Here is a 57,671-nt window from a genome sequence, read left to right on the forward strand (position 1 = left end):
AGCCAGCTAAAGTTGAAACGCCAGTAGTAACTGAAGAGCCAGCTAAAGTTGAAACGCCAGTAGTAACTGAAGAGCCAGCTAAAGTTGAAACGCCAGTAGTAACTGAAGAGCCAGCTAAAGTTGAAACACCAGTAGTAACTGAAGAGCCAGCTAAAGTTGAAACACCAGTAGTAACTGAAGAGTCAGCTAAAGTTGAAGCGCCAGTAGTAACTGAAGCTCTAACAAAAGCTGAAACTCCTGTTGTGACTAAAGCACCGCATGTTAAAACAGCGGTAACTCAAGGGTCTGCAAGTGCGCCAATGGCACAGCCTGCTCCTGTAACAGATAGCGAAGTAAAACATACATCTGTAGCAATGGCTCACGATAAACGTGAACTAGTACCAGACAGTGGTTTACGTGCGGGTTCTATCAAACCTGCTGGTCGTGCAAGTTCTGCAATGACTAAAACAATGAGTGTTGATTAATAACTAACACTTATTTAAAAGCCCCGCTATTTAATAAATAGCGGGGCTTTTTGTTTAAGCGTCTAAAAGCCTGACCGATCAAAAGACTAATACCAATCTGCTTATATATGAGGCCTATTTAACGTTAAGAAAATTACGCTAGAACTAGGCAAAAGTTTTTGTATCTAGTTATTCTAAATGAAAAATTTCTAACTGCGTTATAGTGCAATTTAATTCGTTAAATTGATCAAAGATTTATGCAGGTTGGTATATATACATAAAAGCGATGCTTTTCGCGCAAGCAAGCTTTGCGCCTACAGCCAAAAAAAGCGTGATATAAATATCACGCTATTAAATCGGGTTTAATTAAACCAAATGAGTTTACTCGCTTTCACTTTCCATAAAGCGCTGTAACTGATCTTTTAAGTTTGGCGGAATACCTTTAATTACCAGTGTATCAGTTGCCTCGTTATAAGTTACACGCTCACCTAGGTGTTTACGCTCAAAACTTACACTCACCCCCCCGCCAAGGCCTGAAAATTTAACCATACTGGTTACTGTTTTTTTATCAACGGGAAAAGTTTCTTCCAAGTCATAGCTTTGCTCTTTACAAAAACTATCAAATGGGCTGTCATCGCCTTTGCTAAGCGTAGAAGAAAGATCGCTCACACTTGCATCTTCCCCCGTGGTTACGCAGTCGTTACAGTAATCAAACACTTGTTTACGTAAGTCGTCTTTTTCTGATTTATCAAACTGTTGCTCTGATAAATAATCTTCTACTGCGCTGAGCATGACTTGGCTTTGCTGCTTAGGATCAATACCTTCTTCACACCCTAAAAAGTCTAAAAAGAAGTCTGCTACTTTGCGCCCTGCACGGCCTTTAATAAACGAAATATAGCGATTATCTTCTGCTTGTGTATCCCATGCTGTTAAATCAATTCGCGCAGCTAATTGCATACGCGAAATATCTAAATGGCGAGATGCGGCTAAATCAAGCTCAGAAGTCATTGAGTAATGCTCTTTGATATTGATCATCGCAATAAGCATGTAGTCAGTAGCTACATACTGGTAATGACAAAAAACTAAATAACCTGTTTCACTAAATGCATATTTATCCAGCTCTTCTTTTAAAACAGTAGACGCTTGCTCGGTCATATGCCAAAAACCTAGTTCGTCATTACGGTAGCTTTGCATTGCAGATGCTACAACACTGTTTTTATCACCACTAAAAGCACAGTAACCTTTACCTGGCTTACCATTGTATGCATGATGTAATTGTTCGATAAAAACGGCTACTTTATCGTTAATAACCATCTCATCATTTCGAAGGTGAATTTGCGTATCGTCGTCTTTTTTGTCTACATAATGAACGACTAGTTTTTTAACGTCTGTTGTCATCTTTGTTTTTCACGCCTCTGGTGTTAAAATACGGGAATATAACTCTTTTATTGAACCAACTGATGCCAATCTTATCAAAATACTCTAATGAAGAAGTAGAACAAATCGTCGATCAGCTTATTGATGTGCTAACTAAACACAATGCGCCGGTTGATTTAAGTCTTATGTGTTTAGGAAATTCTATCACGCATATCCTAAAAGAGCATGTACCAACAGGGAAAAGACAAGCCGTAACCGAGAACTTTGCAAAAGCACTCGCGCAGTCGGTTAAATAAAGTCTATGAATTTATCGCAGCACAATCAATTTTCATCAAAGGCTAGTCAGTTATTAAGTTGGGGGCATTGGTTTACCTTTGCCAACATTGGCTTAGCGCTATTAATTAGCTTAAGCTATTTATTTGCAGACTCGCCTCCATCAAGCTTTATCGGTATTACTTATATGCTAGTAACATGGTTAAGCCATACTAGCTTTATTGCCTTTTTAGCGTTTGTGCTGACGGTATTTCCGCTTAGTCTAATATTCCCCTACCCACGACACATTCGTGGTATGGCCGCTGTTATAGCCACTTTAGGCGCATCATTGCTTACTCTTGATGCTTACGTATATGTTAATTTAGGTTATCACCTAAATACATCAGCCTTACCTGAAATTATTTATCTACTGTGGCATCGCTTAACTAGCTCTCCTGCTTTAACAACAATTTTGGCAGGTGGGATTATGTTACTGATTTTAGGCTTTCAGTTAGTCGCAAGTAACTTTACGTGGAATCATCTTGGCCGTTTAAAACAATATAAATTTGCACGTTACGCTATTTCGTTTTTAGTTATATGCTTTGCACTTAGCCACAGCATTCATATTTGGGCTGATGCAAACTTAAAGTTTGACGTAACAAAGCAAGATAATGTGTTACCGCTTTCTTACCCAACAACGGCTAAAAGCTTACTCGCTAAGAATGACTTACTCGATATAGAAAGCTATAAACAAGCACATAATGTTAAAATAAATAACCAAAACATTAGTTATCAATTACCTGCCCCACTCGAAAAGTGCGCAGATTACACGCAGGCCAATGTTGATATTTTTGTATTTGATAACAATGAAGGATTAGCTGCATTTGTTGCTAACAACAAAAATTTGCACAAAACAGAACAATTTTTACAACCAACCAATCACGACGACACTTTATTTAGCTTAGTGTATGGCTTACCCGCCTTTTATAAAGCAGCAATATTGAATGAGCAAACATTACCTGCGTGGCAAAGCCAACGCCGAAGCATTCAGATAGATGGCGTCAAAGAATTAAGCTTTGTTAATGACCAAGCTCATAGCTCAAGTGCGATACGTATTATTAAAAGTAACGATAAGGTTGCTATAAAAGATGATAACACACATGTTTTTGCCTTTAGCCTAGCTCGTGATAAAGCAGAAGTAGTTACCACGTCAACTTTATACAGCTCAGATAAGCGTATTTCTAAGGTTGACGGGCTTATTCAACCCAGTGATTTAATTGCAACAAGTGTTGGCCAATACTTAAATTGTAAAGCAATCGCTAAACAAACAATGCTTGGTGTAAACCTATACAAGAAAAAAGACGATATGGGCGTTAACTATTCACAAGGTGTCGTAATTGCGTATAAAAAAGACAGAATTACTTTGATAGATTCTGACGGTAATTTTAAAAATATATCAGCCGCAGAAGGCTTTTCTATTGAGCAAGGTTTAGACATCCCATTTTTAGTGCAAAGTATTAAAAAGCTCAAAGCGTTTACTCAATAACTTAAAGCAACCGCTCTTACCTAGCTTGCTATAACAGTAAGCTAGGTTATAGTTTTATATTGTTTAATTAACGTGTAAAACTCACAGGGATAGACGCAATGCTTCGATTGATATACTGCTCTTTACTATTTACTAGCTTTTGCACCCTAGGCAATACAACCTATTATAAATGCGTAACCGAACATGGAACTACGTTTTCTCAATTCCCCTGTGATGATAAAGCCACTACCTATAAAGTAAGTACTACTGGTAACCAATATTCAGGCCCTAAGATTGATTATACTAAGCAGTTAAATGATCTTGAACGCGAAAGGCTGCTATCTGGCTTAGAGTCAGAACTTAGAAGTAATAACCATAAACTGGCAATACTCGATAGAGAAAAGCAGCGAGCTGAATACAAACAGCAAGAGCGGCTAAATCATATATTAGCTGAAGATGATAAAAAACGGATTACTAAAGATATAACCAAAAAACTAAAAGTAATTAATCAAAATTACAAAAAAGACGTTGCAGCGATTACAAAACATATTAAAAAACTCGAAAAGAAAATAGCTCGATACCAATAAATATACCTCAACTGTTTTGGTTATTTCACTACATCAGCAGCTATTCGTAATATTGAATTGAAAATAAAAAGAGTAAATTGCTGGAAGGTCATTTAGCAGCACCCAGGTTACTTAGAATTTATCTTGGTTTTAAACTAAAAATAACATACCCTTAACACAATAGAGCATAAGCTCTAAGATGTATTAAGGAGTTGATATGCAACCATGCCAGATTGCAGAGCTAATTTTAACAGGCTTTAAAAAGCACTATCAGCTATTTCAAAAAATAACAGCTAAAGCACCGATGGCTTTTGCTCAACAAGATTGGCAAGCAATTAATGATATTAGCCGTTTACGCATAAGTTATTATGATGATCGTGTTAACGAAACTACACTCATATTAAAACAACAAAATCCAACCGAGCAACTCGATGAAACACTTTGGCTAGATGTAAAAAAAGCATACCAGCAATATTTATGCTTTCATCCTCAAGCTGAATTAGCCGAAACTTTTTATAACTCTGTATTTTGCAGACTGTACCATAGGCGCTATTTTCATAATGATTTTATCTTTGTTGAGGCCTCATTAAAAGATGCGCCATCCGTGCCTGTAGAAGCCGAGTATAGAACTTACTTCCCAGTTGTTGAGGGTTTAAAACCGACAATAAAACACATTATTAATCACTTTGATTTTAAAGCTCCCTTTGTCAATTTAGAGCGTGATATTCGCCTGCTCGTAAAAGCATTTTATAAACAAGCACCTGATACTCACCATCAACCTTGGCAGATGCGTTTCGATATATTACACACCCCTTTTTATCGTAATAAAGCAGCTTATATAGTTGGCCGTGTGGTGTCACAAAGTGGTGTTCAGCCTTTTATTATTGCCGTATTACATAATGAAGATAATGGGCTCTATTTAGATGCGCTCTTAACTAAATCATCTCAAATGCGAGTTATTTTTGGCTTTGCTCGTGCTTATTTTATGGTAGAAACACATGCGCCTTCTGCGTTGGTGCGCTTTTTAAATCAGTTAATGCCTAATAAAACATTGGCCGAACTCTACAACGCAATAGGCTTTCACAAACAAGGCAAAACAGAGTTTTATCGTGAGTTTTTAAGCCACTTGTTACACTCAAATGACGAGTTTACTATTGCCCCCGGCACACCTGGCATGGTGATGATGGTATTTACTCTCCCCTCCTTTGGTTATGTGTTTAAAGTAATAAAAGATAAATTTGGCGAGAGCAAACCTTTTGGCCGTGATACTGTTCTAAAGCGTTATCAACTCGTAAAAAGTCACGATCGCGTAGGCAGAATGGCCGACACAATAGAGTATTCTAACGTCGTATTTCCTTTAGCGCGTTTTGATAGTAATTTACTTGAGCAGTTACACAAAACAATAGGCTCATCTATGATCATCGAAGGCGATTGGTTGATCATCAAGCATCTTTATATAGAAAGACGCATGAAACCGCTTAATTTGTTTTTAGAAAGTGCCAGCGAAGAAAGCGCGGCTGACGCAATAGAAGAATACGGCCAAGCGTTAAAAGAAATGATTGCCGTAAATATTTTTCCAGGTGATATGCTTTTAAAAAACTTTGGCGTTAGTAAGCATAAACGCATTATATTTTATGATTACGATGAAGTTCAGTACTTAACAGATATGAACTTTAGAGCCCTACCAAAGGCCAAAAGCTACGACGATTACTTAACCGATGAGCAAAGTTATTCTGTTGCTCCACAAGATGTATTTCCAGAGCAACTTTGTACATTTGTAATGCCAAACCCTATGTATAAAAAGTTTTTACTCAGTACTCACCCAGAACTAATAGATGTTAGTTATTGGAAGCAAGCGCAACAAAATATAAAAAATGGGCAGGTAAGTCATATTTATCCCTACCCGACAGCACAGCGCTTTATTCACCACTGGTAAGCGCTAAAGGACACACACAATGAATATAAGTAAAATAGATTTAAATTTACTGGTTTACCTCGACACATTACTACGAGAATGCAACGTAACGCGTGCTGCCAATCAGCTAAGTATAACGCAACCTGCAATGAGTAATGGGCTTAAACGTCTTCGTAACTTATTTAACGACCCCATTTTAGTGCGTACTAGCGATGGTATGGTACCTACTGAGCGCGCTATTGAGCTTCAACCGGTTATTCGTGGCATACTAATGACCCTCGAAGAAACCCTTGCGCCTAATCGCGAGTTTGAAGCAAGCCAAAGTAAACGTGTGTTTAGAATAATGGCAAGCGACTACGCAGCCAGTACCTTAGCACCAAAGCTTTTAAGTAAATTACATGAAGAAGCCCCCGATACAACCTTAGATATACTTACACCCAGTGATGTAACGTTTCATGATGTTGAAAATGGTAAAGTAGATATGGCTATTAATCGCTTTGAAAATTTACCGCAATCTTTTCACCATAAACGTATATGGAAAGACAGCTTTTGTTGCTTGGTAAAAGCAGATAACCCAATTATTAAAAATTTCAGTCTCGACAGCTATTTAAAAGCTCGCCATATATGGGTAAGTAAAACAGGTTTTGGTGTAGGTGTGGGTATGGACCCTAAAGATGTTCAAAAACTAGGTTGGGTTGACGAAGCGCTCGCTCACTTTGGAAAACATCGCAATATTGCCACCTTTACGCGTAATTACCATGTAGCTATTCACCTAGCGAAAGAGAAAAACTTAATTGCAACCTTACCCTCAAAAGCCGCTAATATTTATTTAGATGATCCGGGCCTTAAAATATTAGAGCCACCGTTTCCTATCCCACCGTTTGAGCTGGATATGATTTGGAGCCCGCTTTTACATCGTGATGCTAGCCATATTTGGCTACGTCAAAAAGTAGCCGAAGTAGCTGAAGAGCTTAAATAACCTTATTACACGACATAATGTAAAAATTGCTAGGTTTGATCTACTCACCTAAGCCTAGCAATCCATAACACCCATTTAAACCATTACTAATCAAGCAGTTAAATAAAATAAAAAACATTGGAACGTGCTTTGCTTTTATTAAATTGAACGATACATTCATTTAATAAAAGAGGTCATTATGAACACCCATCAAGGAACAGAAGTAAATCATATTACTGACATCATCCAAGTTATGAACAGCGGCATCGATTTTTATCAAAAAGCACAAGAGAAAGTAGAGGACCCTGCTATTGGTGCACTTTTTCAACGTATGATAGATGCCCGAAAAGTGAGTGTAGAACGCTTACAACCTTATGCAATTAACGAAAAAGGTGAACGAGAAGACGGCTCATCTTTTGCCGTTGAAGCAAGACGTGCTTATACATCACTGCTAACAACTTTTAGCTCGCATAACGATAGTACATACGTAAAAGAGCTTGAAGAAGTTGAGGATAAGACGCTTGACGAAATTAAAACTGCAATGGATAAGCCGCAACCTGCTGACTGTGAAGCAGCTCTTGCTAAAACCTTATTAACGATGCAAAGCTGTCATGCTGAAATGAGCCGCATGCAAAAACACTAAAAGCAATAGCATAAACTACAACCCAGCTTTTTAGCTGGGTTTTTTATTGGCAAGTAATGGCGTGAGCAGAACACGAACCCTTGCTCAGTTTCTACTTATTGTGATCATGTAGAAGCAACTATTAGCCCATTACACTCTAATCTCGCGTCTTGATTAAACTTCCCCTAGATTGAACAAATTTCAATCCGCAAAGTTCAACACGCCCTAATAAACTTAGAACAAGTAACCAATAATCTTGCGATGTTTTCGGCTAAATACAAAGTAAGTGCTGTACTTATTAAGGCTCACGAAAACAGTAAACATAATACATTAATGAGAGTAATGGATAATATTAAAGAGTATGAAGATTACACTATTAGCTTAGTATACAAAAAACGTAGTTATACATTGATGGTAAACCAAAAAAAGGGCCTTACGGCCCTTAGAGTTAAATAACGAAAGGGAGTGTTATTAATTAAAAGCGGTATTCTGCGCCTACATAGTAGTACGCACCATTAAAACCAAATGGCGCTGAGCGACGTGAGTATTCAAATACACCTGAGCTGCTGACAATTGTATTACCGTTTGCATCTACAATAGTCCCTGAGCGAGAGTTACCAATTTCGTTTTTATCTGGGTATACGTCAAACAAATTGTTTGCACCAATATTTACCGATAAATCTTCAGTAACAAAGTAATTAACTTTAACATCAGTTAATATTTCTGCGCCGTAAGTTTGGCGACCACCATCTTCCACTGTGTACTCGCCAAAACGGTTAAGTGATAAGTTTACTGTCCAATCATCGCGCTGATAAAGTGCACTTAAATTAATACGGTCTTCTGGTTGCCATTCTTCAATAATCGAAATTTCTTGATCAGAGAATACATCTTCTACTGGCACGGTTTCGAGACCTGAGCCTGATGGCGTAAATAACGATACAACATCCGTCTCAGTAAAGTTAGCCGCTAGGGTAAAATCAAGCGTGCCACCAAAACCTTCGGTGTTCCATGTTGCAACAAAATCGATACCCGAAGTCTCAGTATCTGCACCATTTAAGAAAAATTGGCCAGCGCCTGCGCCTGAGCTAAGTAGTGCAGCATCTAAGCTTGAAGAAAGCCCTTTGCCTAAACGGTTACTAATTACAATACGGTCGTCAATATCAATTGAGTAGTAATCAACAGTTACATTAATGTTGTCTGTTACGTTGTAAACAATACCTAAACTGCGGTTTTGCGATTTTTCTTCTTTTAGTTTTGGAATACCTAAACTTTGTGCAAGTGTAGAGTCATTTCTAAATGTACCAACTTCCTCAGCAACTAAAGAACCATCTTCTGCAACTACAAACTGTGTACTGATATTATTAAAGTATAATTGCTGCATTGAAGGCGCTCTAAAACCAGAGCTTAATGCACCACGTAATGAAATATCGTCAGTAACAGCCCAATTACCTGCAAGTTTAAAGTTTACAGTGTCACCAAAGCCTTTGTAGTTATCGTAGCGAAGTGCACCCGATAAAATAACATCTTCGATTATGTAAGTTTCTGCATCTAGGTAAAACGAAATCACATCGCGCGACTCATCAACTGACGATGCAGGAGATGAACCGCCAAAACCTTGTGTACCGCCAGATGCATCTTCAGAGCCCACACCGCCATTCAAACCATTATAAATACTAACTCCATTTAATGTATCGTAATCCCGATATGCATATTCACTGCCTTCTAAAATTCGATACTCATCAGTACGAATTTCAGCACCCATAGCAAGTGAGTAGTCATCAAAGTTTTGAGTGAAATCAATATTGATTGTTTGCAGTGATAATTCCATGCCATAAGCATACGCTTCACGAGGAATAGTTGATCGGATATCTGCAGCGCTTAAGCCTTGATCGTAACGTAAAAAGTTAGCGTAAGAGGCGTTAATTGTGTCGCTTGTTGTGTAGTCAATGCTATTTTCACCGTATGTGTACGATAAATCTAAGCTAGCATCGTTATCAAATTCAGTTTTATAACCAAAGTTGTATGACACATCATCAATCGTTGTATTAATTTTTGGCAAAAAGCCTAATGGAATAGTCGCATCATTGTCTTGTAGTACAGGGTTACCGCCCGCATTTGCATTATGACGGAAAAATGCTGCGGATTCATTATCACGCGCTGAGTACGTAATAAAGCCATAAAGCTCGCCATCACCTAACTCATAACCCGTATTAACGGTTAAGCCAAATTGCTGAGAGTCTGCATCACCTATTCTAAACGTGTCTCTATCAACTGTTAGTTCGCGCGGATCACCGGCGAGTAAAGTGCCATCACTTAACTCAGTACAGCCGTAAAACTGACATGAGCCATGTAAACCTGCACGGTTTGTAGGCGAGCGGTCACGATAATTAATTGTGGTGTTTAAATAACCATCATCGCCTAATGCAAAGCCCTTGTTGAAATCAATGTTAATTGTTTCGCCATCACCTTCTGAATACTCGCCGTAATTGATGGCCGCTTTGCCACCTTCGCTCGCATCTTTAAGTACAATATTAATAACACCCGCAATAGCATCAGAGCCATATTGTGCTGCAGCTCCATCACGAAGTACTTCAATACGTTTAATAGCCGATGCTGGAATAGCGTTCATATCGGTACCCGCAGTACCACGGCCTACCGATGTATTAATATGAATGATACTTGCTTGATGGCGACGTTTACCGTTGATCAATACGAGTGTTTGATCTGGACCTAAACCACGTAATGTTGCAGGTCTTAATGCATCGGTACCGTCACTAATTGACGAACTTGAAAAGTTAAATGAAGGTGCAATAGATTGAAGCATACGGCCAACTTCTGTTTGGCCTGTGTTTTCAAGTGCTTCGGCACTTAAAATATCTACTGGAACAGGTAAATCCTCTACTGAACGGCCCGCTACGCGGCTACCAACAATAGCAATTTTTTCGATTTTTTCTTGAGCAACTTCTTCTGCTGCATTTACACCTTGTGAGTTTGTTGCAAGTAAAGCTGGTAATACTGCTGCACTGACCACTGAAAGCTTCATCATGTTGTTATCATTCCTGTTGATTTGTTTGAGTTTTATACTCAGTAAACCATTTTGATCAACAACCGCATCGAGCTCAGTCCCACCTAGTAATGCTTCGAGTGCATCTAACTGAGTGTAAAATCCATAAACTGAATTTGCATTATATTGCTTCGCCAACTCATAAGAAAACACCACTGTTTGCTCTGTTTGTTTAGCATATTCAATTAAGGCTTTATCTGCTCGCTGCGCTTTTATATCAAATTGCACCATTTGCCCAGTAGTTTGAGTTGCAGCTTGCACACTTAAGCTAAATAAAGCTGGAGCAAGCACACTCAAACCACCCAATAAATGCGTTTGGTTACTGCGCAACTTATACAAACAGCTGACAAACGGAAATCCTCTATTAAATACTTTCTTTTTTTTAATGTTTTTTTTACTTAATGTATTTATAGGTGCAACTTTAGCTAACATTAATTTGATGTGCATAACGTCTACTTATGATTCTTTGTGGTGTTTTAGCGTTACTACATGCTCACCTAAACGCTCATGTTCAATCGAAAAATTAGTTTGTAAGCTTTCTAATAATCCTTCAACATCACCCGCTTTAAAAACACCGGCTACTTTGATACTTGCCAACTCATCAGACGACAACTCAAATCGAGTCGATGTGTATCTACTTACTTCATTTAGTGCATCACTTAGTTGTTCACCATTAAAAATAAGCATGCCATTTTGCCAAGCTAAATCACGTTGAACATCACCCATCGAAAGCTGAGTAATAGGCTTTGTAACACTTTGCTCTATAATTGCTTTTTCGCCAGAGATAACAATATTGGCGTTAATTTGACGTACTTTATGATTGCTATTATCTGCTTGCTGATAATCTTTAAAGTCGTTAGCATCAACTGCTACGCTAGGGTCAGTAATCATAACTTTGCCCTCGGTCACCACAAGCTCTAAATCTGATGACGTGTTGCGCTGCACATTAAACACCGTGCCAAGTGCCGTAAAACTTTTATCACCTGCCATAACACTAAACGGACGTGTTGCATCTTTAGCTACATTAAAACGCCCCTCCCCTCTGCTTAGCAACAACTGTCTGCGGCCTTTACTGTATGCAACTTCTAGTAAACTATTGGTGTTAAGCTGCACTATGGTGCCATCGGGCAGTACATAAGTGGCCTGCTCACCAACCTTAGTTTTATATATTTTGGTGTAATTTATTCTAGCTAGCTCCTGGTTATACCCGCTTTCTAAATTAATTAATAAGTGGCTACACACCATTAATGCAGCAAATAAACTTGCAGCAATTGAGTATGAAAACATCCACTTCTTTTTAGATTCTTTAGTGCTGTTATGTTGAGGAAATAAATTACTTAACTCATTTAATACAGATAACTCATCCCACAATTGGGCTAATTCATAAATAGCATCTTGGTGAGCTGTACTTTGCATCATCCATAATTTAAATTGCTCTTTTTCATCATCAGTTAAACCGCGATCAATTGCGCTTATCCAATCGCATGATTTCTCTAAAATTAAATTTTTTGAATTAAATTGATGAACATTACTCATTCTACAACCCTCCCTACTGATATAGGATGAGCTTGTGCTTTAGGGCGAATTTCACCACGGTGTTCATGCTCGCGCATATAAAGCGTGGTCTGTAATAATCCCTTTGCAATGTGTTTTTCAACAGTGCTTTGACTTAGCTGCATTTGTTCTGCTATCTCTTTTTGGCTCATACCGTAGACTTTTTTTAATATAAAGCATTTGCGAATAGACGAGCTTAATTGCTCTGTAGCTCTACAAAAAAGTAAAAAGCGCTCTTTAGATGTGTATTCATCTTCGAGCTGCATTGATTTGAGTAATACGGGTAATTCGTTATCGTGCTCTAACGAATCATTAAATTTGTTGTCCCATTTAGCAATATGATTAAGTGCTAAGTGCTTTGCTGTTTTAAGCATATAACTGCGGGTAAACTGGATGTCTTGCTTTAAATCGGCTTCATAGCTTTTTACAAAGGTTTCTTGCACAATGTCTTCTACGTCATCGGGCTGAACTATACGCGACACAAAGCGTTTGAGTTGGCTAGAAATATCAACAAATGTCGACGTAAATGTTATTTTTTTCGTCATCTTGAACTAGCACCTGTTGTTATTTTTATTACCGATAGGTTACGAGTTTTTGACATAAAAACAAGCTCAAATGTTAATTTGGGGTTATTAAAATGGATAAGAAGATAAATGAGTAAATTTTTAGATTATATTCGACTTAGTTTTTTTGCATGCGGGTTGCTGCTAGGGGTACAAATTCCGGCCTTTGTGACCGATTTTGGGCAAGCGCTGAATGCGCAATTGATTGAAGCAAATAACGCAATTTCTCCGTTTAAAAATGATGCCCAAAAATACTTTAAAAACGATTTAAATAAGCTAATAAAACACTATAAAAATTTAGGGGATGACATTATTGGTAAAGGCGCTGAACATATCAGCATGCTTAACATGCGCCAGCAATCTCTTGAATCAGCGGTTAAAAAATTTGAGCAATCGCCTTACATTTTTACTCTCACGAGTAGCTTAAACGATATAAAGCAACAAGTATGGCAGCGCTTTGAGGGCCATATAATACTAAAAAAAGCCTCTATAATAGCGGCTGTTATTAGCGCCATTATAATTGCTGTGCTTGCTGAGTTATTTGGTTTTTTATTTATGTTAGGATTAAAGCGCGGATGTAAGAAATTATTCGCAGCTAACGAATAGTGATTTCATAAATTCATAAAACACATCTGTTTTACGGGTAGTTAAACTGTTTTGCGGGCGTAAAAACCAAACCGGAGCATCATCTTGTGCCATTACCCCAGGCATAACTTCAACCAAAATACCATTTTTAAGATCTTCATTAATCGCTATTTTTGATTTTATAGCAATACCATGACCAGAAATGGCCGCTTGTGTCATGTTATCGGAGTTTGAAATAGTAAAACGGGTTTTAGCATTAAAGGTATGTATTTTTTTGTGTTCGTCAAAAAGCTTTAACTGGCGTTGCCACGGCAGGCAAACCCAATAATGTTCACTCAATTGCGTTAAATTTTCAGGCATGCCGTACTTTTCTATATAGCTAGGGGCTGCACAAAGTATACGACTATTGTTTACGATTTTACGAGAAAGTAATCCTGAGTCATTTAATTTTCCTACCCTAATTGCCACATCTTGTGCGTCATCAACCACATTTACAAAATGATCCGTTATTAAGAAATCAAGCTTTAGTTCAGGGTAAGCTTGCTCAAACTCATTAAGTTTAGGCATTACATATTTTGAAAAAACCCAAGGCGGCATGGTCACGCGTAGTAAACCACTTACCGATGAGCTTCGGGCACCAATACTGTGCTCAGCGTCATGTAAAGCTTCTATTATTGCCCCCACTCGGCTATAAAATAACTCCCCAGCCGGGGATAACCTTACTCTCCTACTGTCTCTAAATACTAAAACAGTGGCAAGTTCTCGCTCTAGTTTACTGAGTCTATGACTTACAGTTGCGGGTGATAGTCGCTGCTCACGCGCTGCAGCTAATACCCCTTTATTTTCTACCACAGCAATGAAGGTTTCTAGGTCACTTAAATTGTACATTGGCTAGCTTAGGTATGTTTTCAATGTTTAATATTTTCGAATGAAGCTTTCAGTTTTGCAATGTTTATTTAAATAACTAGAACACACATAATCGTAATATGTTTTAATTTGAGATTTAGTAATGAGTTTAAAAGCACAAATAGATGCATACAATGTGCAAAAAGAAGCAAAATTACCTGCTGATGTACTCGCATTAATGGATACAACAAATGAGGAGCTTATTGCTCAGCATATTAAAGATAACGCCTTACAAATTGGTGCAAAGGTAGAAAACTTTAGCTTAGTAAATCACAAAGGTGAAAATATTGAGCTTAATGATTTATTGAATAAAGGCCCAGTAATAGTTAGCTTTTATCGTGGTGGCTGGTGCCCTTATTGTAATTTAGAGCTAAAAGCGCTTAATAATTACTTGCCACAATTTAAAACACAAAGCGCTCAGTTAATTGCTATCTCACCACAGTTGCCAGATGAAACGCTCTTAACTACACAAAAAAATGAACTGGATTTCGATGTACTATCAGATGTGAGTAATAAAGTAGCTGAACAATTTGGCTTATTGTTTACATTAGATGAGCGTATTCAAGCACTGTATACACAGTTTGGAATTGATTTTGAGCACTACTACGGTGATAAAAGCTTTAAGTTACCACTACCCGCCACATACGTAATTAACCAAGAAGGTGTTATTACTTACGCATTCTTAAACGAAGACTACACCCTACGTGCAGAGCCTATTGATATTATGGCAGCACTCGAATCGGAGCAAAATTAATGTCTATTTTAAAATCGTTAAAAAATCTTACTCTTTCACTACTTGTCGGCTCAAGCTTAGTTTCTGGCTATGCGATGGCTGATGAAATGAAAACTCAAGAAAAACCTAAAGTACTTATTTTCGATGTTAACGAAACACTCCTTGATTTAACATCAATGCGTACCTCAATTGGTAAAGCGCTAGGCGGCCGTGAAGATTTACTACCTTTATGGTTCTCTACTATGTTGCACAATTCATTAGTAGATACAGTAAGCGGTAGTTACCACGATTTTGGTCAAATTGGTGTGGCATCGCTAATGATGGTGGCACAAAATAACAATATAGACATAACAAGTGAACAAGCAAAAACAGCCATTGTTACTCCCCTTTTAACACTCCCACCACATAACGATGTTAAAGAAGGACTGGCAAAACTTAAAGCACAGGGCTATAAGTTAGTAAGCCTTACAAATTCTTCAAACAAAGGTGTTAAGGCACAGTTTGAAAGCGCTGGTTTAATGTCTTACTTTGACGCACGTTACAGCATTGAAGATATTAAAATATACAAACCAGATTTACGTGCTTACGAGTGGGTACTTAAAAAGTTAAATGTAGCGCCAAATGAAGCAATGATGGTAGCAGCACATGGTTGGGATGTAGCAGGCGCTAAAGAAGCCGGGTTACAAACTACGTTTATTGCACGCCCAGGTAAAGCACTTTACCCACTTGCAAAAAAACCTGATCACGTTGTGAAAGATTTACATGAATTAGTCGCTCTACTTAAGTAAGCACGTTTATACGCTAATTAATCAATACCCAAGCGGCCAATGTTAGGATGACATTGGCCGCTTTTTATGGCTAACCCTAACCATGCAGAATTTTAGTGTATTTATTTCATAACCAGTATCTTAAAAATTGAATGTAAACAAAGTATTTAGCCCGTCATAGGTTATTTTATCTGCTAGCAATTTGGCATTCACAGCGCTACTATTAAATAAATACGTGGTGGAGAATATAATGAATAGTGAAAAATTAAGTGAGTTTGAGCAGTACTTTCAAATAAATGAGAGTATAAGAGTTAATTTATTCGCTGTATCGAATGAGCAAGTCCCTAATTCTCAGCTTGAGCTTGAAGATGACATTCCCCCACTATTTAAGTTGGCAAATGAAGTAACTGAGCTTGAACAAAGCTCTTTACGCCCGCTTCATAATTTAGGTGATATCGCACAAGAGTTAGCAGTGTTTTTACAAGCGCAGTCACGTAAAATAGATTTAATAATGAGCCATATTTTGGCCTCAGAACAAGCCCAAGATAACGCAATTCAATGTGATAGCTACGGCGGTGGCGGTATTCGTTTTACATCACCTGAAGTACACTCAATTGGCCAAGCATTTAGAACCAAAATGTTTTTGCACCACGAAGCCTCTGCGGTTTATTGTTACACCGAAGTTGTGGCAGTAGAAAAACAAAATAACGAGCATTACCAATACACAATGCTCTTTACCGCAATTAGAACCACTGATCAAGAACTTATTGTTAGAGCGAGTTTACATGCTCAAACCCGCCAACTTAAAAAACGCCAAGAACTTGATCAAAATCAAGCCGACCTAAACAGTGATAATTAGCTGACATCTTTATGTAAAATGCTAAACTAGCGTCATCTTAATTAGTATATAATATTCATGAATTTTAGACTTTTACCAGAATGGGCCGTTCAAGATGCCGTTATGCTTACGTGGCCTCACAAAGACACCGATTGGGCCGACAATTTAGCGCGTGTAGAACCTGTATATATTGAACTTGCTAAGCACATAACAACGCAACAACAGCTTGTTATTGTGGCGCATAACAGTGCATTAAAAGTGCATATTACAGCATTACTAAATAGTGCTAACATTTCTCTTAATCGAGTTCATTTTGTAGTAACTCCTACTAACGATACTTGGGCGCGCGATCATGGTCCACTCACTTGCGCCGCTATTGATTCACCAGAGCAATTAAAAGTATATGATTTTACTTTTAACGGTTGGGGCAATAAGTTTGAAAGCGCATTAGACAATCAAATTAATCGTACTTTGGTAAAAGAGCTAAGTAGAACAAACAACCAATATCAAGCGCTCGATATGGTACTTGAAGGTGGCGGTATTGAAATAAACGAGCACGGTGTGTTGCTAACAACCAGTGAGTGTTTGCTTAATAAAAACCGTAACCCTGATTTAAATCCAAATGATATTGAAGCAGTTTTAAAAGAGCACTTAGGCGCGACGAGTTTTTTATGGGTTGAACATGGCTATTTAGCGGGCGATGACACCGACAGCCACATTGATACCTTAGTGCGTTTTGCACCAAATAATACCCTGGTCTATGTGCAGTGTGACGATAAAACTGATGAGCACTACAGCGCACTTGATGCGATGGAAAAACAACTAAAAACCTTTAAAACTGCCGATAACACCCCATATAACTTAATTGAGTTACCGTGGCCAAAAGCCGCTTATGACGATGAGCAAACACGCTTACCGGCTACCTACGCTAACTACTTAATTATTAATAATGCTGTGCTTGTGCCAACATATAATGATGCCAATGATGAACGTGCTCTTGCACAAGTTCAAAAAGCATACCCACAACACACTATTATTGGCGTAAATTGCCAACCAATAATTGAACAATTTGGCAGCCTGCACTGTATTACAATGCAATTACCTCGTGGATTTTTAGCTGGAGCAGCACAATGACAAGCCCTTCAAAATTAACTGTTGCGTTAGTGCAACAAAGCAATACCGATAACGCTCAGCACAATATGGAAAAATCAATGAGTGCCATTCGTGAAGCTGCTCAAAAAGGTGCAAAACTGGTTGTACTCCAAGAGCTGCACCGAAGCCTATATTTTTGCCAAACCGAAAATGTTGACGTATTTGATTTAGCCGAAACCATTCCAGGCCCTAGCAGTAATGCCTTGGGTGAGCTTGCTAAAGAGCTAAGCATTGTTATTGTGGCTTCTTTATTTGAAAAACGCGCTACAGGCCTTTATCACAATACTGCGGTTGTATTAGAGCAAGACGGCAGCATTGCAGGTAAATACCGCAAAATGCATATTCCTGATGACCCTGGTTTTTACGAAAAATTTTACTTTACCCCAGGTGATATCGGTTTTGAGCCAATTCAAACTTCGGTGGGTAAATTAGGCGTGCTAGTATGTTGGGATCAATGGTTTCCTGAAGCTGCACGTTTAATGGCAATGGCAGGCGCTGAGGTGTTAATCTATCCTACTGCTATTGGTTGGGATATAAATGACGACGTTGCTGAGCAAACTCGTCAAAAAGATGCGTGGGTTATTTCCCAGCGTGCCCATGCTGTTGCCAATGGTGTACCGGTAATTAGCTGTAACCGCGTTGGTCATGAAAGTGACCCAAGCGGACAAACTGATGGCATTGCGTTTTGGGGGAACTCGTTCATTGCAGGCCCACAAGGAGAATTATTAGCAGAGGCTAATAATATCAATGAGCAAATATTAGTGGTAGAAATTGATCAAAAACGTTCAGAAAACGTAAGACGTATCTGGCCTTTCTTGCGTGACCGACGAATTGATCACTATAAAGACCTAACAAAAATATACCGAGACTAAGTAACCTGCGCTCTGGTTAAATAATATAATGGCTCTTACCTACTAAGAGCCAACTATAAATGGAGTAATAAATGGCGTTTGAGCAATGGGCAGCCTTGCCTTGGGTAAAATCTCAAAAAGATAAAATTCAATGGGGCCAGCTAAGCGGAAGCGGTTTAAGTATTGCTATTGCTGAAGGCGTTAAACAACAAGATAACTTAGTCTTAATTGTTACGCCTGATACACCAAGTGCACTGCGTCTTGAAACTGAGTTAGAGTATTTATTACCCGATAACCCAGTCATGGTATTTCCTGATTGGGAAACTCTGCCATACGATCATTTTTCTCCCCATCAAGATATTATTTCAGCCCGTTTGGCCACTTTAAACACCTTAAAAAAAGAACAACAAAGTGTGTTAATTGTGCCTGTATCTACTTTAATGTTGCGCACAGCCCCGGCCTCATTTATTTACGGTTCAACAATCAACTTTAAAGTAGGCGACAAACTAGACACTCACAACTTTCGTGACAATTTAGAGCAAGCTGGTTACTTAAATGTTCAACAAGTAATGGAGCACGGCGAATACGCTATACGCGGCTCTATCGTTGACTTATACCCAATGGGTAGCCCGCACCCATTTAGACTCGACTTTTTTGATGACGAACTCGATACCATTCGCTTATTTGATGTAGAAACACAGCGCTCTGATGAAAAAGTAGATAAAATTGAGCTACTTCCAGCGCATGAATTTCCAACTAACGACGCTGATATTGAACGGTTTAGAATAAGTTACCGCGAAAAATTTGGTGCAAGCTCGCAGCAAGACTCTGTATACATGCAAGTAAGCAAAGGTAACTGGCCTGCAGGTATTGAATACTACATGCCGTTGTTTTTTGAAAAGCTAGCGACTATTTTTGACTATCTGCCAGATACAACAACTGTTATGCAGCTGGGTGATTTAGAACATGCGGCGGATAACTTTTGGCACGATGTAAATGTACGCTATGAAAACCGCAGAGTTGACCCACTTCGTCCATTACTTGAACCCAATGCGCTTTATCAGCCTATTGAAGAGCTGTTTTCTAATTTAGGCAATTTTGCACGTATTAGATTATCCCTTGCAAAGCTTGGCACAAAAGCAGGTAATAAAAACTTAAGCGTTAGCGAGCTGCCAGCCATTCGTATTGATCATAAACAGCATGAACCTTATGGCGCGTTTATAAATTATGTAGCAGAGCAAAAAAAGAAAAAAGGCCGCATATTACTCAGTGTTGAATCGGATGGTCGTCGTGAATCATTGCTGAGCATTTTAAAACCAAGCGGTTTAAAATTTAAAGAATTTGAAACACTCGAACAATTTATAAAAAGTGCAAGTGACGTAGGCTTAATAGTAAGCCCCCTCGAGCAAAGTGTAGTACTTGGCACTAAACCAAGCCTTTCTATTATTACCGAGCAAGAACTGCTTGGTATAAAAGTATCTCAGCGCAGACGCCGCAAGCACAAGTACGAAGCCAGCCAAGATGCACTAATCCGTAACTTAGCCGAACTTAAAGAAGGTCAACCTGTCGTGCATCTCGATCACGGTGTTGGCCGTTATCAAGGTTTGCAAACCATTGATGCTGCAGGTGTAGTTACAGAGTTTGTGACAATTACTTACGCAAGTGAAGCTAAATTATACGTGCCAGTATCTGCATTGCATATGCTTAGTCGTTATTCTGGCGGTGAAGAATCTAGTGCCCCGCTGCATAAACTTGGATCAGATGCTTGGGAAAAAGCTAAAAAACGTGCGGCTGAAAAAGTTCGCGATGTAGCCGCTGAATTACTTGATGTTTATGCTCAGCGCCAAGCAAAACCGGGTAATAAATTCACCCTAGATGCCCCCGCATATCGTCAATTTAGCGATAGCTTCCCGTTTGAAGAAACTGACGATCAACGCAACGCTATAGAAGCTGTATTAGGTGATATGCAATCAAAACAAGCGATGGATCGTTTAGTATGTGGTGACGTAGGCTTTGGTAAAACAGAAGTAGCCATGCGCGCTGCTTTTATAGCGGTTAACGATGATAAACAGGTAGCCATTTTAGTACCTACTACCCTGCTGGCTCAACAACACTATGAAAACTTTAAAGACCGCTTTGCTGATTTTCCTATTGAAGTAGGTGTACTTTCGCGCTTTAACTCCATTAAAGAGCAAAAAGACACGCTTGAAAAAATGGCCAACGGTAAGCTCGATATAGTTATTGGCACTCACAAGCTTATTCAGCAAGATATTAAATTTAACGATTTAGGCTTACTCATTGTTGATGAAGAACATCGCTTTGGTGTTCGTCAAAAAGAGAAAATTAAAGCACTGCGCGCCGATGTAGACATACTCACACTGACTGCAACGCCAATACCTCGTACACTCAACATGGCCATGAGCGGCATGCGCGATTTATCGATAATCGCAACGCCACCGGCTAAACGTTTAGCGGTAAAAACTTTTGTACGCCAACGCGATGTAGAACTAATACGCGAAGCGGTACTGCGAGAAATTAAACGCGGTGGCCAAGTTTATTTTTTACATAACAACGTAGAAACTATCGAGCGTGTTGCACAAGAAATTAGTGAATGGGTACCTGAAGCAAGTGTGACTACAGCCCACGGTCAAATGCGCGAGCAAGAGCTTGAGCAAATAATGACTGACTTTTATCATCAAAAATACAACGTACTGGTATGTACTACGATTATCGAAACAGGCATTGATGTGCCTACGGCTAATACCATTATTATGGACAGAGCAGATAAACTAGGCCTTGCCCAGTTACACCAATTACGTGGACGAGTTGGTCGAAGCCATCATCAAGCGTATGCCTACTTACTAACAGGTGACCCTAAAGCGCTTTCTAAAGATGCGAGTAAACGCTTACAAGCAATTGAATCATTAGAGGATTTAGGTGCAGGTTTTGCCCTCGCTACGCACGATTTAGAAATTCGTGGTGCGGGTGAGCTACTTGGCGACGATCAATCAGGTCAAATGCAAACCATCGGCTTTAGCTTATATATGGAAATGCTTGAGCAAGCCGTAAATGCCCTGCGCGAAGGTAAAGAGCCAACGCTTGAAAACCTACTTCAAAAACAAACCGAAGTAGATTTAAAGCTAGCTGCATTATTACCTGATGACTACATACACGATGTTAATGCACGCTTGGGTATGTATAAGCGCATTGCAAGTTGTGCTAACCTTGATGATATGGATGAACTACAGGTAGAACTAATAGACCGCTTTGGTTTACTACCTGATGCTGCTAAAAACCTATTCAGCCTACAACTGTTAAAAATGAAGGCTAGTAATTTAGGTATAACTAAAATTGAGGCAAATCCAAAAGGTGGTTATTTTGAGTTTAGCCAAGATACCAAAGTTAACCCTAGCTTCATCATTGGTTTGATACAAAGTGCACCTAAGGTGTACAAAATGGATGGCGCTAATAAACTGCGCTTTGCAATTAGTGAGGCAAATGCCCGCGAACGCTTAAAAATGGTCACTGCAATGATTGCAGATTTCGAAAAAAAGGTTAGCCATTAATGTTGCTTAAAAAATCGCTTATTGTTTTATGCTGCTTATTTAGCAGCACTGCATTTGCAGAACGCTGGTTTGAGGTTGAGGTGCTTGTATTTAAACAGCGCCCTGCACCATATTTACAAGAAGACTTTAGCCTTAAGCACAAAGCTATTGAAGATAAAAATACGCTAGACTTACTAACTCCTCTTTACACTGAACAAGCAATGCAGGCCTGCATAGATGGCGATGAGCGTTTTCAAAAACGCTCTTTTACTGATTCATTAGTTAATTCAAACCCGCAATCAGGTATATGTGACAACAGTATTAACTACCTACAAAGGTACGACGAGCTACCTGTAACGCCTTTAGCACCCGCTAAAGATGATATGCAGCAAACTTATTTATTAGCGCCGCAGCAGCTGCAATTTAAAGCGCAGTATAGTCAACTAGACCGCAAAGGCTTAACACCTATTCTACATACAGGCTGGCGCTTTGAAGGCGCAAGCAAGTCACGCGCCCCAAGTATGCATTTAATAGCGGGTAAGCATCTTAAAAATGAACCCAATTTAAGACCTAGCTATTCAAACCCTGATTTTGTAAGTTTATCGAATTCACAATCGGCGCTATTTAAAGACCCTGATCAATCAAAAGCAGAATGGGAACTAGACGGTTTATTTAAAATACATTTACGACATTATTTATACATAACAGCTAATCTTGATATTAGCCAAAAGCTAGAAAACGGCGATATAGAGTCAGCCCGTTTTTCTCAGTTTAGACGTGTAATTAGTGGTGAAGTACATTACTTTGACCATCCACGAATGGGCATGATTGTCCAAATCAGAAAATTCAAACATTAATATTAAGTAGGATATAACAATGAAAAAACTCCTTATCATCGCAGCTACATTAAGCCTTGCGGCTTGTTCTAAGGTAAGTATTGAAAATTATGAAAAAATTAAAGTAGGCATGGATAAGACTGAAGTTGAAACTATTTTAGGCAGTGCTGATAACTGTGTTGAAAAAACACTGCATACTAACTGTATATGGGGCGATGAAGCAAAAAATATCGAGATCACTCTAGTATCAGACAAAGTAACTTTATATAGCAAATATGGCTTAGCTGATAAATAAACTGTCCAAATATTAGGGACTGATTGTATCAGCCCCTTTTTAAATTAACAAAACTCATTTTTTGGAGTAGATAAGCTCAATATTAACGATTTTACTGCGATTTAACGTTATTTTATAGCGTTGATAAAGTGTTTTACCTTCCTCTGTTAGAACAAGTACCATGTTTAATTGATAGCGTCTTTCTACAGCCTGCTTAGAAATTTTATTACTGTCTAAATGGTATAGCTTCCCTTCTCCACGTTTCAAATAACGCGCAAATGGTGCTAAATTAAACTGAAGAGTTTGCCTTAAAGTATCATATCCGGGTAAAAACTCTTTAGCGTTGACTCGGGTTTCACTTGCAAAATGGAGCCATTGTGCGGCTTGTTTATTTTGCTGACGACGTTTTGAAAAAATAGATCGCACCTCTTCAGGAATTTTTTTAAAACGAGTGTATTCAAGCCAAATAAGCTGACTGGCTATTTTATCTTTAGTAATGCTGTTTTTAAAACTAAATCGCCACTTAGGCCGCCCTTGGACTATGGCTCGCCAAATCATACGCGTAATATCTTCTTTAAATATTTCACGCAAGCCATAAATAACCCCTAAAATTAAAATGAGCGTGGCTGTAACTTCAGTAAACGTTGAGCGGGCATTAAGTATCACAACCATCACAAAAGCCATGATAACGGCTGTTACAGTGCCTTTAACTAGACGCTTTAGATAACTATTAAGGAAACGCGTTTGACGCTGTAATATTACGCCATGTTCAATTAAGCGTTGTAACAAGCGCATTTTATTTGTTATTCGGTTTGCGTCTTGCATGGTCGTTTCAGAGTTGTAGCTTTTCTCTGCTCGATACGTATTTTCGTTTTTACAAAACTGCAGTAAATCGTTACGCTCTTTTGCATAATCGCTACTACGAGGGCCTTCATCTAGAAGCTTTAAAAAAGATTGCTCAACATGCCAACTTAAATAGTTATCAGCATTGGTAAAAAATGGAAGTAGTTTTTCGTCATCTGGTGTGTAGCGACGCAGCTTTTTTAAAAGCCCTTCGCTTTGCTCATATACCTCGTTAGCGCGTTTATAAAAGTCTTCGGCTTCAACAATTTTTAACGCGTCTTTTATATCGGCATCAAGTGCTAGACGTACTTGGTAACAAAATAAATTAAGATTTTGCCGGTAATCTTGTTGCTCACCTTTGTTTTTACTAACAAAACGGCTTCGCACTAAAGGCAAGTGTATATTGTTAGCGTTATACGCTAAATGTGATTTAAAGTGGTTATTAAAGTAAGATTCTTCGGTAAGTGTTTGCGGATTAATCCCCATTTCATTGGGGATAGAAAAATACAGATCTATGCGCTGTTCAGAACGAGGAGTTAGCTCTGGTTCAATGACAAAAGATAAGTTTTCATCTTGTTTTAACAATCAGTTCTCCTTCTAAGATATCGTTTTAGTGTACTTGTCTCCTTTATTTTGTTCAATAAAAAAGCTCAGTAAATACTGAGCCTTAATAAGATTAACGTGCTAGTTATAGTTTAATATTGATACCAGCAAATAAACGACGACCTAATGTATCATAAGTGTACGGGTCAGTATTCGAATCGTTGTTACCTGAGTAGTATGGTGGCTCTTTATCAAACATGTTATTAACGCCTGCAGAAACAGTTAACACATCATTGATCATGTAAGAAGCGCTAATATCGTGATATACGATAGACGGTGTTGTAGGAGCTAAACACGTGTCATCGCCGATACATGCAAAGCTATCCATTCCAGCAATATAACGAGCTTCATATGTAGCATCCCAGTTGTCACCTTTAACATTTAAGTTAAAATTAGATTTAATATCTGCATAACCGCCAGCACCACCAGTGATAAAGCCTGAGTAATCAACTACTGCACCGGTATCAACAACATACTCATCTAAATAAGTTGTATCTAAGCCTGTTTTCCAGCTTAAACCTAATGCTTCAAATGCATAAGTAAGGTTTAAATCAACACCAGATGTTTTCTCAGAACCAATGTTACGTAATTGGTTATTAAAAACAATACGGCCGTCAGCTTGGAATACTGCAGAAGTACTTGTACAAATTGCATTAGTGCTGCTATTTGCGTTACCAATACATTGATCAACCACATATTGATTGTTGTAAGTAGAAATAGCATTTTCAATTTCAATGTCGTAGTAATCTAGCGTCATTGAGAAACCATCAAACCACTCTGGCTCGTAAACAACACCCACTGTAAGCGTATCTGCTTCTTCTGGTGTTAAATTACTGTTACCACCAACGGTAACCTCAGCTTGGCTGTCTGCACCAGGGTAGCTAACTTGCTCGTATGATGGCGCGTTACCAGAATAAAGCTCATCAACTGTTGGGGCACGGAATGCTGTAGAACGAACACCACGCAGCATTAACTCGTCATTTACGCGCCAAGTTAAACCTAGTTTCCACGTTTCGTCTGAACCAAATGTACTATAATCAAATGCACGAACAGCTGCACTTAGCTCAACTGAATCAGCAAAAGGTGCATCAGCAAGTAATGGGATTGCAAATTCAACGTAAGCTTCATTTACATCAAAACCACCGCTAGTAGCATCAACGCGAGGATCGTTACCTAAACCCTGTGCTGCAATTGAATCTGGTGTGTACCATGCCTTTTCTTGGCGGCGCTCAACACCTGCTGCAAACGCAGCGTAGCCTGCTGGCATTTCAAACATTTCGCCTGAAAGTGATGCAGCTAAAATAAATAATTGGCTACCACCTGAGTTTTGCTCTGTGTAAATGTAGTCTTGAACATTAGATAACGCCCAATCAGCCTCATCTAATGGGTTAAATGTTCCCGCTGCAATTGCTGTATTTATTGCAGAAACATTATGAAGGTTACTTAGTTTATCTACTGAATCATTGCGACCAAAGTTAGCAGAAAAATCCCAAGAGTAATCACTTATTACACCTTCTGCACCAACAACAATACGAACTGTATCTACTGTTTGAGATAAACCACGAGCACCACTTTCTGTCATACGACGACGATAACTAATTTCATCACCGTAAGCATAGTTAGTTGGTGTTGTAACATAATTACCATCAGCATCTTCTACAAACGCACCATCAACAACCTGACGTTGATCATACGTTTGACTTAATAAGCTATTACCCATGCTTTCATTATAGTTAAAACCAAAGTTAATTGGTTGTGGAGCTAATTGTTGCTCTGACCAGCGTTTAGTGTAAGTAAACTCACTAAAAAGACTAGTATCATCGCTTAACTCATAAGTACCCATACCAGTAAGATTCAAACGTTCCATTGGCGTGTATAAGTAGCTCTGTTCTGCATAATTGTAAGCATCAGCTTCATCAGTGAAACGATGTAAACTACCACCACGGTTACTTAAACCGCTGTCGTTAGCTACACCTTGTTGCTCAACTTCGCCATCACTGTTAGTAACACCCGTAGTGTTTACGTTATAAATATGGCCGCCTTCACTAAATGATGAACCACCGCAGAAAAGGCCGTTTTCACCTTCAAATAAAGGACAATCTGAAAAGCCACGATCACCTTGGCTAGCTTCTCCACGATTCGTATATTGAGCACCAAAAACAATATTACCTTTATCGAATGAAGTACCCACTGTAAAGTCGATCGACGTTTCTGATGCATCATGCTTTGATGTCATTGCAGAATTAACGTTTAAATCTAAACCTTCAAAATCATTTTTTAGAATGATGTTCACAACACCAGCAACAGCATCCGTACCATAAACAGCAGATGCACCATCTTTAAGTACTTCTATCTGTTTAATCATCGATACCGGGATAGTGTTTAAATCAACTGTAGAAGCTGCACCAGTACCTGAGTTAATCATACGGCGGCCGTTTACAAGTACTAAAGTACGTTGTGAACCTAAACCACGAAGGTCGATTGATGCATTACCACCAGAGCCGTTATTTACGCCCGGATTAGTCATAGCGCCACCAGTAGCAGTCATTTGCTGAAGCACGCTATCAACTGACGTAGCACCTGAAGCTCTGATTTCATCTGCGCCAATAAGTGTAACTGGGCTAGCGGTTTCCATGTCAGAACGCTTAATGCGAGAACCCGTCACTTGAATTTTTTCGATTGATTTTACTGCTTCGTCAGCCGCTAAAGCTTGCACACTTGAAAACATTGGAAACGCTGCGATTACAGCTAAACCAAGAGTTGATTTTTTCATGAAAGAACCCTACTTGTTGGAAATTTACCTTTATTGGTAATGCTCACTTTTTATTAGAATAGTGAGTCAGGTGGGCAACTTAGGCGCTTTTAACTGAACGAAAACTTAACGGCAGCTCAGTTTATATCATGCAATAAAATGGAATAACTACTTTAGGTACATAGGTTACATTATGTTTCAGTGTTAATTAATAAATACAACTTAAAAACAGTAACCTAACAAAAAAACGAAACATTAGAAACACACCTGAAACCAAAGTGATTCACTTTGTAATCAAATGTAACTACTTGAGTTTTGTACCAAAAACAGAAAAATTAACAACTTGATCACAGCACATTATTAAAAGCGTAAAACTAAATGTTAATTACTAACCATACTTATGCACAATTACCGGCTAAATAGTCTTAATTAGTTACTTAAAAAGGAATTTTGGATTTGTTTTTTTGTTCAGCGACAATTAAAAATTGAACTTTTTAGAGTTACTTTTACGACGAGTGAGAATTGTAGAAATTTCAATCAAGCACTGAGCTTTAATGATCTGAATAGAATAAAGCCCGTACAGTATAGGGAAGATTAAATTTAGTAAGTTACATAAAAATAATAGTTGAGAGTATCAATTTGTGATGTGGTGGTGTTTTTTACTATCAGCTCTAAATTCCATAGCATGTTTTTTTCTGAGCAAATACCAACCATCGTATTGCTTTGCCACACATTATTATTTTTTTTGAACAATTGTGGAATGTAGCCCATATACATAGTGATGCCTTTAAGCTTGGCATCTTCAATTTGTATGTTTGCAGGTAAGTCACTAAAGATAGTAAATGGGGTTTCGGGGGAAAGAGTTTCCTCGCTTAACCATACTTTAACATCATTTGAAAAAGTACAAGGCAAGTTAGCTTCACACTGGGCGTTTTTAAGAAATTTTTCATCTGTATTATTAGAAAAATCACACGCTGTTAATAAAAAAAACACCACAGTGAATAAACTTAATCTATATATAAGCATAACAATTTCGCACTAAAGAAAACCAAATACTAATAATCGTGACTATAAATAACAAGTGCGAGTGTTACTATTAAGCCAAATTAGGCACAAACTGTATCAAAAAATAAACAACAAGCTCACAAAGTTTGATTGATGTCATAATTTTATGTAATTGACCTATCTTTTTTAGGCCAAAAAATTTATCATTTCACCCGCAAAAAATAAGGGTTTCTCAAGTTTTTTTCTGAAGTTTTCATGTATTGGAAGTTTTAGGTAACACGCTTGAGAAAAATAGTAGGCCCCACTTTTACATAGTGGGTAATTCATTTCTAAACGCATTTATTGCAGCGGAAGCCAGAAAATGAGCCAAACAGTAGCATCACAAACTGAGTATAACTATAAGGTTGTACGCCAATTCGCTATTATGACAGTGATTTGGGGCATCGTTGGCATGAGTATTGGGGTTCTGATTGCTGCCCAATTAGCTTGGCCAGCACTTAACTTTGATACACCATGGTTAACTTACTCTCGACTACGTCCGTTACACACGAACGCAGTAATTTTCGCATTTGGTACTAGTGCACTTTTTGCGACGTCTTATTACGTCGTACAACGTACTTGTCAAACGCGTCTTTTCTCAGACAAACTCGCCGCCTTTTCATTTTGGGGATGGCAGCTCGTTATTGTACTAGCAGTAATCACTTTACCTCTTGGTATTACTAGCTCAAAAGAATACGCCGAACTTGAATGGCCAATCGATATTTTAATCGCAGTGGTTTGGATAGTTTACGCAATAGTATTTTTTGGTACTTTAATTAAGCGTAAAGTGTCGCACATTTATGTTGCTAACTGGTTCTATGCTGGCTTTATTATTACTGTTGCAGTACTACACATTGTAAACAGCATGGCAGTGCCTGTGTCGTTAACTAAATCATACTCAATCTACGCAGGTGCGGTAGATGCTATGGTTCAGTGGTGGTACGGCCATAACGCTGTAGGTTTCCTATTAACTGCTGGTTTCTTGGGTATGATGTATTACTTTGTACCAAAACAAGCAGGTCGCCCAGTTTACTCATACCGTTTATCGGTAGTTCACTTTTGGGCATTAATTTCATTATACATCTGGGCAGGTCCTCACCACCTTCACTACACTGCGCTTCCTGATTGGACGCAAAGTTTAGGTATGGTTATGTCTATTATCCTATTCGTACCGTCTTGGGGTGGTATGATTAACGGTATTATGACTCTATCAGGCGCATGGCATAAACTGCGTACTGATCCAGTACTTCGTTTCTTAGTTGTTTCATTGTCTTTCTACGGTATGTCTACGTTTGAAGGCCCTATGATGGCAATTAAATCTGTAAATGCGTTATCTCACTACACAGATTGGACTGTTGGCCACGTACACTCAGGTGCACTTGGTTGGGTTGCAATGATTTCAATTGGTGCTATTTACCACCTTATTCCTGCGTTATTCGCACAAGGTCGTATGTACAGCGTTAAATTGGTTAACACCCACTTCTGGTTACATACTGTAGGTGTTGTACTTTACATTGTTGCAATGTGGATCTCAGGTGTTATGCAAGGTCTAATGTGGCGTGCAGTTAACTCTGACGGCACATTAATGTACAGCTTTGTTCAGTCTTTAGAAGCGTCGCATCCTTTCTACATTATGCGCTTTGTAGGCGGTGTATTCATCGTAACAGGCATGTTAGTTATGGCTTATAACGTTTTCCGCACTATTTCAGCTGAGAAAGAATCACTGAAGTTAGACGCGCAAGCACAATTAGCATAACGGAGTGAGATGATGAGCAATAAAAATTCACAAAACAAACATGAAATAGTAGAAAAGAACGTTGGCCTAATGGCTATTCTGACTGTTTTTGCTATTAGTTTTGGTGCATTAGTTGAAATTACTCCGCTAATGTTCCAAGACGATACAACTAAACCTGTTGAAGGCCTGCGCCCTCTTAACGCTTTAGAAATGGAAGGCCGTGATATCTATGTACGTGAAGGTTGTTACAACTGTCACTCACAAATGATCCGCCCTTTTCGCGATGAAGTTGAGCGTTATGGTCACTACTCTGTAGCTGGCGAGTCAGTATGGGATCACCCTTTTCAATGGGGTTCTAAACGTACTGGCCCTGACCTTGCTCGTGTAGGTAAGCGTTACTCGGACGATTGGCATTATGCTCACTTAGTTGACCCACGTGCCGTGGTTCCTGAATCGAATATGCCAGGTTTTCCTTGGTTAGCAGAGACAACGGTTGATACCAGCCTAACTCTGAAGAAACTACAAATTTTCCGTGATACTTTTGCTATTAACCCTGAAAACCCAAAACACCCGGGTTTAGGTTATGGCAGCGACGAAGAGCTTCAAGCAGATGTTGAAAAAGTTAACGCTATGAATAACGGCGAAGGCGCAACAGAAATACAAGCCTTGATCGCGTATTTACAGCAACTTGGCACCCACTTGAAGTAAAAAATTATGGATTACGGAACATACAGAGGCATTTTGACTCTGGTAATTTTAGTATTGTTTATTGTGATTGTTGTATGGGCATACAGCAAACGTAGCAAAAATCGTTTTGATAACGCTGCTAATGCCATTTTTGAAGATGAAAAAAAACATAACAACACACTCTCTAACGAGGAAAAGGAGTCTGAAAAATGACTAGCTTTTGGAGTATTTGGGTTATTGTTTTAACCCTAGCCTGTTTAATTATCATCTTTAGCTTATTAGTTTGGAACCTTAAAAACTATGTTGCAGTTAAAGAAGGTGAAGATTGTGGGCATGAATATGACGGTATTACAGAGCTGAACAATCCACTACCAAAATGGTGGACGTACATGTTTTTCGCAACTTTTGTTTGGTCTGTATATTACCTTGCAGCTTTCCCAGGTTTAGGTAACTGGGAAGGTTTAGGTAAATGGACCAGCTCTAATCAAGGTATTACGTCTTTAGCTGAATCTAAAAAAGCAGTTGCGGATGCTAAAGAAGAAGGCCGTTTTGTTAAACTTGATAAAGAGTACGAAGCTGCACAAGAGCGTTTTGGTCCAATTTTCAACAAACTTGCACAAGTACCAGTTTTAGATTTAGTTAATTCTAAATTTGAAGGTGATGCAGCACAGCAAGCTGCCCTTGAAAATGGTGATAAACACGAGCAAACAGATGGTCAATTAGCACTTGAGATTGGTCAGCGTTTATTTTCGCAAAACTGTGCTCAGTGTCATGGCTCTGATGCCCGTGGTGGAACTGGCTTCCCTAACCTAACTGATAAAGATTGGTTATACGGTGGTTCACCTGACAAAATTAAAGAAACACTTCTTTATGGTCGTATAGCTGCAATGCCTTCTTGGGGTGCTGCACTTGGTGAGCAAGGCGTAAAAGAAATGACGGCTCATGTTCTTAGCTTATCTGGTCGTACTGTTAACCAAAAAGATGCAGCCGCTGGCGCCGCTAAGTTTGCCATGTGTGCAGCGTGTCACGGTGCTGATGGTAAAGGGTCTGTTGCACATAACTTACCGTTTGGTGCACCTAACCTAACAGATAACATTTGGCTATATGGTGGCTCTCAACGTGCTGTTGAAGAAACGCTTAACCATGGCCGCGCCGGTGTTATGCCAGCATGGAAAGACATTTTAGGTGAAGATAAAATTCACTTGTTAACTGCGTATGTTTACAGTTTATCGCAAGATAAATAAACATCGAGTTAACCAATAATTAATCTTTTTATTTCAATAGATTAATCCAGATCAAAAAAGCCTCCAGTCGGAGGCTTTTTTTTAGTCTTTTACAAATATTTGCTATAAAATAACCCCACCTAAACTAATTTTAGAGCAACTATGCAACCTACTCCGTGGTATAAAAATTTTTGGCCTTGGTTTTTAATCTTTTTTCCTCTCGCGGCCATTATTGGGTGCATAACATTAATTATTACTGCTGTGGGCAATGGCCCAGACATGGTGGTAGATGATTACTACAAAAAAGGTAAAGCTATTAATTTAGAGCTTACTAAGTTTGAAAAAGCCAAAGCACTCTTTTTACACGGTGAGCTAAATGTTACTGATGAACGCGTTAGCTTTAAATTTACTAAAGGCGATTATAGTAATGTACCCGCATTAAAATTATCATTTTATCATCGCACCATCAAAGCCCATGACTTTGCCGCCACACTAACTCCAAATGCTAATAAAGAATTTACAGCCCTACTCGAAAACTATACACCGGGCGCCTACTCTGTCTTTATAGAGCCTATAGATGGCAGCTGGAAGTTAAAAGAAAACATCACACTTCCTACAGAGCAGCCTCTGTTAGTTACGCCTAATTATAAGTAGTAGTAAATATGAGTACTTCTTGCTTTCATTGTCTTGAGAGTGTGCCTAAAGGGTTTAGTGCAACTGTTATTATAGATAACACGTCACAGCCAATGTGCTGTATTGGCTGCCAAGCGGTTGCGCAAAACATTGTTGATCAAGGCATGACCGACTACTACAAATACCGCACTGTTCGAGCCGGTAAAGTAGAGCAATTAGTACCAGAGCAACTCGCGTTTATAAAAAGCTACGACAATGAAGACATACAAGATGAGTTTATAGCCACAAACGACACAATCTCTGAAGTATTATTAAGTGTTGAGGGCATTACCTGTGCAGCATGTGCCTGGCTTATCGAAAAACAATTACTAAGCCTAAAAACAGTTAAGCGCGTTGACGTAAATACCTCAACTAATCGCGCTATGATCCAGTGGGATAAAACAAACACACCACTGAGTGAAGTCATTACCTCTTTGGCTAAAATTGGCTATAAAGCCTACCCATTTCAAGCAGATACAGAAGCTCAACAAAAGCAGCAAACAGCTAAAGCGTATATTCGTCGCTTAGGTGTTGCTGGGCTGATGACTATGCAAGTAATGATGTTTGCCTTTGCCATGTACTTTGGCATGTTCTCAGGCATGGACAGTAACTTTGAGCAATATTTTAGATGGATAAGCTTAGTACTTGCCACACCGGTTATTTTATACAGCGCGCTGCCTTTTTTAACCAATGCCGTTAATGGCTTAAAGGCTAAACAATTAAATATGGACTTACCCGTATCGCTTGCCATTTTTGGAGCTTATGGGGCAAGTTGTTATGCTACGTTTATGCAAGTGGGCGAAGTTTATTTTGAATCGGTTTGTATGTTTACCTTTTTGCTTCTATTAGGTAAGTATCTTGAATTTAGAGCGCGTTTAAAAGCGAGTGAATTTACTGCAAACTTACAAAAATTATTGCCATTAACAGCCCGCACTATTAACGAAAGTGGTGAAGAACTCATAATTGCAGCCAAGAGACTAAAACTTAATGACGTAGTACTCATTAAAGCGGGTGAAACAATCCCTGCCGACGGCGAGCTTATTAAGGGTAAAACCACGGTTGATGAATCAATGATGACGGGCGAACATCAGCCTGTTACAAAATTTATCGGCCACAATGTCTACGCCGGTTGCGTTAATCACGATGGCGTAATAGAAATAAAAATTAATAAAATTGGCCAAAACACGCTTTTAAACCAAATTATTCGCTTGCAACACAATGCATTAACCAAGCGCCCTAAACTGGTTGAAATTACAGATAAAGTTGCGCAATGGTTTATAGCGTGCCTGCTTATATTTGCTTCACTTACAGCTATTGGCTGGTACCAAATTGACCCTGAACATGCATTTTGGATCACCATTTCGGTTTTAGTTGCTACCTGCCCATGTGCCCTGAGTTTAGCCATACCAACTGCACTTACATGCGCGGTTGCAACCTTAACCCGTAAAGGCGTATTAATAAAACAAGCGCATGTACTCGAAACACTCTCACAAATTACTTTATTTGCATTTGATAAAACGGGCACGCTCACCCAAGGTAAATTTAGCCTTGATGAAGTAGATATACTCGATAAACAATACACAAAAGCGCAAGTGCTAGATATGGCTGCCATGTTAGAGCGCTATTCTGAACACCCTATAGCCAGCGCATTTGATGAAATCACCCCTGCTCACCACACTCTTGATAACGTTGAAGTGCATCCAGGTCTAGGAATTAGCGCACAAGATGCAAACAATCATTATGCAATTGGTAAAAGTGGTTGGTTTGATAGCAAAAAATCAAATGCACAAGCAAGCTTGTATATAAATAAGCAAGTTGTTGCACGTTTTTACTTTATTGATAAAGTGAAAAACGATGCTCAAAAGCTTATAGACTCACTAAAATCACAAAATTTAACGTGTCATATGTTAACCGGTGACGCATCAGATGCGGGGCAAAAAGTAGCTAAGCAACTCAACCTTAAAAGTGTGCAATCTGGATGTTCACCACAAGATAAACAAACAGCCGTTGAACAATGGTCGTCACAAAACGAAGTTGTAGCAATGGTCGGTGATGGCGTAAACGACAGCCCTGTATTTGCCAGTGCGCATTTATCCATTGCAATGGAAACCGGTGCTGACATATCAAAAAATAGCGCCGATGTAGTGCTTCTTAATAGCGATTTAGCCTCAATCGATCATTTGCTCAATGTAGCAAAACAAACCAGACGAATTATTAAGCAAAACCTTGCGCTGTCTTTATTGTATAATGCGTCCATATTACCATTAGCAGCGCTGGGCTTAGTTGCTCCATGGATGGCTGTTATTGGCATGTCTGCCAGCTCTATTATTGTGATTAGTAATTCACTAAGGCTATTAAAGTTATGAGCATAATTTACATTTTGATCCCCATTGCCATTTTGTTTGTCATTATTGCTATAGGCGTGTTTTTTTGGGCAGTTAAAAGCGAGCAATTCTCTGATTTAAACAAGCAAGGTCACAGTATTTTGTTTGAAGATGATAAAGAGCAGCACGACAAGAGTAATGATTGACCCTCTTTATATTAGCGCTTTTTTAATGGGCCTAATTGGTAGTGGCCATTGCATTGCCATGTGTGGCGGTATTGCAAGCTCATTACAACTGGCAAGTGATAAACGCAAAACATTTACCTATTCATTTGCCTATAATACTGGGCGTGCACTGAGCTACATGGCTGCAGGTGCACTTGTTGCTGGTATTAGCAGCCAATTTGCTAGGCAAAACACATCTTTTTCTTTGGCACTTTCATTCATTGCAGCTATTTTTATGCTCCTAGTCGGCGTGTATATAATGCGCCTGGGCTCTACGTTGCAATGGTTAGAAAAAATTGGTAAAACCTTTGTATGGCAACACATTGTTAAGCTAAATAAATACTTAATGCCTATTAACTCACCCTTTAAAGCCCTAGGTTACGGTGCTTTATGGGGATGGCTTCCATGTGGACTTGTTTACTCAGCACTTACATGGGCGATGACTAGCCCTAGTGCCCTAGGCGGTGCTTTAGTTATGCTTTGTTTTGCTTTAGGTACTTTTCCCGCAATGATCACATTAGGCGTTACCGCACAAAAACTAAATAGTATTATTAACCACCCTTGGACCCGAATTGTATTGGGTAGTGTTATAATCTGGTATGGTATCTACTTATTGATAATTGCAACTGATAAGCTGATACAATAATCTATTCGCAGTATTAACCTTTTATGGTTATTTTGCAGTCGTGTATATAAAAATTTAAACGGATTAAATTATGGATTTCTCTCAAAGTCGCGCTAAAGGTAATTGTGCTATTAGCTGTAATAACTGCAGTATTAGCCAATTGTGCTTGCCATTTTCTCTTAATGGCCAAGAAATGGATAAGCTAGACGAAATTATTGAGCGAAAAAAACCACTCCATAAAGGCGATTATCTATTTGAATCAGGCGCACCTTTACAGGCTATTTACGCTGTACGCTCTGGCTCATTTAAGTCGTACACATTATCAGAACAAGGTGATGAGCAAATAACTGGGTTTCATTTAGCGGGTGACTTAGTGGGCTTCGATGCGATAAGTAAAATGGCGCACCAGAGTTTTTCACAAGCTCTTGAAACATCAATGGTGTGCGAAATACCATTCGATACCCTTGACGAACTTGCTGGTAAATTACCAAAACTTCGCCAACAAATAATGCGTTTAATGAGCAGCGAAATTACATACGATCAAGAAATGCTGTTATTACTTAATAAAAAATCAGCAGAAGAGCGCCTAGCTAGTTTTATTTATAACTTATCTGAGCGTTTTGGCGAGCGTGGTTTTTCACGTAAAGAATTTAGATTTACTATGACGCGTGGTGAAATAGGTAACTACTTAGGCCTAACTGTGGAAACGATTAGTCGTTTATTAAGTCGTTTTCAAAAAGCCGACTTAATTAAAGTGGAAGGTAAATTTATTACAATTTTAGATAATGATGCTTTGGCTAAAACGGCCGCAATCGTTAAGCCCCGCTATATTAAATAGTTTGATTTAGAACAACAATTTATATGCTACCCCTTTAACTGTTTTATATTTGCGTTACACTAAATGTACACCCGTTAGGCAAATGGAGTAGCATATGAACACTATTAAACGCATTATTGCGGTTATTGATCCTACCAAAGACGATCAACACGGTTTATCACGTTCAATAGACTTAGCCAAAAAATCTGGCGCAAGTATTACCGCCTTTATGACGGTTTACGACTTCTCTTATGAAATGACAACGATGCTATCTGGCGAAGAACGCGAAGCAATGCGTGATGCCGTGCTAAAAGATCGCCAGCTATGGCTTAACGATTTAGTTTCTCCTTACAAAGATATAAATATTGACACCCAAGTGGTTTGGCATAACCGCCCTTATGAGGCCATAATCGATACTGTAATTGCTCAAAAGTACGATTTAGTAATTAAAGGGACACATCAACATGGTGCACTCAAATCAGTTATTTTCACCCCTACCGACTGGCATTTAGTTCGTAAATGCCCAGCTCCGGTGTTGTTTGTTAAAGAAATGGCATGGCCATCAAACGGAAATATTTTAGCTGCTGTGAATGCGGTTAGTGAAAACGAAGAACATGTGGCACTTAATAAACGTGTAATTAAAGACGCACAATTTTTATGTGAACTTGCCAACGCAAAACTTAATTTAGTTAATGCCTACCCCGCTACACCGATTAATATAGCAATCGAAATTCCTGAGTTTAACCCTGGGCTTTATAACGAATCAGTTAAAAAACACCATCATGAATCAACTAGTGCACTTGCAGCTGAGTTTAATTTAGGCCAAAAGCAATGTTTTATTGAAGAAGGCCTACCAGAGGATGTAATCCCTGATGTGGCTAAGCGGTTGAATAGCGAATTAGTAGTTATTGGTACTGTTGGACGCACTGGCTTAAGCGCGGCGCTTGTGGGTAACACCGCAGAGCATGTAATTGATAGTTTAGATTGCGATGTACTTGCATTAAAACCAGACGGTTATGTCAGCCCTCTTGCCAAAAGTTAAACAAAGCCTTAACTAGCGCTTTAATACCCATAGTACTTGGGTATATAATACGCCCCTTTATTTTTAGCAATTAACTTTACGTATGTTTATCAAGGGGGCGTAATTGTCACATTCAGATCAAGCTAAAGCTCGATTTAATTTAAATAAGCTTCAAAAGCGTTTACGCCGCCAAACTGGTCAAGCCGTTATGGACTTCAATATGATTGAAGAAGGTGACCGTATAATGGTGTGTTTATCAGGTGGCAAAGACAGCTACACAATGCTTGAAATGCTTCAACATTTAAAACGTGTAGCACCTATAAAGTTTGATCTCGTCGTTGTAAATCTAGATCAAAAACAACCAGGTTTTCCTGAGCATGTACTACCTCAATACCTTGATAAACTAGATGTTGAATATAAAATTGTAGAAGAAGATACTTACAGTATTGTTACCGATATTATCCCTGAAGGTAAAACAACTTGTTCACTTTGCTCTCGTTTACGCCGTGGTATTTTATACCGCACAGCAAAAGAGCTAGGCGCTACTAAAATAGCCCTTGGTCATCACCGTGACGACATGATTGAAACCTTATTTTTGAACATGTTTTATGGCGGAAAACTAAAAAGCATGCCGGCTAAATTAATGAGTGATAACGGCGAGCATATGGTTATTCGCCCACTTGCATACTGTAGAGAAAGCGATATAAGCCAATACGCATTTGCACAAGGCTACCCTATAATCCCGTGTAACCTTTGTGGCTCACAAGAAAACTTACAACGTAAGCATACAAAAGCAATGCTCGCTAAATGGGATGCAGAGCACCCGGGTCGTATTGAGAGTATTTTTACAGCCATGCAAAACGTCGTGCCTTCACATTTAGCTGATGCTGATTTGTTTGATTTTAAAAACTTAAAAACAGGTGAAATTATTGATGGTGGCGATATCGCCCTTGATAAGCCAGACATTCCTAAAGTGCCTGTTACTAATGAGCTTGATGAACAAGAAGCACCAAGTGTAGTTACTATAAATCTAAGCTAACAAATTTAAAGGGGATTGTATTTATGTACAACCCCCCTTAAATTTACTAATTCAGCATTGCGTTCTATTTTTAACTCTCAGCTAAGCCTTGTAAAAATTCCAAACTTAACTTTTCTTGTGTATTAGCCTGATAGGGTAATTGCTGCAAGCTATCGTACGAGAAATCGTTAATATCAAAATGACTTATTTCACTATTCCCAAAGCTGTTACGCTCCCTCGGGCTTGGCGACATTCTCTCAATAACAAAGTCGCTTAAGCGCATATCTGTAATGCTTTGTGGTAACACCGACCAATGAGCTTTCAAATTAAGAGTTTGGCTTCCTTTTTTTAACCGCTCTTTAGATACTAAATGAGCAAGTGGTGTATCGCCACTGTATAAATTAGCCCTAACACGATATAAACCACTTTTTACTACCGCTATGTTAGCTGGCAAAATCATGTTTTCGTTTTGTGCATAAGCAGTTTCAAAACCTGTTAAAGTCGCACTTGGAGCCATATATTGAATTTGCGCAACCACTGGGACTTTTTTACCGGCAACATCACCCTCTACAAACACTTGTAAGCTACGAGGGTAATCATCTTCGCCTTTAAATGTAATAATGGCTTCACCGTCACGCGCATTGCCTGTGTGGGTATTTAATATTTCCTTTGTATCAGTATTTGCAAGCTCAACGACCACTTTTCCAAGCCCTCGAGCGCTTATCTTTATTGTTATTTCTTCTGGATATACAAAACGATATTGTTTGAGGCTTACCGTTAAAGCATCGCCACTTTCACCTATGGGGCTCGACACCGGATAAAACTGATTTGGCTTTAATCGATCTTCATCTAAAGGACTTAAAGGTTGGGAATAAGGAGGAAACTTAAGTGCACTTTCGTATTGCATCACCACTTGTTGCGCTGCTTTTGTTAAATCTTCATTAAACGCAATTTGTTTTTTTGATTGTGGTTTTTTAGCTTTAGGCACATCTATAGGGATTACTTTTACAGGCGATAAATCAGCGACGCTCGCACTGTGTTTAACCTGGGGCGTTATTGGCTCAGCAACTTTATGAGCATCATTTTTACTTGTAAACCATAGTGAGAATAAAATAGTGCTAATAATTAAAGCAACGACATAAAATTTTTTCATTTTTATATTTCAATCTTTTATAAGGCGTATAGTTTTTAATACCAATCTGCTTATATATGGGGTCTATTTAACGTTAAAAAAATTACGCTAGAACTAGGCAAAAATTTTTGTATCTAGTTGTTCTCGGCAATTGCTCCCTGCATTGCTCTGCACCCATGCAGTCGTAAATAAAAAATTTTAACGACGTTATAGTGGAATTTAATTCGTTAAATTGATCAAAGATTTATGCAGATTGGTATAACTAAACGCCTTCTATGTTATGGAATCACATTATAAATAAGTGCTGATGCGCTTAAATTATTTGAATCCTTAATATAACGATATTGTTTTTTCCAAAACCAACTACCTGTAGTTTTATCAAACGTATTAAAACCTAAAGTGTCAGCTTCCACATTTACGTTATTCATGGCTATTGTTACATTACCTTTTCGTTGAGCGTTATGTATTTCATTATGGCTATAACTGTCACTCATCATCATTGGATAATGGTTTGGCATAAAGCTACTAACAGCATCACCTTGCGATTTTAAATGGCCATTTGTATCAATACTGCTGCTACAACTTCCAAACGAGCCAGCTGAACTTGCACCACATGAAGAGTGCGATGCTACAACCGAATCATCATTACCTTTTAAAAAACCACCTGTTAAACCTAAATACGCAGTACCATCTGCCACAAAGCGTAAACGAGGTGTACGTGCATCAGGAAATGGCGATATTTTGCGAGCATTATTCACTTTTAAATCGTGTAATACACCAACGGCCTCGGTTACATCACTTCCTAGCCACCATTTGAGTGCTGCATCGACCGCAAAGTTCCATGATGCGCCAGTTAAAGCACTAACTGCTACATCAGCCAGTTCACTTCCACCACCCGCGCCAGCTAAATCAAACGTAGCAACAATATTAAGCGGCTGTAAGCCTTCGTTTTCTAACCAGTTTTCTTGGTTATCAATAATATGGCGTGCAACTAAGTCACCTGTTGAATGTGTTACAAATACACAGCCATCACTGCACAAATTAGAGCGTGAAATTTGCTTTAACTTTGGCCACACCCAATCGGTAGCAATTTTACCCTCAATACGCTCATAAGCAGGCCAATCAATTCGCTCATCTGCACGATTATTCCAGTACGATTGCCAATATGTTTCACCGTCATTAATTACATCACTACCCGACTTATTTGTTATTTGCGAAGTTTGTAACCCGTGAATTAATATAATTTTGTAGTCTTTACTCGCTGCAGAAAAGCTCATTAGCATAGCAAGCCCAGCACCAATTAGATGACTTGGTTTAATTAATGTGTGTGTGTGCTTTGTGTTGTTCATACAATTCCTTAATGTTGTGTACGTAATATTTTATTATCATTTAAGGTATTCATACTAGGGCTTGTCAGCCTTGGTGTTCACCAGTATTAGGAACAAAGGATAGAAATGCAACAATTTATTATCATTTAATGGGTTAATAAAAAATAGTTGTTAAATTTAAAATTATCAGGGGAGACGAGAGTAATATTGAGGGGAATTAAGCTGAGCGGGTACCGGTAAAGGTGCCCGCTTTAGAATAAGGACGTAATTAATCTAGCCGTTAGCTTTGAGTTCACTGGTAAATTGCCCAATCGCATTAACAACTTCTTGTGCGCCTTGCTGAATTTCTTGCATTACTTCACCAGATTCTTTAGATAGTGCTAAACCTTGCTCTGCTTTTTCTTTACCTTTTTCTATTACAGCCACCGTATTTTGGGTTTGTGATTGGTTACGCTGTACTACTTCTACAATTTCTTCTGTTGCTTTTGATGTACGCGATGCAAGCAATCGAACCTCGTCTGCAACCACAGCAAAGCCTCGGCCTTGCTCTCCAGCCCTAGCCGCTTCAATTGCGGCATTCAACGCTAATAAATTTGTTTGCTCAGCAATACTACTAATGCTTTGTACAATACTCGATATTTGTTGCGACTGCTGATCAAGCGCTGAAATTTCACTTGCAGCTTGCTCCATGTTAATAGCAAGTTCGGTCATTACCGCAACTGTATCTTGTATAACGCTCGCGCCTTGCTCTGCTTTTTTATCAGTTTGGGTTGAGGTGCTATAAGCAATTTCGGCAGCCTGAGATATCGCAATTTCTTGATTTACTTGCTCTGTAATAACTGTTGCAAACTTCATTACTTTATAAAGCTCATTCGCGTCATTTGAAATTGGGTTATATGACGCTTCTAACCATACAACATTGCCGTATTTATCAACACGCTTAAAGCGCTCCGCTATAAACTGTCCTTCTCTTAATTTAGCCCAAAACTGTTGATACTCTTGGGAGTTATACTCTGAAGCTTCACAAAAAGTACGATGGTGCTTTCCTATTAACTCACTTTCTTGATAACTCATTGCTGATAAAAACTGCTCATTTGCTTTTAAAACATGGCCTTCTAAATCAAATTCAATTACTGCCATAGAGCGATATATCGCTTTGATAGTGTCGCTTTGTTCGCGAGAAGCCGTGATTGTTTTTGTAAGCACACTCCCGAATATAGAAAAATAGAGCAACTGATCTTGCTCCCCTTTTACAGGATGTACTATTAAACGTAACCATTCAGCTTTACCATCACCGCGCGCAATTTGTAATGCACCGCCCCAATGCCCTTCTTTTTTAATCGCCTTTTGCAAACTTATAAACTCTTTTGATTGACGAGACGACTCTGTAATAAAATCATTAAAAAAGTGGTTAGTGAGATCGTCTTCTGTGTATCCTAAGTTTTCTAAAAATTTATCATTGGCATGCGAAATTCGACCATCATAAATAATGTTAAGTACTAACATCTCACGGTAAAGCCCTTCCCACACTTGTTGTAATGGATAGAGTTCAGCTTTTAAAGAGGTTACTTCATTTTGCTTATTTTTAGAAAAAAACATTAATATCCTTACTAATACAATCAATATAAAATTAATTTTAGTATAGGAGACATTTAGCATAACGCGATAAATACCAAGCAGTTTGAAGCTAAATTATTAATTAAAAACACAAACTAAGCTTAAAACTGTAACCTTTCATACAAACCAGATGCTCTTGATACGCTTTTATTCATTGCAAGTTGCAGTACTTTTTTGTCTGCCACCAGCTCAAAGGTGTTTTTAGCGCGGGTTATTCCCGTATACACTAATTGCCTGTTTATACCCATGCGCGCTTGTTTTAGCGGAGGCAGTACCATAGCGGTGTAACTAAACTCTGAGCCTTGTGATTTATGAATGGTCATTACATATACTTTATCGTGTGCAGGGAGTCGTGCAGGTGAAAAAGCTCGCTGATTACCTTGCTCATCAATAAATATGGCTTTGAGCTGATTACTCTCATCGGGCATTAAAATACCAATATCGCCGTTAAATAACTTAAGCTGGTAATCGTTTTGACTCACCATAATGGGCATGCCTGTATAATGATGAGTATTAGGGCTAACTGTTATTAAACCTTGCTGTTGCAATACGCGCTCTATTCGCTGATTTAAGCTATGCACGCCGTAATCGCCTTCTCGTACCGCTGCTAAAAGCTGATAACTCGCAAAAGCAGCATGCACCTGTGCAACACTTGCCCCTTGGGCAATTAAGTTAAGGTATTTTGCATAATGACTTGCTGCACTTTTAACAAGCTTTTCAATCGGTTTTGCTACAAAGTCGTAATCTAAAATTACATCGTTAAAACGCCCTTCAGTACTTTCTTGCTCAACGTAATTTAAAATACCGGTGTTATTGGTGTTTACCGCAAGTGCGAGTTGACCAATGCCGCTTTGTGCATCAAATCGATAACTGTGTTGTAAAAAGGCAATGCAATCTGCGAGTTTAAATTCACTCACGCTTTGAGCTACGAGCTTAGACTTATTATTAAAACATAAGCTATTTAGCTCATCACAACGTGCTTGCGAGTAGCTTGGCGTTTGCCCAAGTGTTAAACCTTGGCATAAATCACTCATCACGCTACCAGTATCAACCGAAGCAAGCTGATCTTTATCACCTAGGAGTATTAATCGAGCATGTGCAGGCATTGCTTCTATTAATTTAGCCATCAGCGATAAATCGACCATACTGGCTTCGTCTATAATCAGCACATCTAAATGCAGAGGATTGCTTTTGTTATGCCTAAATTTATTAGTAAACGGTTTTACGCCTAATAAGCGATGAATAGTTTGCGCGTTTTGCGGTATTAACGTTTTTATATTATCAGGAATTGTTGTGAGCTTATTTTTAACACCCAATATTGATTCACTCAACCTGGCAGCGGCCTTACCTGTAGGGGCCACAAGTTTAATGCTAAGGGGGGCTGTTTTATAAAGCGACTGTAAAATAGCGAGTAACTTAGTCACTGTAGTAGTTTTACCAGTGCCTGGACCGCCCGTGATCACGCTAAAGCCTTTGGTTGCGGCAATCGCACACGCCACTTTTTGCCAATCAGTTTCAATTACAGAATCAGTAGGAAAGTAGGTATTTAAAAGTTCAGCCAATACTTCATTATTAACATTGAGCTTTCGCTCGCTCATACCTAATAATCTGTCAGCAAGTGTTTGCTCATAACCTGCAAGGCGCGCAAAATAAAGTCGCTCGTTAAACAGTTGCAGTGGTTTATTTTCGCCTACGCTTTCATGGCTTTGTAAATAACTAAGCGCTGTGTTTACATTAAAATCATCACTAAACGGGCTAAGCGTACTGGGTACATTACCATCGAGTTTATTAAAGTCGCTTTTGCGTAAATTAAAAGGATTGCTCCAATCAACTTCATTTAATGTTAGACAACTATGCTGGCTTTGCTGCGATAAGCAAAGCAATAAAATAATATAAAATAGTTCATTGTGAGTTTTCTCTTTGGTATTAGCACACAGTAACTCGGCAAGCTTTACATCAACTACACGTAGTCGGTTTTGCGCTAATAAATACTCAAGTAACGGCACTTCGGTAATCGCACTGTTTAACACAATGTCCCCTAATGAAGCATCTTGTGCTACATTTTTTGAAGTAAGAGGCTCTGCGGCTTCATTATTTAGTGTCTCGTCTATATCGTCAAACAAGCCAGGTTGTTCATTTAAATCACTCATAGCATGGCTCCTTGGCTAAATAAACCATCTAAAATAATCACTTGTTCTTCAGTTAGCTTTTTAAAGTACACGCCTTGCCCTGCCGGCATTCCTCGTAAAAAGGTGTAATACACACCGCCTAAATGGGTTTCTATTGAGTAATCAGCTATGCGTTGTTTTAATAAACGATGCAGTGCTACGGTGTAAATTAAATACTGTAAATGATACTGATGACTGCTCATCGCTTGCTCAAGCATGTCGCTCTCGTAATCAGCTGGCGTGCTACCTAAATAATTAGACTTATAATCTAAAATATAATATTTGCCTTGGTAGCAAAATATTAAATCGACAAAGCCTTTTAACAAGCCTTTTACTTGTGAAAATTCAAGCTTACTTTGCGTAAAACCAAAATGTTTAATTAGCATTTCGTTTAACTTAGGTGCGCTTAAGCTCTCAAGGGGTAAATTAAATTCCATTTCGACTAAGCAATCATTGGGTGTAAGCACACCCAATGAAAGAAGGTTGCCATCTAGGGGGCACACAAGAACATCAAGCACCCACTTTTCAGCCACTTCTCGCCATTGCTCACCTATGTGGTACTTTTCAAGGCTACGCTTAACGACTTCAGATAAGTTTTGCTCGGTATTAGTTGGGTGAACTATTGGGCTAGTAAAATCTATTTGTTCAAATATCTCGTGCAAACAGCTACCAGGCTTTGCCCCTTTAGGAAAACTATAAGGTGATGGTAGTTCATCCTCTTGCACTGCAAACTGGTCTTTTTCGTGATCTTCATCACTTCGCCCTGGGGCTAGTTGGTCGCTGTGCTTTTTAAAGCTCAACGCACTAAAGCTGGTTGCTCGCCAGTTACGCTCAATATTTGCTGTTACTTTATTAACACTTAACGTTTGCTGCGCGCTTTCACTGTTATTAAAACAAAGTGTTCCCTGCTCTAATAATGTTTGTGAGGTAAATTGCTGATAGCTCATTGCACTGTTAGCGTCGCAAAACTCACTTAAATGCGTGCGCCATGTTTGGCTACTGGCAAGTTCAAGCCCTGCAAATAACACATGCCCAAGTGCACTACTTTGCATAGCCAAACGACTACTTTGTCCTTGGCCAATATTATAAACCCCCAGCGCACAAAAATGCACAGCACGCGTAAGTGCAACATACAGCAAGCGTAAATCTTCAGCTAGGCGTTCTTGTTCTGCTTTTTGAAGGGCATCTTCGTCTTTACTCAAATCGTAAACTAGCTTGCCATTATTATGATAAAGCGCTTCTTTTGTTTCGCGATAGCCACTGGCAAACGGCATAAAAACCAGCGGGTATTCAAGCCCTTTTGAGGCATGCATAGTGACAATTTTAACCAAGTTGGCGTCACTTTCTAGGCGCACTTGTACTGTTTCACCGTCTTGTTGGCTTACCTTTTGTGCAAACCAGCGCAGTAAACGCAACGTGCCTTCAAGCTCTATTTGTTTTTGCTGAAGTATTTCGCCCAAATGCCTAAAGTCCGTCAGCCAACGCTCTACGTTATACCCTAAACCTTGCCATTTAGAGCTAAGCTGGTTATGGCTCATTAAGCGCTCAAGCATGGCCATAGCACCTTGCTTGTGCCAAATGTGGCTAAGTTGTGCAAAAAAGTTTAAATACTCTTGCCATTTATTTTCATCATCGGCGAGTGCGTGTATTTCGTTATAACTTAAACAAAATAGTGGTCCGGCTAAAACACCGCGCAGCAATGACTCATCATATTGTCCATGCAGCGCTGTTAAAAAGTTAAGTAAGTCATGGCTAAGCTCTTGGCTAAAAACGCTTTCTCGCGATAAATACACGCTGGAAATTTTGGCATCACCTAGCGCTTTTTTCATTATTTGCGCTTCAACACGGTCGCGCACTAATATACAAATATCGGCAGCGCTCACAGGGGTACTGCCAATACACGCATCTCCCTGTTTTGCTTTTTCAAGCAGGGTCACTATTTTATTCGCAAAATGCGTGGCTAAATGCGCTTGCCCTACACCTTTGTTGGTTGGTTTGTTTTTTTCATCGGCGGCTTCATCAACAAATACATTAAATTCGAATGCGGTCGCGGGTTCACCATCAATTAAAAAAGTGTCATCTGCTTTTTTACCTTTAGCCGCTACTGCGTTAAACGGTATAGCGTCGTTATAAATAAAGCTGTTAGCGTGTTTGCCAAATAAACTATTAACGCTATTTACTATGTCGGTGCTTGAGCGAAAGTTAGTACCCAGCGTAAATTGCTGATCAGTCTGTACAACTTCTTTTGCGCCAATGTAGGTGAAAATATCTGCGCCCCTAAAGCCATAAATAGCTTGTTTAGGGTCGCCTATCATGGCAAGCGTGGTATTTTGTTGCCCATAAATTTTACTAAAAATACCGTACTGAATCGGATCGGTATCTTGAAATTCATCAATCATGGCAACCGGAAACAACTGCGCAATTTTTTGCGCTAGTACGTCGCCTTGCTCGTTATTAAGCGCACTGTGTAAATTGGTCAATAAGTCATCTGGGGTGATCACGCTTTGCTCTTGCTTGCGCTTAACTATTGCGGCTTTTACCCAGCGTGCTGCATGTTGTACAACCGCTATTTTGAGCCCTTGGTTTATGGTGTTGTTAAGGGCGGCAAGCTCGTCAAATTGACTCAGTAACGGATGCACAAATAATGGCTGATTTTTTTTATAATTGCTCACATCGCTTAAGTTTTCTGTACTCCACACTTCAAACGAATACTTGTTAGTGCCAAATTCAAAAAACAAATCGCCGCCTAAACAAAATGCTTCAAGCGCAGCCAGGCTGCCTTTTCGTGCTGGCGTTTTAGACCCGCTTAAACCCGAGCTTTTAATAGCACCGATAAACTCTTGCTCTAACACCGCTTTTTTAAATGCAGGCACACGGGTTATGTACTCGTCACGGGCTTTCCACACATTGTCTAAATTTATTTGTGGCGTAATGTGCGCATTGGCTTTATGTAAAATGCTCGCCACTTGAGCGAATAAAGCCTCTGGTGCGGCAAATACATCTAAAATAGCATCGGTGCGTTCTTTGTTAAGTGGGTATACAAACGCACGCCAAAAATCTTTAATGGTTTCAAGCAGTATGTCGCGCTCATCTAAAATAAATTCGAGATTAAACGCCACACCAGACTCAAACGCATGTTGTTTTAGCATCCGCTGACAAAAGCCATGAATGGTAAAAATAGCCGCTTCGTCCATTGATTTAGCAGCTGCATCGAGTAAATCAAACGCGCGGTGCTTATCATCAATTTTGGCGATTACGCCTTCAATGAGTTCGTCGTTTGGGTCTTGCCCAAGCAGTGCGTCGCGTGCAGCAATGATTCGGCTGCGAACGCGGTCTTTAATTTCTTGGGTGGCAGCGTCGGTAAAGGTTACTACCAAAATTTGCTCAACACTGAGCGGCGTATTTAACTCACCGTCTATTTGCATACCTAGTAAGTAACGTAAATACAGCCCCGTAATTGTATAAGTTTTACCAGTACCCGCACTGGCTTCTATTAAACTTTGACCAATGAGCGGCATAGTAAGAGGATTAAGCGCTTGCATGGTCACTCTCCTTTGCGTGTTCAAATAAAGGCATGAGCAATTTATCACTCCATTTTATAAATTCTTCTTGGCAGTCGTTTAGCGATTGCACTGTTAAGCGAATATACGGGTTTTCGCCCTCGCCTAGCCCTATGTATTGTGGGCTGAATTTGCTCATTGCTTTTGTTATATCGCCGCCGCTTTTAACGTATTCATAACCACTTACCGGAAAAAACGGCACGGGTTCTTTGCGTAGCGCTTTGTATAATTCAAACCAATCAAGTAACAATGCATCAGCATCTGCTTTATTAATTGGCGCAAAGGTTATTTGCTTATCAAGCCCAAGTAACAATGTTTCTACTTGTTGATCCATACTTTGCGCTGCAAGGTGATAAATAAAGCCTTTAATTAAATCTTTCGCTTTAATACTCGCACTGCGATAAAACACTTGTTTTTGCAAATACACATGATTGAGCCAGCCCTCTATTTTGGTGCCTTCAATGGTAAGCAAAACTTCTATTGGCTCACTTTTCCCGCCTTTAATGTGCTCTTTTACTTGCCCTGCAAGCGCATCAACTCGGTGCTCCATACTCTCAAATATGAGGTTGCCTACATTGGCTTGAGGTAACTCACCTCGCTGCAGTATTTGCTCGGTACTCAGTGGTTGCTCGTTTATGTTTGCTTTAAGTATTTCATCAAGGTAAAAATAACGGCGCAGCGCATCTAGGCTAAAGGGTTCTTCGTCTTTTGCAACTTCGTTAAATTGTGGCAGGCGTAAGCCCAATGTTTGTTGATAAAAGCTCTCTTGTGCGCTGCACACACTTCTAATAAACACATCGAGATCTAACTGCTCTGGCACAACAACATCAAGCGCAATAACTGGCTCTGGTTTAATTGACTCACCTGGCAGCCAAATTGGATTGTAACTGTGGTTGCTCAGCACAGTATTGGCTTGCTCATCGGCTAAATAGTAATGGCTATTAAAGGGCTGTAAATGCTGTTGATTGATTAAACATGCGGGCAGCGTTTTTTCGCTTTTATCGCTTAATACAAAACTACGCCCAATATATTCTAACAGCTCACTTACAAGCGTTGATGGCATGCGCGGTTGGTTGTCAAAACACGAGCGGCCAATGTAACTCATGTATAAGTTGTCGCGGGCACTCAATAGCGCCTCTAAAAATAAGTAGCGGTCATCTAATTTACGTGATCGGTCACCTTTTTGCTTTTTAGAATACGGCACCAAGTCAAAACCAATAGACTGCACGTTACGCGGGTAGTCGGCATCATTTAAGCCCAGCATACATACCACTTTAAATGGCACGGCGCGCATTGGCATCAATGTACAAAAGTTTACTTGCCCGACCAAAAACCGCTGCCCTACGCCTTTTTCTTGAATGCCTTGTTTAACTAAGTAACTAACAATACGCTGCGAAACCGCTTTGCTGTAATCGCCGTTGTCGTGGTGCTTTTGTAACTCTTCGAGCACGTTTTGCAGCACTAATAAGTCCCAGCTGTCATCGCTTTCACTTTCGTATATGGCGTTTAATAGCTCGCTTAAAATATTCGCTTTATTAGTCAGTGTATCGTCGGGCGTTAGTTGCTCTTTAAAGCTCTGTAGTACATCAATAAAGTGCACAAGCTTATTGAGTGTATCAAGCGCCATACCTTCGACTTCATCAGCGCTGTAAATACCGTTAAACGGGCATTGTTCGTCGCGCATGGCAATGCCAAGCAGTAAACGGTTGAGCCCATGCTGCCAGGTATTTAAATCTATTGCGGGTAAATCAAAGCTGCTTTTATGCGCTGCGTTTATACCCCATTTAACCCCAACACGTTCAAGCCAGTATTGAATTTGCTCGTATTCATGCGCTTCAAGCCCAAATTTTTCGGCTATTTGCGTCACTTGTAATAAATCAAGAATGTCCGACACACCAAAGCGCGAAAACGGTAAGTTAGCTAAACTCGCAAATGAGCTAAGGACAGGCTTTTCTTGCTCGATGGCTAAATCGGCCAATGCATAAGGAATAAAGCGACTGCCTTGTGCCCCGCCAAATACAGCTTCAATATAAGGGCTGTAGGTACCAACATCGGGCATCATAACGATTATGTCTTTGGGGGTAAGCGCCGGGTTTTGATTAAACAAATTAAGTAAGTAGTCGTGCAAGCGCTCAACTTCTCTGAGCGGCGTATGGCAATCGCTTAGCGTAATGCTGGTGTCGGTTGCACTGATCGCTAATTTACCCTCGTCGTTTATAAACCACTCTTTGTTATCGGTTAGCGATTCGCCTTTAAACGCAAGCTGATAAATCTCGCTTTGTACTTGCCCTAGTAAGGTGTCGTCAAACACATCAATAAAACCATCAATCCAACGAGCATCTAGCTGTACAAGTTGTTCAAAATAATCGCGACCTAATTTACCCCACGACGATAACAACGGATTACCAATAAAGTAGTATTCTTCATCTGGATTGGTTTGTTTTTTTTGTTGCGCTTCCACCAGCGGCATTTTGGCGTATTTAGCGCTTATTTTAGCTGCTGTTTTTTCATCTATAATATCGCCCCAGTAATGCTCACTCGGGTTAAAAAAGAATAATATAACCTCTGTTTTTTTACTCAGTGCTTCAAATACGTCAAGCTGGGAGCTGGCAATAGCCGATATACCAAATAAGCTAATGCGTTGTGGTAGTAAGCTATTATCCATCCTCTCAAGTGCTGCCAATAATTGCCCTTGCATGTTAGCGCGATGAAATTGGCTTTGCCCAAGCTCTTGGCTTAGTTTTACAATGCGTCGCCATAAATCAGGTTGCCATGGGGCAATGCTTACATCTACATCATCAAGCTCATCTTTACCGCTATCCCATGTGGCAATCCAGTGCGGTCGGTACATTAAATATTGGTCATATACATCGGCTATTTTTTCGCATAGCGCAAAGGTTTTTTGCCCGTCTATATCGCCCTCTAAATAAGTTTTTAGCGGCAAATACAGCGGTTCATCAATGCAGGTTGGTAAAATTGCGAACAGTTTCCAAGTAAGGTTGGGCTTATTAAATGCCGACTCTTTAGGGACATTTGGCAGCAATTGCTGATACAACTGCCAAATAAAGCTCGACGGCAGCGGAAAATCTACCTGCGCTGCAACCCCTAAGTTTTCGCTCAAACCTATTTTTAACCACTGCGACATACCCGGCGATTGCACTAGCACTACTTCTTTGTCGAACGGGCTTTGCAATGGGTTTACTTTTAACAGCTGGTGGAACTGCGCTTGCAGGGCTTCCATCCGGTTTGATTGAATAATATTTAGCATATAGCACTGACCTTGCTTGAGATAAAACCAGTGTAAGATATTTTCAATATTAGGGGTAGTTATTCACTAAAATTGATTCTAATAAATCAATAAGTTAGTCATTAAATAATCAAAAGCCCATCAATGATGGGCTTTGCTTTAACTTAAAAGTCAGCGGTCAATGTAACTGCTGCAGTGCGAGGCGCACCAATGTAATAAGTAGCGCCGTTACCAGTGCCACCTGCTAAGTAACTTTTGTCAGTCACGTTATAAACAACAAACGAAACATCAATGGCTTTAAACGGACCTGTATCTACGTCAGTTGAATAACCTGCATTAAAATCAAGTACGGTGTAGCCGTCTACTTTATTACGCGTGCGAGTGTCTTCGTCTTGCCATGCACCTAAGCGCTCACCGGTGTATTTAGCCGATAAACCAACACGAAAGCCATCGCTAAAGTAATCGGTAGATACCACAAATAAATCCTCTGACGAATCTATTATGCTGTCGCCTTTTCTAAAGCTTGGTGCTACCTCATTACCACTTTCATCTTTTAATATTACACCCTGTGAATCGTATGCATTTGGATCATCGGATGAATACTCAGAACTGCTATTAGTATACGACGAGTACACGCCCCAGCTTGGTGTTAACATATAGCTTGCTGCAAGCTCAAGCCCATTTGAGTCAATACCTCCTACATTTACGTACGAGCCATTTGTGCCAATGGTGTAATCAATGCCATCTGTACCACTTCCTGGTGCAATAAAAGTAATACGATTATCAAATTTAACACTGTAAGCCGTTGCTGTAAGGGTTAGCCTGTCCGCTTGATAACGTACACCAAAGTCGATATTATCCGCTGTTTCTGGCTCTATGTTGGTAAGTGTTGAGCTGTCTCGCTCAAGTACACCGTCTTTTATTGCTGAAAAATTCTCGCTGTAGCTGGCAAATAATTCTGTGCTGTTATTTAGCTGATACAATACACCCCCGCTAAATAAAACATCTGAATCACTATTTACTTTATCTGAGCTTTCATTAGCAAAGTGGTCGTATTTTTGTAATTCAACTAAATACTGTTTTGCACCAATATTTAACGTTAAGTCACCAAAATTAATCGAGTCTTGTAGGTACCATTTGAATGTATCAGTATCAAAGGTGTTTTTGTACTGAGTCCAGTAAGGCGTGCTATCAAAGTGATGATAAATACGCGCATCAATTACTTTGTGCCAATCACGCGATTCATCACGTTCGCTTTGCTCATACCAAAAGCCCGCTTCGATATCGTGATCGCCAAATGTAGCTTGGTAATTTGCCGTTACACCTAAACGATCTTTGTTGTAATGCGTATGGCGGTAAGACATAACAGGCGTTGCTGTTGCATCGTAACACGCAGGATTTAAACCAGGACCCGACTCCCATGGCCAGCTCAAACTTTGCGTACAATCAGCATTTGGTGCAAGCGGGTTGCCTTCACTATCAGCAAAACCATAAGAGCCTGCATTAGTGCCGCCCTGTGTTGTTGGGTCGCCATTTTCATCAACCGGCGTTGTTAAATAAGGTGGGATCCAATCGCCGCGACCTGAATTTTTATGATAATAAGGACTAACGATTAATAATGAAGTTGGCGAAATCGCGTATTCAAATTTTAAATAGCCTAAGGTATTTTCACGAAGCGTTCCCCACCCTTCTGCAAACATTTGGTCAAAATGCGGAACTCCCGTCCAATTCCATGTTAGCTGATCCCAATCGGGTGTTTGTTCAAACTGATCAAGGCTTACGCTGTTATAGTTTGTCTCGCTTACATCATCGTAAGATAAACGACCCGTAAGTGTTAAGTCGTTAAAATTAGAAACAAATTTAAGCTCAGCGTGTTGGTTATCTTTACCGCCATTATTACCAGAACCAATCCAGCGGCTTGTATCGGTTTGCGAGTAACTTACGTACGCTTGTGTGTTATCAAAAACAGTGCCTGTTTCGTGTTTAAAGTAATAACGAGTGGCATCGTGGCTGCCTGAGGTATAAGCAAAGGTAGTGCCTTTTTCAAGGCTTGGGTCTTTACTTACAAAGTTAAATGTCCCGCCTAGTGCTTCAAGTGAAGCCGACTTAATATCAGACGTACCTTGGCCTACTTCTACTGTCGCTAAATTTTCGCTCTCCAAGTAACGGTTAGCTTTAGCACCACCGCCGTAATTAGAACCACCATTGGGAATGCCATCAACGGTCATTCCTAGTTGCTGTTGGTTCCCATCAATACTAAAACCACGCATAGTGATTGTAGTAGACCAATCGTCGCCACCAAATGCATCACCTTCGTTTATGCTAATCCCTGGTAAGTTATCAATAACCGATAATATGCTCGATACCGAACTTTGTTGCTCAAGCATTGCAGGCTCAATAACATTGTTAGCGTAACTCGTTGGTTTAGCTACAACGGTTACTTCTTCTATGGTGGTGTCGTTAGCATAAGTAGATGTTGATACAGCCATGGCAATAGCGATGCTCAATAGCGATTTATTTTTTAAAGCGTACATTGTTGTCCCGTTTGATTTTAATTATGAAATATGAAAACGAGCACAGTATGAATTTCAAATATGACAACGAAAATTAACTTTATTTACATAAAGGTTAAACAAATATGGAAGATTTATGGCGGGAATATGTACAAAAAAAGACACCCAAAGGTTTAACTTTGGGTGTCTTAATTATTTTCTAGAAATTATTAAAAATAGTACTTTATTTTAATTCAGCTAGCATTTCATCGCTGTACGGTACTAACTCTTCACCGTTTGCAATTTTGCTAATGTAATCTGGGTTTGCAATAAGTGGACGACCAATAGCGATTAAATCAAACCTAGCATCGTTAATTGCCTCTTTTGCTGACTCAAAACTATAGCTGCCTACGCCTACTAATGTGCCTTTATAGCCAGCACGTAAAAACTCAGACGTCGTTTTACCTTCAAGCGATTCAAACGTTGTACTGTCGTCAAAAATACCACCGTGTAAATATGCTAAATCTCTCTTCTCAAGCTCTGGTAATAAGTAATCAAAAACCGCTTTATCACGGTTATCTTCGCTCATATTAAAATAAGCACCTGGTGTTAAACGCAAAGCAGTACGCTCGTTGCCTACCGCTGCAATAACGGCATCAGTTACTTCTAGAGCAAAACGCGACATATTTTCAGGCGTTTTACCGTATTCGTCGCTGCGTGTATTTGCAGCGTAATGTAAAAACTGGTCAATCAAATACCCGTTAGCGCCGTGAATTTCTACCCCGTCAAAGCCCGCTTCAATTGCGTTTTCAGCCGCTTTTGCAAAATCAGCAATTAAAGCTTTAATATCATCCGCTGTGGCTGCTTTTGGTGTAATGTATGTAAGCTCGCGCATACGAGGTACAGAGCCTTCAACACCAATTGCCGATGGCGCAAGTACATCACCATCAAAAAAGTGAGGATGTGCAACACGACCAACATGCCAAAGTTGTGCAAACATTTTGCCGCCATTAGCGTGCACAGCATCAGTTACTTTTTTCCAACCTTGAATTTGATCACTGGTAAATAAGCCAGGGGTATTTGGATAACCTTGCGCGTCTGGACGAATAATAGTTGCTTCGCTAATAATTAAACCGGTTTCGGCGCGGCGAGCATAATATTCAACCATATCTTGTGTTGGCACTAAGTTATCATCAGCCATACAACGCGTTAATGGTGCCATAAGTACGCGGTTTTTAAGCTCTATTGTGTTATTTAGTTTAAATGGGGCAAGTAGATCAGTTGTCATTTTTCAATCCTTCATTTAGTGTATGCTTACTACAATGTGGCCTTTTAACAAACATTCAAGCTTATTTTGAATGATCGCTCAAATTAGTGAGAGCTTATACTGTTCAACATACAAATTAGATCTGCATTGCTGAAATTAAATAGTAACTTTTCAACACTCTGTCATATAACTCGATATACTTGTGTGCATATAATTTAGATACAGTAATTGAGAGTGAGCTAATTATGACAACGCCAAATTTAAGTGAAGAACAAACAGTGATTTTAGGGCTTGGAGCAAAAAAACGTCTTGCCTATATGTTCGAAACCGTACAACAATTTAAACAAGTATGGATTTTAAACGATGATGATGGCTGCGTTATGCTTGCCAACGAAGATGACGACTGCGTGCCAGTTTGGCCAACTCGTGAATTTGCAGAAGCATGGGCAACTGGCGAATGGGCAGGCTGCAGCGCTAAAGCAATTCCACTTGCTGACTGGTTTAGTCGCTGGACACCAGGCCTTGAAGAGGATGATTTACTTATTGCTGCCTTTCCTACTGAGGAAGACGACGGCACGATATTGTTTTCAGATGAGTTTGAAAAGCAATTAAAAGCACCAAAGAAAAAATATTAAGTTTTAAATTTTTATAAGCAAGGCAGTAAATAGCTTATGATTTGAGTCGTGGCTGTCCTGCTACCTTGCTTTTTAATTATGTAATCCATAGCAACGTGCACGTTTCGCAATTTATACAATGAAGCGACAATAAAAACCTTACTGTACCTTTATTGTTTAAACTAACTTTTTACAATTACCTACTTTAAAACCTAAATTAAATGTATGTGATCTAGGGTCTGTTGATCTTTCAAGGTTAAATTTGCAGCAGTCTGTTTGGTATTTAGGCAAGGCAGAGCCTATGTAGTGTGGTTATTCCCCATAAATGGGCGATAACGTAGCATTAATGCCAAACAGGCGCAGCCCAAAGGGTTCTTTCTAGGGGCTATTTACTCTTTGTTGCTCGGTTTTTACTTAGCCCACTAGGTTACAAACCTCGCGCCGCGATTAAATAGCCCCTAGTTTGAACAAATTTTAATCCGCAAAGATCAACAGACCCTAGTAAAGTACAAAATTGTATATTGCCTAATAACTGCTATATTTAGCTCGTTGATATAAAAGAAAGAAATAACTAACAATATATTCATAAAAAGGATGAGTGAATGATTTCAGCACGCCCGGTTAATAAAATGTTATTAATCTCACTGCTTACTCATGCGATTTTACTCACCATAGGAATTACATTAACCTATTTTGCCCACATAAAACATCTGGACACTCTTAATAAAAAAGTAAATGAGGCGCTTAATAGCCGCTTGTCTACTCTCTCAGCGGGTGTAAATAGCAGACTCGATTTATATAAATATGGGTTATATGGTTTAAAAGGGTTCATACACGGTGTCGGTGTAAGCAGGTTAAGCTACCAAGCAATATCAGCTTATTCTAACAGTCGAAACTACGCTAAGGAGTTTCCTGGTGCAAATGGTGTGGGCTTTATAAGAAAAATCAAACCAGAAGACCTACCTGAATTTCTACAAAGTGCAAAATATGAAAGACCCAACCAAGTATTTAACTTAAATAGGCTCAGTAATATTAATAACGAGCATTTTATTATTCAATATATATTTCCGGAACAGAGTAATTTACAAGCAATTGGCCTTGATATCGCATCCGAAGAGACGCGCAAGCAAGCGGCATTAAATTCAGCTAAAAGTAATCAAGTACAATTATCTGCACCCATTACATTAGTTCAGGCAAATAAAAAACCACAGCAAGGTTTTTTGATTTTACTCCCTATTTATAAAAATATTAACATCCCTACAACTGAGCAAAAACGCTTGGAGCAATTATTTGGTTGGGCATACTCTCCTTTATTAATAAATAATATTTTAG

General features: G+C 39.3%; 45 protein-coding genes and 1 pseudogene (1 of these 46 running past the window's edge). 30 read left to right on the top strand and 16 right to left on the bottom strand.

Going from position 1 to position 57,671, the window contains the following annotated elements; genetic code table 11:
* A pseudogene (locus V6260_RS15640) lies at positions 1–464 on the top strand (ribonuclease E); the annotation flags it as partial.
* A 360-nt stretch (positions 465–824) separates the two neighbouring features.
* Here the strand turns inward: V6260_RS15640 and yejK are convergent.
* A complete protein-coding gene (gene yejK, locus V6260_RS15645; protein WP_341595040.1) occupies positions 825–1,841 on the bottom strand; it encodes a nucleoid-associated protein YejK in 1,017 nt (338 codons plus the stop codon).
* A 62-nt stretch (positions 1,842–1,903) separates the two neighbouring features.
* On the opposite strand from yejK, the gene V6260_RS15650 reads away from it, so the two are divergent.
* The 7 genes from V6260_RS15650 (at position 1,904) to V6260_RS15680 (ending at position 8,114) form a co-directional block, all read left to right on the top strand.
* Positions 1,904–2,116, top strand: a complete 213-nt coding sequence (locus V6260_RS15650) for a DUF1414 domain-containing protein (protein WP_002961475.1) — start codon at positions 1,904–1,906, stop codon at positions 2,114–2,116.
* A gap of 5 nt (positions 2,117–2,121) precedes the next feature.
* On the top strand, positions 2,122–3,618 hold the full coding sequence (locus V6260_RS15655) for a DUF3413 domain-containing protein (RefSeq protein ID WP_341595041.1): 1,497 nt from the start codon (positions 2,122–2,124) through the stop codon (positions 3,616–3,618).
* Between the two features lie 98 nt (positions 3,619–3,716).
* The gene (locus V6260_RS15660) at positions 3,717–4,184 is read left to right on the top strand and encodes a DUF4124 domain-containing protein (RefSeq protein ID WP_211000498.1); all 468 of its coding nucleotides are present in this window, start codon (positions 3,717–3,719) and stop codon (positions 4,182–4,184) included.
* A gap of 196 nt (positions 4,185–4,380) precedes the next feature.
* The gene (gene aceK, locus V6260_RS15665; RefSeq protein ID WP_341595042.1) at positions 4,381–6,099 is read left to right on the top strand and encodes a bifunctional isocitrate dehydrogenase kinase/phosphatase; all 1,719 of its coding nucleotides are present in this window, start codon (positions 4,381–4,383) and stop codon (positions 6,097–6,099) included.
* A 19-nt stretch (positions 6,100–6,118) separates the two neighbouring features.
* Entirely contained in the window at positions 6,119–7,057 is a 939-nt protein-coding gene (locus V6260_RS15670; RefSeq protein WP_341595043.1) for a LysR family transcriptional regulator, read from the top strand.
* Between the two features lie 178 nt (positions 7,058–7,235).
* A complete protein-coding gene (locus V6260_RS15675; RefSeq protein WP_211000495.1) occupies positions 7,236–7,679 on the top strand; it encodes a ferritin-like domain-containing protein in 444 nt (147 codons plus the stop codon).
* Positions 7,680–7,886: 207 nt separating this feature from the next.
* The gene (locus V6260_RS15680) at positions 7,887–8,114 is read left to right on the top strand and encodes a biopolymer transporter ExbD (protein ID WP_341595078.1); all 228 of its coding nucleotides are present in this window, start codon (positions 7,887–7,889) and stop codon (positions 8,112–8,114) included.
* Positions 8,115–8,133: 19 nt separating this feature from the next.
* On the opposite strand, the gene V6260_RS15685 is transcribed toward V6260_RS15680, so the two are convergent.
* The 3 genes from V6260_RS15685 to V6260_RS15695 are packed head-to-tail and all read right to left on the bottom strand — an operon-like array spanning position 8,134 to position 12,821.
* Complete coding sequence (locus tag V6260_RS15685) at positions 8,134–11,169, bottom strand: TonB-dependent receptor (RefSeq protein WP_341595044.1); 3,036 nt, start codon at positions 11,167–11,169, stop codon at positions 8,134–8,136.
* Positions 11,170–11,178: 9 nt separating this feature from the next.
* A complete protein-coding gene (locus V6260_RS15690; RefSeq protein ID WP_341595045.1) occupies positions 11,179–12,258 on the bottom strand; it encodes a FecR family protein in 1,080 nt (359 codons plus the stop codon).
* Entirely contained in the window at positions 12,255–12,821 is a 567-nt protein-coding gene (locus tag V6260_RS15695; protein WP_341595046.1) for an RNA polymerase sigma factor, read from the bottom strand. Before V6260_RS15695 ends, V6260_RS15690 begins: the two co-directional genes overlap by 4 nt.
* Positions 12,822–12,929: 108 nt before the next feature.
* Here V6260_RS15695 and V6260_RS15700 point away from each other — a divergent pair, with 108 nt between their 5' ends.
* Positions 12,930–13,445, top strand: a complete 516-nt coding sequence (locus V6260_RS15700) for a DUF2937 family protein (RefSeq protein WP_341595047.1) — start codon at positions 12,930–12,932, stop codon at positions 13,443–13,445.
* Here the strand turns inward: V6260_RS15700 and V6260_RS15705 are convergent.
* On the bottom strand, positions 13,425–14,312 hold the full coding sequence (locus tag V6260_RS15705) for a LysR family transcriptional regulator (protein ID WP_341595048.1): 888 nt from the start codon (positions 14,310–14,312) through the stop codon (positions 13,425–13,427). The genes V6260_RS15700 and V6260_RS15705 overlap by 21 nt on opposite strands.
* Before the next feature lie 121 nt (positions 14,313–14,433).
* Here V6260_RS15705 and V6260_RS15710 point away from each other — a divergent pair, with 121 nt between their 5' ends.
* From V6260_RS15710 to V6260_RS15745, 8 genes are all read left to right on the top strand, one after another.
* Complete coding sequence (locus tag V6260_RS15710; RefSeq protein WP_341595049.1) at positions 14,434–15,084, top strand: peroxiredoxin-like family protein; 651 nt, start codon at positions 14,434–14,436, stop codon at positions 15,082–15,084.
* Complete coding sequence (locus V6260_RS15715) at positions 15,084–15,851, top strand: haloacid dehalogenase type II (protein ID WP_211000489.1); 768 nt, start codon at positions 15,084–15,086, stop codon at positions 15,849–15,851. The genes V6260_RS15710 and V6260_RS15715 overlap by 1 nt, the downstream gene beginning before the upstream one ends.
* A 229-nt stretch (positions 15,852–16,080) precedes the next feature.
* Positions 16,081–16,689 (top strand): PilZ domain-containing protein, encoded by a 609-nt coding sequence (locus V6260_RS15720; RefSeq protein ID WP_341595050.1) that lies wholly within the window; start codon positions 16,081–16,083, stop codon positions 16,687–16,689.
* 57 nt (positions 16,690–16,746) lie between these two features.
* Entirely contained in the window at positions 16,747–17,802 is a 1,056-nt protein-coding gene (locus V6260_RS15725) for an agmatine deiminase family protein (protein ID WP_341595051.1), read from the top strand.
* Complete coding sequence (locus tag V6260_RS15730) at positions 17,799–18,692, top strand: carbon-nitrogen hydrolase (protein ID WP_341595052.1); 894 nt, start codon at positions 17,799–17,801, stop codon at positions 18,690–18,692. The genes V6260_RS15725 and V6260_RS15730 overlap by 4 nt, the downstream gene beginning before the upstream one ends.
* Positions 18,693–18,763: 71 nt before the next feature.
* On the top strand, positions 18,764–22,237 hold the full coding sequence (gene mfd / locus V6260_RS15735; RefSeq protein WP_341595053.1) for a transcription-repair coupling factor: 3,474 nt from the start codon (positions 18,764–18,766) through the stop codon (positions 22,235–22,237).
* Positions 22,237–23,073, top strand: a complete 837-nt coding sequence (locus tag V6260_RS15740; RefSeq protein WP_341595054.1) for a peptidoglycan binding protein CsiV — start codon at positions 22,237–22,239, stop codon at positions 23,071–23,073. Before mfd ends, V6260_RS15740 begins: the two co-directional genes overlap by 1 nt.
* Positions 23,074–23,092: 19 nt before the next feature.
* Entirely contained in the window at positions 23,093–23,347 is a 255-nt protein-coding gene (locus tag V6260_RS15745; RefSeq protein WP_341595055.1) for a DUF3862 domain-containing protein, read from the top strand.
* Between the two features lie 54 nt (positions 23,348–23,401).
* Here V6260_RS15745 and V6260_RS15750 read toward each other — a convergent pair whose 3' ends face one another.
* The 3 genes from V6260_RS15750 to V6260_RS15760 all read right to left on the bottom strand — a co-directional run bounded on the left by V6260_RS15750 (position 23,402) and on the right by V6260_RS15760 (position 28,550).
* A complete protein-coding gene (locus V6260_RS15750; protein ID WP_341595056.1) occupies positions 23,402–24,754 on the bottom strand; it encodes a hypothetical protein in 1,353 nt (450 codons plus the stop codon).
* Positions 24,755–24,857: 103 nt separating this feature from the next.
* Complete coding sequence (locus V6260_RS15755) at positions 24,858–27,545, bottom strand: TonB-dependent receptor (RefSeq protein ID WP_341595057.1); 2,688 nt, start codon at positions 27,543–27,545, stop codon at positions 24,858–24,860.
* A gap of 579 nt (positions 27,546–28,124) precedes the next feature.
* The gene (locus V6260_RS15760) at positions 28,125–28,550 is read right to left on the bottom strand and encodes a hypothetical protein (RefSeq protein ID WP_341595058.1); all 426 of its coding nucleotides are present in this window, start codon (positions 28,548–28,550) and stop codon (positions 28,125–28,127) included.
* A gap of 340 nt (positions 28,551–28,890) precedes the next feature.
* On the opposite strand from V6260_RS15760, the gene ccoN reads away from it, so the two are divergent.
* The 11 genes from ccoN (at position 28,891) to ttcA (ending at position 38,935) form a co-directional block, all read left to right on the top strand.
* Positions 28,891–30,324, top strand: a complete 1,434-nt coding sequence (ccoN, locus tag V6260_RS15765) for a cytochrome-c oxidase, cbb3-type subunit I (protein ID WP_341595059.1) — start codon at positions 28,891–28,893, stop codon at positions 30,322–30,324.
* Between the two features lie 12 nt (positions 30,325–30,336).
* Complete coding sequence (gene ccoO, locus V6260_RS15770; RefSeq protein ID WP_341595079.1) at positions 30,337–31,011, top strand: cytochrome-c oxidase, cbb3-type subunit II; 675 nt, start codon at positions 30,337–30,339, stop codon at positions 31,009–31,011.
* Positions 31,012–31,017: 6 nt separating this feature from the next.
* Entirely contained in the window at positions 31,018–31,203 is a 186-nt protein-coding gene (locus V6260_RS15775; protein WP_058549679.1) for a CcoQ/FixQ family Cbb3-type cytochrome c oxidase assembly chaperone, read from the top strand.
* Positions 31,200–32,234 (top strand): cytochrome-c oxidase, cbb3-type subunit III, encoded by a 1,035-nt coding sequence (gene ccoP, locus V6260_RS15780; RefSeq protein WP_341595060.1) that lies wholly within the window; start codon positions 31,200–31,202, stop codon positions 32,232–32,234. The genes V6260_RS15775 and ccoP overlap by 4 nt, the downstream gene beginning before the upstream one ends.
* Positions 32,235–32,375: 141 nt before the next feature.
* Positions 32,376–32,867, top strand: coding sequence for a FixH family protein (locus V6260_RS15785; protein ID WP_058549677.1), 492 nt, complete (start codon positions 32,376–32,378; stop codon positions 32,865–32,867).
* Positions 32,868–32,875: 8 nt separating this feature from the next.
* The gene (locus V6260_RS15790) at positions 32,876–35,251 is read left to right on the top strand and encodes a heavy metal translocating P-type ATPase (RefSeq protein WP_341595061.1); all 2,376 of its coding nucleotides are present in this window, start codon (positions 32,876–32,878) and stop codon (positions 35,249–35,251) included.
* Complete coding sequence (gene ccoS / locus V6260_RS15795) at positions 35,248–35,415, top strand: cbb3-type cytochrome oxidase assembly protein CcoS (RefSeq protein ID WP_341595062.1); 168 nt, start codon at positions 35,248–35,250, stop codon at positions 35,413–35,415. The genes V6260_RS15790 and ccoS overlap by 4 nt, the downstream gene beginning before the upstream one ends.
* Positions 35,408–36,079 (top strand): sulfite exporter TauE/SafE family protein, encoded by a 672-nt coding sequence (locus V6260_RS15800; protein WP_341595063.1) that lies wholly within the window; start codon positions 35,408–35,410, stop codon positions 36,077–36,079. Before ccoS ends, V6260_RS15800 begins: the two co-directional genes overlap by 8 nt.
* 70 nt (positions 36,080–36,149) lie before the next feature.
* Entirely contained in the window at positions 36,150–36,896 is a 747-nt protein-coding gene (locus V6260_RS15805) for an FNR family transcription factor (protein ID WP_341595064.1), read from the top strand.
* Positions 36,897–36,990: 94 nt separating this feature from the next.
* Positions 36,991–37,917 carry a universal stress protein UspE gene (uspE, locus tag V6260_RS15810; RefSeq protein ID WP_341595065.1) on the top strand — a complete coding sequence of 309 codons (927 nt, stop codon included), beginning with the start codon at positions 36,991–36,993 and terminating at the stop codon, positions 37,915–37,917.
* Positions 37,918–38,020: 103 nt separating this feature from the next.
* Complete coding sequence (ttcA, locus tag V6260_RS15815; RefSeq protein ID WP_341595066.1) at positions 38,021–38,935, top strand: tRNA 2-thiocytidine(32) synthetase TtcA; 915 nt, start codon at positions 38,021–38,023, stop codon at positions 38,933–38,935.
* 70 nt (positions 38,936–39,005) lie between these two features.
* On the opposite strand, the gene V6260_RS15820 is transcribed toward ttcA, so the two are convergent.
* From V6260_RS15820 to V6260_RS15855, 8 genes are all read right to left on the bottom strand, one after another.
* Positions 39,006–40,067, bottom strand: a complete 1,062-nt coding sequence (locus tag V6260_RS15820; RefSeq protein WP_341595067.1) for a hypothetical protein — start codon at positions 40,065–40,067, stop codon at positions 39,006–39,008.
* 257 nt (positions 40,068–40,324) lie between these two features.
* Positions 40,325–41,395, bottom strand: coding sequence for a hypothetical protein (locus V6260_RS15825; RefSeq protein ID WP_341595068.1), 1,071 nt, complete (start codon positions 41,393–41,395; stop codon positions 40,325–40,327).
* 252 nt (positions 41,396–41,647) lie between these two features.
* Positions 41,648–42,973: a PAS domain-containing methyl-accepting chemotaxis protein gene (locus tag V6260_RS15830; RefSeq protein ID WP_341595069.1), complete on the bottom strand. Its 1,326-nt coding sequence runs from the start codon at positions 42,971–42,973 to the stop codon at positions 41,648–41,650.
* Positions 42,974–43,092: 119 nt separating this feature from the next.
* Positions 43,093–45,141: an exodeoxyribonuclease V subunit alpha gene (gene recD / locus V6260_RS15835; RefSeq protein WP_341595070.1), complete on the bottom strand. Its 2,049-nt coding sequence runs from the start codon at positions 45,139–45,141 to the stop codon at positions 43,093–43,095.
* Positions 45,138–48,701, bottom strand: coding sequence for an exodeoxyribonuclease V subunit beta (gene recB / locus V6260_RS15840; protein WP_341595071.1), 3,564 nt, complete (start codon positions 48,699–48,701; stop codon positions 45,138–45,140). The genes recD and recB overlap by 4 nt, the downstream gene beginning before the upstream one ends.
* A complete protein-coding gene (gene recC, locus V6260_RS15845; protein ID WP_341595072.1) occupies positions 48,688–51,987 on the bottom strand; it encodes an exodeoxyribonuclease V subunit gamma in 3,300 nt (1,099 codons plus the stop codon). Before recC ends, recB begins: the two co-directional genes overlap by 14 nt.
* A 143-nt stretch (positions 51,988–52,130) precedes the next feature.
* Positions 52,131–54,500 (bottom strand): TonB-dependent receptor domain-containing protein, encoded by a 2,370-nt coding sequence (locus tag V6260_RS15850; RefSeq protein WP_341595073.1) that lies wholly within the window; start codon positions 54,498–54,500, stop codon positions 52,131–52,133.
* A gap of 202 nt (positions 54,501–54,702) precedes the next feature.
* Complete coding sequence (locus V6260_RS15855) at positions 54,703–55,746, bottom strand: alkene reductase (RefSeq protein ID WP_341595074.1); 1,044 nt, start codon at positions 55,744–55,746, stop codon at positions 54,703–54,705.
* A gap of 224 nt (positions 55,747–55,970) precedes the next feature.
* On the opposite strand from V6260_RS15855, the gene V6260_RS15860 reads away from it, so the two are divergent.
* Together V6260_RS15860 and V6260_RS15865 are read left to right on the top strand one after the other, a co-directional pair.
* Positions 55,971–56,360, top strand: a complete 390-nt coding sequence (locus V6260_RS15860) for a DUF2750 domain-containing protein (RefSeq protein WP_341595075.1) — start codon at positions 55,971–55,973, stop codon at positions 56,358–56,360.
* A gap of 581 nt (positions 56,361–56,941) precedes the next feature.
* Positions 56,942–57,671: the start of a CHASE domain-containing protein gene (locus tag V6260_RS15865; protein WP_341595076.1), read on the top strand. It continues 1,949 nt past the right edge of the window; only the first 730 of its 2,679 coding nucleotides appear in the window; it begins with the start codon at positions 56,942–56,944; the stop codon falls past the right edge of the window.

It is taken from the genome of Pseudoalteromonas aliena (assembly GCF_038155085.1).
Taxonomy (GTDB): Bacteria; Pseudomonadota; Gammaproteobacteria; order Enterobacterales; family Alteromonadaceae; genus Pseudoalteromonas; species Pseudoalteromonas aliena_A.

What these genes read in the sequence shown, in the direction of transcription:
- yejK (WP_341595040.1), bottom strand. Translation starts at nt 1,841, where the DNA reads ATGACAACAGACGTTAAAAAACTAGTCGTTCATTATGTAGACAAAAAA.
- V6260_RS15650 (WP_002961475.1), top strand. Translation starts at nt 1,904, where the DNA reads ATGCCAATCTTATCAAAATACTCTAATGAAGAAGTAGAACAAATCGTC.
- V6260_RS15655 (WP_341595041.1), top strand. Translation starts at nt 2,122, where the DNA reads ATGAATTTATCGCAGCACAATCAATTTTCATCAAAGGCTAGTCAGTTA.
- V6260_RS15660 (WP_211000498.1), top strand. Translation starts at nt 3,717, where the DNA reads ATGCTTCGATTGATATACTGCTCTTTACTATTTACTAGCTTTTGCACC.
- aceK (WP_341595042.1), top strand. Translation starts at nt 4,381, where the DNA reads ATGCAACCATGCCAGATTGCAGAGCTAATTTTAACAGGCTTTAAAAAG.
- V6260_RS15670 (WP_341595043.1), top strand. Translation starts at nt 6,119, where the DNA reads ATGAATATAAGTAAAATAGATTTAAATTTACTGGTTTACCTCGACACA.
- V6260_RS15675 (WP_211000495.1), top strand. Translation starts at nt 7,236, where the DNA reads ATGAACACCCATCAAGGAACAGAAGTAAATCATATTACTGACATCATC.
- V6260_RS15685 (WP_341595044.1), bottom strand. Translation starts at nt 11,169, where the DNA reads ATGCACATCAAATTAATGTTAGCTAAAGTTGCACCTATAAATACATTA.
- V6260_RS15690 (WP_341595045.1), bottom strand. Translation starts at nt 12,258, where the DNA reads ATGAGTAATGTTCATCAATTTAATTCAAAAAATTTAATTTTAGAGAAA.
- V6260_RS15695 (WP_341595046.1), bottom strand. Translation starts at nt 12,821, where the DNA reads ATGACGAAAAAAATAACATTTACGTCGACATTTGTTGATATTTCTAGC.
- V6260_RS15700 (WP_341595047.1), top strand. Translation starts at nt 12,930, where the DNA reads ATGAGTAAATTTTTAGATTATATTCGACTTAGTTTTTTTGCATGCGGG.
- V6260_RS15705 (WP_341595048.1), bottom strand. Translation starts at nt 14,312, where the DNA reads ATGTACAATTTAAGTGACCTAGAAACCTTCATTGCTGTGGTAGAAAAT.
- V6260_RS15710 (WP_341595049.1), top strand. Translation starts at nt 14,434, where the DNA reads ATGAGTTTAAAAGCACAAATAGATGCATACAATGTGCAAAAAGAAGCA.
- V6260_RS15715 (WP_211000489.1), top strand. Translation starts at nt 15,084, where the DNA reads ATGTCTATTTTAAAATCGTTAAAAAATCTTACTCTTTCACTACTTGTC.
- V6260_RS15720 (WP_341595050.1), top strand. Translation starts at nt 16,081, where the DNA reads ATGAATAGTGAAAAATTAAGTGAGTTTGAGCAGTACTTTCAAATAAAT.
- V6260_RS15725 (WP_341595051.1), top strand. Translation starts at nt 16,747, where the DNA reads ATGAATTTTAGACTTTTACCAGAATGGGCCGTTCAAGATGCCGTTATG.
- V6260_RS15730 (WP_341595052.1), top strand. Translation starts at nt 17,799, where the DNA reads ATGACAAGCCCTTCAAAATTAACTGTTGCGTTAGTGCAACAAAGCAAT.
- mfd (WP_341595053.1), top strand. Translation starts at nt 18,764, where the DNA reads ATGGCGTTTGAGCAATGGGCAGCCTTGCCTTGGGTAAAATCTCAAAAA.
- V6260_RS15740 (WP_341595054.1), top strand. Translation starts at nt 22,237, where the DNA reads ATGTTGCTTAAAAAATCGCTTATTGTTTTATGCTGCTTATTTAGCAGC.
- V6260_RS15745 (WP_341595055.1), top strand. Translation starts at nt 23,093, where the DNA reads ATGAAAAAACTCCTTATCATCGCAGCTACATTAAGCCTTGCGGCTTGT.
- V6260_RS15755 (WP_341595057.1), bottom strand. Translation starts at nt 27,545, where the DNA reads ATGAAAAAATCAACTCTTGGTTTAGCTGTAATCGCAGCGTTTCCAATG.
- V6260_RS15760 (WP_341595058.1), bottom strand. Translation starts at nt 28,550, where the DNA reads ATGCTTATATATAGATTAAGTTTATTCACTGTGGTGTTTTTTTTATTA.
- ccoN (WP_341595059.1), top strand. Translation starts at nt 28,891, where the DNA reads ATGAGCCAAACAGTAGCATCACAAACTGAGTATAACTATAAGGTTGTA.
- ccoO (WP_341595079.1), top strand. Translation starts at nt 30,337, where the DNA reads ATGAGCAATAAAAATTCACAAAACAAACATGAAATAGTAGAAAAGAAC.
- V6260_RS15775 (WP_058549679.1), top strand. Translation starts at nt 31,018, where the DNA reads ATGGATTACGGAACATACAGAGGCATTTTGACTCTGGTAATTTTAGTA.
- ccoP (WP_341595060.1), top strand. Translation starts at nt 31,200, where the DNA reads ATGACTAGCTTTTGGAGTATTTGGGTTATTGTTTTAACCCTAGCCTGT.
- V6260_RS15785 (WP_058549677.1), top strand. Translation starts at nt 32,376, where the DNA reads ATGCAACCTACTCCGTGGTATAAAAATTTTTGGCCTTGGTTTTTAATC.
- V6260_RS15790 (WP_341595061.1), top strand. Translation starts at nt 32,876, where the DNA reads ATGAGTACTTCTTGCTTTCATTGTCTTGAGAGTGTGCCTAAAGGGTTT.
- ccoS (WP_341595062.1), top strand. Translation starts at nt 35,248, where the DNA reads ATGAGCATAATTTACATTTTGATCCCCATTGCCATTTTGTTTGTCATT.
- V6260_RS15800 (WP_341595063.1), top strand. Translation starts at nt 35,408, where the DNA reads ATGATTGACCCTCTTTATATTAGCGCTTTTTTAATGGGCCTAATTGGT.
- V6260_RS15805 (WP_341595064.1), top strand. Translation starts at nt 36,150, where the DNA reads ATGGATTTCTCTCAAAGTCGCGCTAAAGGTAATTGTGCTATTAGCTGT.
- uspE (WP_341595065.1), top strand. Translation starts at nt 36,991, where the DNA reads ATGAACACTATTAAACGCATTATTGCGGTTATTGATCCTACCAAAGAC.
- V6260_RS15820 (WP_341595067.1), bottom strand. Translation starts at nt 40,067, where the DNA reads ATGAAAAAATTTTATGTCGTTGCTTTAATTATTAGCACTATTTTATTC.
- V6260_RS15825 (WP_341595068.1), bottom strand. Translation starts at nt 41,395, where the DNA reads ATGAACAACACAAAGCACACACACACATTAATTAAACCAAGTCATCTA.
- V6260_RS15830 (WP_341595069.1), bottom strand. Translation starts at nt 42,973, where the DNA reads ATGTTTTTTTCTAAAAATAAGCAAAATGAAGTAACCTCTTTAAAAGCT.
- recD (WP_341595070.1), bottom strand. Translation starts at nt 45,141, where the DNA reads ATGAGTGATTTAAATGAACAACCTGGCTTGTTTGACGATATAGACGAG.
- recB (WP_341595071.1), bottom strand. Translation starts at nt 48,701, where the DNA reads ATGCAAGCGCTTAATCCTCTTACTATGCCGCTCATTGGTCAAAGTTTA.
- recC (WP_341595072.1), bottom strand. Translation starts at nt 51,987, where the DNA reads ATGCTAAATATTATTCAATCAAACCGGATGGAAGCCCTGCAAGCGCAG.
- V6260_RS15850 (WP_341595073.1), bottom strand. Translation starts at nt 54,500, where the DNA reads ATGTACGCTTTAAAAAATAAATCGCTATTGAGCATCGCTATTGCCATG.
- V6260_RS15855 (WP_341595074.1), bottom strand. Translation starts at nt 55,746, where the DNA reads ATGACAACTGATCTACTTGCCCCATTTAAACTAAATAACACAATAGAG.
- V6260_RS15860 (WP_341595075.1), top strand. Translation starts at nt 55,971, where the DNA reads ATGACAACGCCAAATTTAAGTGAAGAACAAACAGTGATTTTAGGGCTT.